Source organism: Micromonospora luteifusca (assembly GCF_016907275.1).
Taxonomy (GTDB): Bacteria; Actinomycetota; Actinomycetes; order Mycobacteriales; family Micromonosporaceae; genus Micromonospora; species Micromonospora luteifusca.
In genome coordinates, this window is record NZ_JAFBBP010000001.1 from 1,960,293 (window position 1) to 2,017,963 (window position 57,671).

General features: G+C 71.0%; 41 protein-coding genes and 1 pseudogene (1 of these 42 only partly in view). 21 read left to right on the forward strand and 21 right to left on the reverse strand.

From position 1 onward, the window contains the following. Nucleotides 1-40: 40 nt before the first annotated feature. The gene (locus JOD64_RS08510; RefSeq protein ID WP_204941737.1) at nucleotides 41-814 is read right to left on the reverse strand and encodes a M23 family metallopeptidase; all 774 of its coding nucleotides are present in this window, start codon (nucleotides 812-814) and stop codon (nucleotides 41-43) included. A gap of 250 nt (nucleotides 815-1,064) precedes the next feature. Between JOD64_RS08510 and JOD64_RS08515 the strand changes: the two genes are divergently transcribed. The 5 genes from JOD64_RS08515 (at nucleotide 1,065) to JOD64_RS08535 (ending at nucleotide 7,315) form a co-directional block, all read left to right on the forward strand. Continuing rightward, on the forward strand, nucleotides 1,065-2,408 hold the full coding sequence (locus tag JOD64_RS08515) for an ABC transporter substrate-binding protein (protein WP_204941738.1): 1,344 nt from the start codon (nucleotides 1,065-1,067) through the stop codon (nucleotides 2,406-2,408). Between the two features lie 66 nt (nucleotides 2,409-2,474). After that, nucleotides 2,475-3,521 carry a carbohydrate ABC transporter permease gene (locus JOD64_RS08520; protein WP_204941739.1) on the forward strand — a complete coding sequence of 349 codons (1,047 nt, stop codon included), beginning with the start codon at nucleotides 2,475-2,477 and terminating at the stop codon, nucleotides 3,519-3,521. A 1-nt stretch (nucleotide 3,522) separates the two neighbouring features. Beyond that, nucleotides 3,523-4,491, forward strand: a complete 969-nt coding sequence (locus JOD64_RS08525) for a carbohydrate ABC transporter permease (RefSeq protein WP_204941740.1) — start codon at nucleotides 3,523-3,525, stop codon at nucleotides 4,489-4,491. A 68-nt stretch (nucleotides 4,492-4,559) separates the two neighbouring features. Beyond that, a complete protein-coding gene (locus JOD64_RS08530) occupies nucleotides 4,560-5,606 on the forward strand; it encodes a LacI family DNA-binding transcriptional regulator (RefSeq protein ID WP_204941741.1) in 1,047 nt (348 codons plus the stop codon). A 35-nt stretch (nucleotides 5,607-5,641) separates the two neighbouring features. Continuing rightward, nucleotides 5,642-7,315, forward strand: coding sequence for a glycoside hydrolase family 13 protein (locus tag JOD64_RS08535; protein WP_204945972.1), 1,674 nt, complete (start codon nucleotides 5,642-5,644; stop codon nucleotides 7,313-7,315). A 149-nt stretch (nucleotides 7,316-7,464) separates the two neighbouring features. On the opposite strand, the gene JOD64_RS08540 is transcribed toward JOD64_RS08535, so the two are convergent. From JOD64_RS08540 to xylA, 3 genes are all read right to left on the reverse strand, one after another. Continuing rightward, on the reverse strand, nucleotides 7,465-8,883 hold the full coding sequence (locus JOD64_RS08540; RefSeq protein WP_204941742.1) for an MFS transporter: 1,419 nt from the start codon (nucleotides 8,881-8,883) through the stop codon (nucleotides 7,465-7,467). Between the two features lie 93 nt (nucleotides 8,884-8,976). Next, nucleotides 8,977-10,404: a xylulokinase gene (gene xylB, locus JOD64_RS08545; RefSeq protein WP_204941743.1), complete on the reverse strand. Its 1,428-nt coding sequence runs from the start codon at nucleotides 10,402-10,404 to the stop codon at nucleotides 8,977-8,979. A 9-nt stretch (nucleotides 10,405-10,413) separates the two neighbouring features. Next, nucleotides 10,414-11,601: a xylose isomerase gene (gene xylA / locus JOD64_RS08550; RefSeq protein WP_204941744.1), complete on the reverse strand. Its 1,188-nt coding sequence runs from the start codon at nucleotides 11,599-11,601 to the stop codon at nucleotides 10,414-10,416. A 78-nt stretch (nucleotides 11,602-11,679) separates the two neighbouring features. Here xylA and JOD64_RS08555 point away from each other — a divergent pair, with 78 nt between their 5' ends. Continuing rightward, nucleotides 11,680-12,918 (forward strand): ROK family transcriptional regulator, encoded by a 1,239-nt coding sequence (locus JOD64_RS08555; protein WP_204941745.1) that lies wholly within the window; start codon nucleotides 11,680-11,682, stop codon nucleotides 12,916-12,918. 163 nt (nucleotides 12,919-13,081) lie between these two features. Continuing rightward, entirely contained in the window at nucleotides 13,082-14,710 is a 1,629-nt protein-coding gene (locus tag JOD64_RS08560) for a SpoIIE family protein phosphatase (RefSeq protein WP_307813298.1), read from the forward strand. A gap of 65 nt (nucleotides 14,711-14,775) precedes the next feature. Here the strand turns inward: JOD64_RS08560 and JOD64_RS08565 are convergent, their stop codons facing one another. Further along, nucleotides 14,776-15,441, reverse strand: coding sequence for a MarR family winged helix-turn-helix transcriptional regulator (locus JOD64_RS08565; protein ID WP_239559458.1), 666 nt, complete (start codon nucleotides 15,439-15,441; stop codon nucleotides 14,776-14,778). Nucleotides 15,442-15,499: 58 nt separating this feature from the next. Between JOD64_RS08565 and JOD64_RS08570 the strand changes: the two genes are divergently transcribed. Then, nucleotides 15,500-16,630: a PP2C family protein-serine/threonine phosphatase gene (locus JOD64_RS08570; RefSeq protein WP_204941746.1), complete on the forward strand. Its 1,131-nt coding sequence runs from the start codon at nucleotides 15,500-15,502 to the stop codon at nucleotides 16,628-16,630. 10 nt (nucleotides 16,631-16,640) lie between these two features. Here JOD64_RS08570 and JOD64_RS08575 read toward each other — a convergent pair whose 3' ends face one another. The 7 genes from JOD64_RS08575 to JOD64_RS08605 form a co-directional block, all read right to left on the reverse strand. Then, on the reverse strand, nucleotides 16,641-18,122 hold the full coding sequence (locus JOD64_RS08575; RefSeq protein ID WP_204941747.1) for a sugar transferase: 1,482 nt from the start codon (nucleotides 18,120-18,122) through the stop codon (nucleotides 16,641-16,643). Between the two features lie 216 nt (nucleotides 18,123-18,338). After that, complete coding sequence (locus JOD64_RS08580) at nucleotides 18,339-20,096, reverse strand: substrate-binding domain-containing protein (RefSeq protein WP_204941748.1); 1,758 nt, start codon at nucleotides 20,094-20,096, stop codon at nucleotides 18,339-18,341. 157 nt (nucleotides 20,097-20,253) lie between these two features. Further along, complete coding sequence (locus JOD64_RS08585) at nucleotides 20,254-21,291, reverse strand: lactonase family protein (RefSeq protein WP_204941749.1); 1,038 nt, start codon at nucleotides 21,289-21,291, stop codon at nucleotides 20,254-20,256. Nucleotides 21,292-21,378: 87 nt separating this feature from the next. Then, nucleotides 21,379-21,981 (reverse strand): GTP-binding protein, encoded by a 603-nt coding sequence (locus JOD64_RS08590; RefSeq protein WP_204941750.1) that lies wholly within the window; start codon nucleotides 21,979-21,981, stop codon nucleotides 21,379-21,381. Next, nucleotides 21,962-22,351, reverse strand: a complete 390-nt coding sequence (locus JOD64_RS08595) for a DUF742 domain-containing protein (protein WP_204941751.1) — start codon at nucleotides 22,349-22,351, stop codon at nucleotides 21,962-21,964. The genes JOD64_RS08590 and JOD64_RS08595 overlap by 20 nt, the downstream gene beginning before the upstream one ends. Next, nucleotides 22,341-22,763 (reverse strand): roadblock/LC7 domain-containing protein, encoded by a 423-nt coding sequence (locus JOD64_RS08600; protein WP_204941752.1) that lies wholly within the window; start codon nucleotides 22,761-22,763, stop codon nucleotides 22,341-22,343. Before JOD64_RS08600 ends, JOD64_RS08595 begins: the two co-directional genes overlap by 11 nt. A gap of 12 nt (nucleotides 22,764-22,775) precedes the next feature. Then, nucleotides 22,776-25,199 (reverse strand): sensor histidine kinase, encoded by a 2,424-nt coding sequence (locus tag JOD64_RS08605; RefSeq protein ID WP_204941753.1) that lies wholly within the window; start codon nucleotides 25,197-25,199, stop codon nucleotides 22,776-22,778. Nucleotides 25,200-25,536: 337 nt separating this feature from the next. Between JOD64_RS08605 and JOD64_RS08610 the strand changes: the two genes are divergently transcribed. The 5 genes from JOD64_RS08610 to JOD64_RS08630 all read left to right on the forward strand — a co-directional run bounded on the left by JOD64_RS08610 (nucleotide 25,537) and on the right by JOD64_RS08630 (nucleotide 29,704). Beyond that, on the forward strand, nucleotides 25,537-26,130 hold the full coding sequence (locus JOD64_RS08610) for a hypothetical protein (protein WP_204941754.1): 594 nt from the start codon (nucleotides 25,537-25,539) through the stop codon (nucleotides 26,128-26,130). 11 nt (nucleotides 26,131-26,141) lie between these two features. After that, nucleotides 26,142-27,062 (forward strand): hypothetical protein, encoded by a 921-nt coding sequence (locus JOD64_RS08615; protein ID WP_204941755.1) that lies wholly within the window; start codon nucleotides 26,142-26,144, stop codon nucleotides 27,060-27,062. 188 nt (nucleotides 27,063-27,250) lie between these two features. Beyond that, on the forward strand, nucleotides 27,251-28,909 hold the full coding sequence (locus JOD64_RS08620; RefSeq protein WP_204945975.1) for a sodium:solute symporter family protein: 1,659 nt from the start codon (nucleotides 27,251-27,253) through the stop codon (nucleotides 28,907-28,909). Between the two features lie 16 nt (nucleotides 28,910-28,925). Then, nucleotides 28,926-29,234, forward strand: coding sequence for a hypothetical protein (locus JOD64_RS08625; RefSeq protein WP_204941756.1), 309 nt, complete (start codon nucleotides 28,926-28,928; stop codon nucleotides 29,232-29,234). An 83-nt stretch (nucleotides 29,235-29,317) separates the two neighbouring features. After that, on the forward strand, nucleotides 29,318-29,704 hold the full coding sequence (locus JOD64_RS08630) for a hypothetical protein (protein WP_204941757.1): 387 nt from the start codon (nucleotides 29,318-29,320) through the stop codon (nucleotides 29,702-29,704). Between the two features lie 119 nt (nucleotides 29,705-29,823). On the opposite strand, the gene JOD64_RS08635 is transcribed toward JOD64_RS08630, so the two are convergent. After that, nucleotides 29,824-31,629: a glycoside hydrolase family 6 protein gene (locus JOD64_RS08635; RefSeq protein ID WP_204941758.1), complete on the reverse strand. Its 1,806-nt coding sequence runs from the start codon at nucleotides 31,627-31,629 to the stop codon at nucleotides 29,824-29,826. 616 nt (nucleotides 31,630-32,245) lie between these two features. Between JOD64_RS08635 and JOD64_RS08640 the strand changes: the two genes are divergently transcribed. Next, nucleotides 32,246-33,649, forward strand: coding sequence for a putative sodium/potassium/calcium exchanger (locus JOD64_RS08640; RefSeq protein WP_204941759.1), 1,404 nt, complete (start codon nucleotides 32,246-32,248; stop codon nucleotides 33,647-33,649). 1 nt (nucleotide 33,650) lies between these two features. Then, on the forward strand, nucleotides 33,651-34,355 hold the full coding sequence (locus tag JOD64_RS08645; RefSeq protein WP_204941760.1) for a class F sortase: 705 nt from the start codon (nucleotides 33,651-33,653) through the stop codon (nucleotides 34,353-34,355). Nucleotides 34,356-34,428: 73 nt separating this feature from the next. Here the strand turns inward: JOD64_RS08645 and JOD64_RS08650 are convergent, their stop codons facing one another. Beyond that, nucleotides 34,429-39,510: an NAD-glutamate dehydrogenase gene (locus tag JOD64_RS08650; RefSeq protein ID WP_204941761.1), complete on the reverse strand. Its 5,082-nt coding sequence runs from the start codon at nucleotides 39,508-39,510 to the stop codon at nucleotides 34,429-34,431. A gap of 288 nt (nucleotides 39,511-39,798) precedes the next feature. On the opposite strand from JOD64_RS08650, the gene JOD64_RS08655 reads away from it, so the two are divergent. Continuing rightward, nucleotides 39,799-41,763 (forward strand): penicillin-binding transpeptidase domain-containing protein, encoded by a 1,965-nt coding sequence (locus JOD64_RS08655; protein WP_204941762.1) that lies wholly within the window; start codon nucleotides 39,799-39,801, stop codon nucleotides 41,761-41,763. Nucleotides 41,764-42,568: 805 nt separating this feature from the next. Here JOD64_RS08655 and JOD64_RS08660 read toward each other — a convergent pair. From JOD64_RS08660 to JOD64_RS08685, 6 genes and pseudogenes are all read right to left on the reverse strand, one after another. Further along, a pseudogene (locus tag JOD64_RS08660) lies at nucleotides 42,569-43,535 on the reverse strand (arginase family protein); the annotation flags it as partial. 66 nt (nucleotides 43,536-43,601) lie between these two features. Next, nucleotides 43,602-44,525, reverse strand: a complete 924-nt coding sequence (locus JOD64_RS08665; RefSeq protein WP_204941764.1) for a tetratricopeptide repeat protein — start codon at nucleotides 44,523-44,525, stop codon at nucleotides 43,602-43,604. 297 nt (nucleotides 44,526-44,822) lie between these two features. Then, the gene (icmA, locus tag JOD64_RS08670; protein ID WP_204941765.1) at nucleotides 44,823-46,511 is read right to left on the reverse strand and encodes a coenzyme B12-dependent isobutyryl-CoA mutase large subunit; all 1,689 of its coding nucleotides are present in this window, start codon (nucleotides 46,509-46,511) and stop codon (nucleotides 44,823-44,825) included. Between the two features lie 124 nt (nucleotides 46,512-46,635). Further along, complete coding sequence (locus JOD64_RS08675) at nucleotides 46,636-47,052, reverse strand: Asp23/Gls24 family envelope stress response protein (RefSeq protein ID WP_204941766.1); 417 nt, start codon at nucleotides 47,050-47,052, stop codon at nucleotides 46,636-46,638. A 343-nt stretch (nucleotides 47,053-47,395) separates the two neighbouring features. Beyond that, entirely contained in the window at nucleotides 47,396-48,400 is a 1,005-nt protein-coding gene (gene meaB / locus JOD64_RS08680; RefSeq protein WP_204941767.1) for a methylmalonyl Co-A mutase-associated GTPase MeaB, read from the reverse strand. Beyond that, complete coding sequence (locus tag JOD64_RS08685; RefSeq protein WP_204941768.1) at nucleotides 48,397-49,596, reverse strand: acetyl-CoA C-acetyltransferase; 1,200 nt, start codon at nucleotides 49,594-49,596, stop codon at nucleotides 48,397-48,399. The genes meaB and JOD64_RS08685 overlap by 4 nt, the downstream gene beginning before the upstream one ends. Before the next feature lie 61 nt (nucleotides 49,597-49,657). On the opposite strand from JOD64_RS08685, the gene mce reads away from it, so the two are divergent. The 5 genes from mce to JOD64_RS08710 all read left to right on the forward strand — a co-directional run bounded on the left by mce (nucleotide 49,658) and on the right by JOD64_RS08710 (nucleotide 57,142). Then, on the forward strand, nucleotides 49,658-50,131 hold the full coding sequence (gene mce, locus JOD64_RS08690) for a methylmalonyl-CoA epimerase (protein ID WP_204941769.1): 474 nt from the start codon (nucleotides 49,658-49,660) through the stop codon (nucleotides 50,129-50,131). Between the two features lie 378 nt (nucleotides 50,132-50,509). After that, complete coding sequence (ccrA, locus tag JOD64_RS08695; protein WP_204945976.1) at nucleotides 50,510-51,865, forward strand: crotonyl-CoA carboxylase/reductase; 1,356 nt, start codon at nucleotides 50,510-50,512, stop codon at nucleotides 51,863-51,865. A 369-nt stretch (nucleotides 51,866-52,234) separates the two neighbouring features. Continuing rightward, complete coding sequence (locus JOD64_RS08700; protein ID WP_184178049.1) at nucleotides 52,235-53,497, forward strand: DivIVA domain-containing protein; 1,263 nt, start codon at nucleotides 52,235-52,237, stop codon at nucleotides 53,495-53,497. 176 nt (nucleotides 53,498-53,673) lie between these two features. Further along, the gene (locus JOD64_RS08705; RefSeq protein ID WP_204941770.1) at nucleotides 53,674-55,698 is read left to right on the forward strand and encodes a coiled-coil domain-containing protein; all 2,025 of its coding nucleotides are present in this window, start codon (nucleotides 53,674-53,676) and stop codon (nucleotides 55,696-55,698) included. 364 nt (nucleotides 55,699-56,062) lie between these two features. Further along, nucleotides 56,063-57,142, forward strand: a complete 1,080-nt coding sequence (locus JOD64_RS08710; RefSeq protein ID WP_204945977.1) for an AI-2E family transporter — start codon at nucleotides 56,063-56,065, stop codon at nucleotides 57,140-57,142. A gap of 45 nt (nucleotides 57,143-57,187) precedes the next feature. Here JOD64_RS08710 and JOD64_RS08715 read toward each other — a convergent pair whose 3' ends face one another. Next, a protein-coding gene (locus JOD64_RS08715; RefSeq protein WP_204941771.1) for an alpha/beta hydrolase crosses the window boundary here: on the reverse strand, nucleotides 57,188-57,671 show its 3' portion. It continues 326 nt past the right edge of the window; only the last 484 of its 810 coding nucleotides appear in the window; its start codon lies off the right edge, out of view — the gene reads right to left on this strand; its stop codon occupies nucleotides 57,188-57,190.

Sequence of the window (57,671 nt, forward strand, 5' to 3'; positions counted from 1 at the left end):
AGCGGCCGCCCGCCCGCCGGAGACCATCGTCGTTCCGCCCTCAGCAGCGGGGGACGTTCGGGATGTAGCCGTCGTGCCCGGTGTACACATACGCGTCGGCGATGAACCGACCGGAGCCGATCCGGTCCCAGATCGAGCTGGTGCCGTACGTGCCGGTGACCGTGGTGCCACTGGTCTGGCAGGCGATGGTCACCCGGGTGCCGTCGGCGACGGTGCCCACCGAGGCGTACCCGGTGCCGGGGCCGGAACGGACGGTCAATGGGGTGCCGCTGGTGTCGACCGTGCCGTTGCCGCTGCCCGAGGAGCAGCCGTTGTTGCTGCTGTAGCTCTTGCTGCCCCAGTACAGGGCGAGGGTGCCGTTGAACCGGACCTGGATGTCGTTGCCGTTGAGGCGCTGCTCGTAGTGCAGGTGTGGCCCGGTCGAGCCGCCGGTGCTGCCGACCCAGCCGAGCACCTTGCCGTAGGCGACCGTCTGCCCGACCGAGACGTTGAAGCCGTTGAGGTGGGCGTAGTAGGTGCTGTAACCGCCCCCATGGTTGATCCGCACGTACTTGCCGTAGCTGGTGCCGCCGAGGTCGGTCACCCGGTCGACGGTGCCGGGGGCGCTGGCCACCACCGGGTCACCGAGATCGTCGGTGCGGTTGAAGTCGACGGCGTACGCCGGGCTGTGATCCGACCTGGTCTGCCCGGACCAGGACTGGCCGCACGGGAACGGCACCTTGAACGTCGGCGCGGCCAGGGCCGGGCTCGCCGGCGTCAGTACTCCCGCGACGAGCAGACCCGTCGCCAACAGGCTGATCCACCGCTTACGCATGCAGCTCCTCCTATGTTGAAAACCTTCGATGAGGTGCGCTCAGCCTGACAGATATCGCCAATCTTCGAAAGGGCCCGAGATCCGGTCCGGGAGCGCGCCCACGAGGCGGCCCCGAGGTTTCCGGATTGTTACTCGCTCGTGTCTGACTGGGGGTGGACCGGATCGGATGCAAGCGCTTACATGTGTGCACGCCCAATCGGACCGGCGACGGGTCACCAGCACGACCGCGCCGGCTAGGAAGGAGGACGGCATGGCGGTCTTTACCAGACCACGCCAGGCCTTCGTGATCGCCGGTGTACTCGGGCTGGCGCTCAGCGCCACCGCTTGCGGTACCGGCGACGACAAGAAGAGCAACAACGCGGGCTCCGCGGAGTGCGCCGCATACGACAAGTACGAGGGCCACGACGGCAAGAAGGTCTCCATCTACGCGTCCATCCGTGACGCCGAGGCCGACCTGCTCAGGACCTCGTGGAAGGCGTTCGAGGACTGCACCGGCATCGAGATCGACTATGAGGGCAACGCCGAGTTCGAGGCGCAGCTCCCGGTCCGGGTCGACGGCGGCAACGCGCCCGACCTGGCCTTCGTGCCCCAGCCGGGTCTGGTCAAGCGGTTCGCCGACGCCGGCAAGCTGAAGTCCCTCGGGGCCGACACCAAGACCATGGCCGAGCAGAACCTGCCGGCCGACTGGCTGAAGTATGGCACCGTCAACGGCACCCTCTACGGCGTGCCGCTCGGCGCCAACGTGAAGTCCTTCGTCTGGTACTCGCCGAAGCTCTTCAAGGAGAAGGGCTGGACGGTCCCGACCAGCTGGGACGACCTGATCAAGCTCAGCGACACGATCGCCGCGAGCGGCATCAAGCCGTGGTGCGCCGGCATCGAGTCCGGTGACGCCACCGGCTGGCCGGCCACGGACTGGATCGAGGACGTGATCCTGCGTACGCAGGGTCCCGAGGTCTACGACCAGTGGACCACCCACGCCATCCCGTTCAACGACCCGCGGATCGTCGACGCGGTCAACCGGGCCGGCACGATCCTGAAGAACGAGAAGTACATGAACGGCGGCTTCGGCGGCGTGAAGAGCATCGGCACCACCGCCTTCGGTGAGGCCGGACTGCCCGTCACCACCGGCAAGTGCGCCATGCACCGGCAGGCGTCCTTCTACGCCAACCAGTTCCCCGAGGGCACCAAGGTGGCCGAGGACGGTGACGCGTTCGCGTTCTACTTCCCGGCCATCGACACGGCCAAGGGCAAGCCGGTGCTCGGCGCGGGCGAGTTCGTCGTCGGGTACACCGACCGCCCCGAGGTGCAGGCGGTGCAGACGTACCTCGCCTCCAGCGAGTACGTCAACAGCCGCGCGAAGCTCGGCAACTGGGTCACGGCGAACAACAAGCTGGACATCGCCAACGTCGCCAGCCCGATCGACAAGCTCTCCGTCCAGATCCTCCAGGACAAGAGCGGCGTCTTCCGCTTCGACGGATCCGACCTGATGCCGGCCGCGGTCGGCGCGGGGACGTTCTGGAAGGGCATGGTCGAGTGGATCAACGGCAAGGACACCGCGTCGGTGCTCCAGGGCATCGAGAGCAGCTGGAAGTGATCTGAGCGGTGGGCCGGTCCGCACCCGCGGGCCGGCCCACCGGCTGATCTGGACCTGGGAGGGTCGATGGAGTTCGACTTCGCGGAGGAACAGCCGAAGTTCCTCATGCTGATGTACGGGCTGATCGCTTTCGTCGTGGTGGTGGGCGGTCTGCTCCTGCTTCTCGACGTGGTGCCGGCCTGGTTCGCACGGCGCCGGGAGGCGCAGCTGGTCACCGCGTCTGCCAGCGGCGCCCCGCTCCCCCGCCGACGCAGCAAGGGGGAGGGACTCTTCGCGCTCTTCTTCCTGCTGCCGACGCTGCTACTACTCACGGTCGGGTTGGTCGTTCCGGCCATCCGCACCACGCTGCTCTCCTTCATGGACGCGGGCAGCACCAACTGGGTGGGGCTGCGAAACTACGGCTGGATGTTCTCCGACGACTCGATCGTCCGGGTCCTGATCAACACCCTGGTCTGGGTCGTTCTGGTCCCGCTGATCGCGACCGGGTTCGGCCTCATCTACGCCGTACTGGTGGACAAGGCCCGGTTCGAGTCGGTGGCCAAGTCACTGATCTTCCTGCCGATGGCCATCTCCTTCGTCGGCGCGAGCATCATCTGGAAGTTCGTCTACGCCTACCGCGGTGAGGGCGACCAGATCGGTCTGCTCAACCAGATCGTGGTCAGCCTGGGCGGTGAGCCGAAGCAGTGGCTGCTGGAATCACCCCTGAACACGCTGCTGCTGATCGTCATCATGGTCTGGATCCAGGCCGGCTTCGCCATGGTGGTGCTCTCCGCCGCGATCAAGGCGATCCCCGGCGACATCGTCGAAGCCGCCCGGCTCGACGGCGTCAGCCCGTGGCAGATGTTCTGGCAGATCACCATGCCGAGCATCCGACCGGCGCTGATCGTCGTGGTGGTGACACTCACGATCGCCACGCTCAAGGTCTTCGACATCGTCCGGACCGCGACCAACGGCAACTACGACACCAGCGTGATCGCCAGCGAGATGTACAACCAAGCCTTCCGGTACGGCCAGAACGGGCAGGGCTCCGCACTCGCGGTCTTCCTCTTCATCCTGGTCATCCCGGTCGTGATCTACCAGATTCGCAACCTCCGTCAACAGCGGGAGGGCTGAGATGACGACCGCAACTCCGACCGTCGCCGTCGGCACCCAGAAGACCGACGGCACCCCGTCCACCACCGCCGGCCGGGTCCGTAAGCGGTTGAACAGCCGCACCGCGACGCTGGTCTCGATCGTCATCGCGGTGGTCTGGACCATCCCGACCTTCGGTCTGCTCATCTCCTCCCTCCGGCCGGAGGACGAGATCAAGACGACCGGTTGGTGGACGGCGTTCACCAACCCACAGTTCACGCTGGAGAACTACCAGCAGGTCCTCTTCGGCCGGTCGTCGTCCTCCGGGCAGCTCGCCAGCTACTTCATCAACTCGCTGGCGATCACCGTCCCGTCGGTGCTCTTCCCGCTCGCCTTCGCATCCCTCGCCGCGTACGCGCTGGCCTGGATAAAGTTCCGCGGCCGGGACTGGCTCTACATCGCGATCTTCGCGTTGCAGATCGTCCCGCTGCAGATGGCCCTGGTGCCGCTGCTGAAGTTCTTCTCCACAGGCGTCACCCTCGGCGGCGTCACCCTGATGCCGGCCTGGGACCTGGTCGACGAGCAGAAGTTCGCCCAGGTGTGGTTCGCGCACACCTGCTTCGCACTCCCGTTCGCCGTCTTCCTGCTGCACAACTTCATCTCGCAGCTGCCCGGGGACCTGATGGAGGCGGCCCGGGTCGACGGGGCCACCCACCCGAAGATCTTCCGCACCATCGTGCTGCCGCTGATCACCCCGGCGCTGGCCGCCTTCGGCATCTTCCAGTTCCTCTGGGTCTGGAACGACCTGCTGGTGGCACTGATCTTCGCCGGCGGCGGCAACGAGACCGCCCCGCTCACCGTCCGGCTCGCCGAGATGGCCGGCACCCGGGGCAACGAGTGGCAGCGGTTGACCGCGGGCGCGTTCGTCTCCATCGTCGTACCGCTCATTGTCTTCCTGTCCCTGCAGCGCTTCTTCGTGCGAGGTCTGCTCGCCGGCAGCGTCAAGGGCTGACCCGCTCGTCCACCGTCGCCCGGCCCCTCGGGCGGCGGTGGACGAGCCGGGCACCGAGCGGGGGAAGCGTGACGAGGATCGATGATGTCGCCCGGTTGGCCGGGGTATCCACGGCCACCGTCTCGCGGGCCCTGCGCGGACTGCCGACGGTCTCGGCCGCCACCCGGCGCCGGGTGCTCGCCGCCGCCGAGCAGCTCGACTACGAGGTTTCACCGAGCGCGTCCCGGCTCGCCGGTGGCCGGACGGGCACCGTCGCGGTGGTGGTCCCCCGGATCACCCGCTGGTTCTTCAGCACCGTCGTCGAGTCGGTCGAGGAGTACCTCCACCAGTCCGGCTACGACCTGCTGCTCTACAACCTGGGCGGCCGGGAGCAGGTCCGCCAGCGGGTCCTGCGGACGGCCAACCTGCACAAGCGGGTGGACGCCATGATGCTTGTCGCCACACCACTGCGGCCGGCCGACCTGACCGCACTGGCCACCCTGGAGCTGCCCGGCGTGACCATCAGCTCGGGGAGCAGGGTGCCCAACTGGCCATGCGTACGGATCGACGACGTGGCGGCCGCCCGGGCCGCCACCCGGCACCTGATCGACCTCGGCCATCACCGCATCGCGCACATCTCCGGCGACCCGGACGACGAGTTGGCCTTCACCACCCACCTCGACCGACGCCGCGGATACCAGGAGGAGCTGCGCTCCGCCGGCCTGCGGCCCGACCCGAGCCTGGACGTGGAGTCCACGTTCACGATCGAGGGCGGCAACCGGGCCGCCGTCGAGTTGCTGGCCCGCGGCGAACCACCGACCGCGATCGTCGCTGCCTGCGACGAGATGGCGATGGGTGCGATGACCGCAGTGCGTGACGCCGGGCTGCGGGTGCCGCAGGATGTCAGTGTGATCGGCATCGACGACCACGACCTGGCCGGCGTGCTCGGGCTCAGCACCATCGCCCAGCCCGCCGCCGAGCAGGGCCGGTTGGCCGCCCGGATGCTGCTCGACCCGCTCGGTGCCCGACCGCTGGGAGCCACCGTGCGGCAGAGCAGCGCCAGTTGCGACACGCCGGTGATCCTGCCCACTCGGCTGGTGGTCCGGGACTCGACCGCACCGCCCCGGGCACACTGAACTTCACCACCCACAGCTCGACACGGGAGACGACCCTGAACACCGATCCGACGCAGCAGACCCCCTCCGGTCACCCGGTCACCGGCTGGTGGACCGAGGCGACCATCTACCAGATCTACCCCCGTTCGTTCGCCGACTCGGACGGTGACGGGATCGGTGACCTGCCCGGCATCACCGCACGCCTCGACCACCTGGTCGAGTTGGGCGTGGACGCGGTGTGGCTCTCGCCCTTCTACCCGTCGCCGCAGGCCGACGCCGGCTACGACGTGGCCGACTACCGCGACATCGACCCGCTGTTCGGCACCCTCGCCGACGCGGACAAGCTGATCGCCGACGCGCACTCCCGCAACCTGCGGGTGATCGTCGACCTGGTTCCGAACCACACCTCCTCGGCGCACCGCTGGTTCCAGGCGGCACTGCCGGCCGCGCCCGGCAGCCCGGAGCGGTCGCGGTACATCTTCCGAGACGGCCTCGGCCCGGCCGGCGACCAGCCGCCGAACGATTGGCAGAGCGTCTTCGGCGGCCCAGCCTGGACCCGGACGGTGGACCCCGACGGGCAACCAGGCCAGTGGTACCTGCACCTGTTCGACACGGGTCAGCCGGACCTCAACTGGGACAACCCGGAGGTGCACGCCGAGTTCCTGGACGTGCTGCGGTTCTGGCTGGACCGTGGGGTGGACGGCTTCCGGGTCGACGTGGCGCACGGCCTGATCAAGCAGGCCGACCTGGCCGACTGGCAGGAGCCACAGGAAATCCTCTCCGGCAACGAGGTCGACAAACCGCGCCCGCCGATGTGGGACCAGGACGGCGTGCACGAGATCTACCGGCAGTGGCGGCAGGTTCTCGACAGCTACCCCGGCGAGCGGGTGCTGGTCGCCGAGGCATGGGTGGAGCCCGCCGAGCGGCTGGCACGTTACGTCCGCCCGGACGAGATGCACCAGGCCTTCAACTTCGAGTACCTGCTCGCCGCGTGGACCGCCCCGGCCCAGTACGCGGTGATCACCCGCTCGCTGGAGGCGACCGACTCGGTCGGCGCGCCGACCACCTGGGTGCTGTCCAACCACGACGTGGTGCGGCACGCCTCCCGGCTCGGCCTGCCGATCGGCACCGTACGGCCCAACGGCATCGGCATCGGCGACCCGCAGCCGGACGCCGCGCTCGGCCTGCGCCGGGCCCGGGCGGCCACCCTGCTGATGCTCGCCCTGCCCGGCTCGGCGTACCTCTACCAGGGCGAGGAGCTGGGGCTGCCCGAGCACACCACGCTGCCCGACGAAGCCCGGCAGGACCCGACCTGGGCGCGCAGCGGGCACACCCAGCGCGGCCGGGACGGCTGCCGGGTGCCGATCCCGTGGGAGGCCGACGCCCCGTCCTACGGCTTCGGGCCGACCGACGCGAGCTGGCTGCCGCAGCCTTCGCTCTGGGCGGAGTACGCGCTGGACCGCCAGCGCGACGTGCCCGGCTCGACGTACGAGCTGTACCGTGCCGCGCTGCGGCTGCGCCGTGACCACGGGCTGGGTCGGGGCACCCTGGAGTGGGTGTCCTCTGGCGACGAGGTGCTGACCTTCCGCAACGCGGGGCTGACCGTGCTGACCAACTTCGGTGCGGCCCCGGTGCCGGTACCGACCGGTGCCGAGGTGCTCGCCACCAGCGCACCACTGGACGACGACGGCGCGGTCCCGACCGACGTGACCGTCTGGCTGCGCGGCTGACCCTGCCCTGAGCCCGGAGGGGCCAACATCCCGCGCAACATCAGGGATGTTGGCCCCTCACGCTCGCCCGAGGCAGCACTTTCCCTGATGTTGTGCGGATCAAGGCGCGCGTGAGGACGGGGCCGGCGGCGCGGGGTGGGCGGCGCGGGTCAGAGGCGGTCGGCGCGGGCTTGCAGCAGGTCGTGCACGTTGTCGATGTCCGCTGGTGAGGTCCGCGAGGCGAGCCAGTACATGACGCCGGTGGGAATGAAGAAGAGCTGGAACGCGGCCAGCCCGACCGCGAAGTTCAACGGCGGTGGGAATGCCGCCCGCAACCCCTGGAACGCGACCCCGACCAACCCGTTGCCAGCCGCGCGACCGATCCCGTTGACCAGGTTGCCCAGGCTGTAGACCGTGCCCCGGTGCTCGGGCGGGTTCACGTCGGCGATCAGCGCGAACCAGTTCGGCGAGTTGGCCGAGGTCAGTGCGAGCGCGACGACAGCGGTGAGCAGGCTCAGCCCCACCGACGGCTCGGTGAACACACTGGCCAGCACCGCGCCGACCACCGCACCGCCGCTGGCGCCGTCCGGCACGTCGATGGTCACCGGGACGAAGAACAGCACCAGGTAGAACGGCAGCGCGGCGAGGATGCCGACCGCGGCGACCAACGCCCGCCCCCGATGGGTACGCCGCTGCACCGCGTCGCCGATCAGCCCACCGACGATGGAGAGCACCCCGCCGAGCTGGAACAGCGTGGCGAAGACGCTGCCCACCACCACCGCGGTCGACGTCGAGTAGCCCTGGGCCTCGGCCCGCTCGGCGAAGAGCACCGGCAGCCACACCAGCGAGCCGAACGCCGCCTGCGCGGTCAGACCCTGCAGGATCAGCCATCGATTGGTCCGTCGGGCCAGGATGCGCGGCAGGTCGGCGCGGCTGATCCGATAGTCGTACTCGGCGCCGGCGTCCAACCTGTCGGCCAGCTCCGGCTCGCTCTGCCCTCGTCGGATGTCGTAGGTGAACAGGTAGGCCAGGGTGGCGACCAGGCCGACGCCGGTCAGGGTCAGGAACGGCCGTCGCCAGTCGGTTGCCCCGAGCAGCCCGCCGACGAGCGTGCCGGCGAGGGTACCGACGCCCTGGGAGAGCCCCCAGAAGCTCATCACCAACCCGCGCCGGGTCGGTGAGATCAGGTCGGTGACCACCGAGAAGCCGACCGAGCCGACCGCACCGAGGCCGACTGCGGCGACCAGTTGTGCGGCGAGGAACGTCAGGTAGCCACCGGCGAGCGCGCTGCCACCGGTGCCCGCCGCCCAGAGCAGCGTGCCGACCATGAGCAGGGGCTTGCGGTTGGTCCGGTCGCCGACGTACGCCCAGCCGACCGCCGCCACCGAGCTGACCAGGAAGCTGACCGCGGTGACCAGACCCAGCAGCCGCCCCGACACGTCGAAGGCGTCGGAGATCGGGCCGTACAGCGGCGGGACCAGCCCGATCGCCACGTTGTCCAGCGAGGCGAGCAGCACGAACACCACGACGCTGTACAACCGGTGCCCCGGGCCACCGCCTCGGCCGGGCCCGCCACTGGTCACCGTCATGACGGGCAGCCAACCAGACTCCGTTGCGGAGGTCGTCACGCGGGTGGGTGCCGGTCGGTTTCCACCGGCACCCACCCGCGTCGATCCCGCGCCTCAGCGTCGGTCGAGGACCAACCCGCGAGCCGCGGCGTACTGGTCGCGCACGGCGGGGACGGGCTCCGCCGCGTACTCCTCGGTGCCCTCGACCGCCCAGGTCGGCGGCGTGGGACCGCCCAGGGCGACCCAGGCGGCCTGCCGGGCTGCGCCGTCGGCGACGTACTCCCCGGCCGGCGGCACGACGACCGGGCAGCCGAAGACCTGCGGCGCGATCCGACGCACCGCGGCCGACCGGGCTCCGCCGCCGACCAGGATGACCCGGCGGACGGTGGCACCCTGCGCGGTCAGTGCGTCCAGGCCGTCGGCCAGCGCGCAGAGCATGCCCTCCACGGCGGCCCGTGCCAGGTGCGCGGGGGTCGACGTGCGCAGGGTCAGCCCGTGCACCGCGCCGGTGGCGAGCGGCCGGTTCGGCGTCCGCTCACCCTCCAGGTAGGGCACCATGACCAGCCCGTCCGCCCCGGCTGGCGCGGAGAGGGCCAGCTCGGCCAGCTCGTCGAGGTTGACGCCGAGCATCGCGGCGGCGGCGTCCAGCACACGGGCCGCGTTGAGCGTGCAGACCAGCGGCAGGAAGCGACCGGACGCGTCGGCGAAGCCCGCCACGGCTCCGCTCTCGTCGGCGGCCGGCACGTCGGCGACGCTGAACACGGTGCCGGAGGTGCCGATCGAGACGACCACGTCACCCGGCCCGGCACCGACGCCGAGCGCGGCGGCGGCGTTGTCCCCGGTGCCCGCGCCGAGCAGCGCGCCGCCCGACCCACCCAGCGCGTCGGCCAGCTTTCCCGCCGACTCCCCCGGACCGAGCACCTCGGGCACCACCAACTGCCGGCCGAAGCCCCGCTCCAGCAGGTCCAGTCGGTAGTCGCCGGTGGCCGGCGACCAGTAACCGGTGCCACTGGCATCACCCCGGTCGGTGCGCAGCGCGCCCAACCCCGGCGCGCCCGCCAACCGCCAGGTCAGCCAGTCGTGCGGCAGGCAGACGGCGGCCACCCGGGCTGCCAGCTCCGGCTCGTGCGTGGCCAGCCACCGCAGTTTGGTGATGGTGAAGCTGGCGACCGGCACACTGCCGGCGGCCTCGGCCCAGAACCGACGCCCGACCGCGCCGCCGCCGGCCTCCTCCACGAGATCGGCGGCGGCGTCGGCGGATCGGGTGTCGTTCCACAACAGTGCCGGGCGGACGACCCGGCCGTCCTCGTCGAGGCACACCATGCCGTGCTGCTGGCCGGCGACGGAGATCGCCGCCACGTCGGCCAACCCGCCGGCCTGGTCGGCGGCGCTGCGCAGCGCCTGCCACCAGGCTTCCGGGTCGACCTCGGTGCCGTCCGGGTGTGGTGCCCGGCCCTGCCGGAGCAGGGCACCGGTCTCCGCGTCCCGGATGACCACCTTGCAGGACTGGGTGGACGAGTCAACGCCTGCGACCAACGGCATGGCGGGGCCTCAGCGGGCGCCGAGCAGGTGCTCGACGGCGAGCTGGTTGAGCCGGACGAAGGCGAAGCCCCGCGCGGCAACCGCGTCGACGTCGACATCCTCGAACGCGGACCGGTCGGCCAGGAACTCCTCGTAGCCCTCGCCGTCGCCGAGCGTCGGCGTGTTCAGGTCGCCGACCTTGCTGGCGGCGAGCGCCTCGACCACCTCGGGGTCGGCGCGGAACGCGGCGGCCCGCTCCTTGAGCAGCAGGTACGTGCTCATGTTGGCCGCCGCCGACGCCCAGACACCGTCCATGTCCTCGGTTCGGGAAGGCTTGTAGTCGAAGTGCCGCGGCCCGTCGTAGGCCGGCCCGCCGTTGGGGCCGCCGTTCTCCAGGAGGTCCACCAGGGCGAACGCGTTCATCAGGTCACCGTGACCGAAGACCAGGTCCTGGTCGTACTTGATGCCGCGCTGGCCGTTGAGGTCCAGGTGGAACAGCTTGCCCTGCCAGAGCGCCTGGGCGATGCCGTGGGCGTAGTTGAGCCCGGCCATCTGCTCGTGGCCGACCTCCGGGTTGAGGCCGACCAGCTCCGGGTGGGCCAACTGGGAGATGAAGCCGAGCGCGTGCCCGATGGTGGGCAGCAGGATGTCGCCGCGCGGCTCGTTGGGCTTGGGCTCCAGGGCGAACCGCAGGTTGTAGCCCTTGTCGATGGAATACTGGGTGAGCAGGTCGACGGCCTCGCGGTAGCGGTCGAGGGCGGCGCGGACGTCCTTGGCAAGGTCGTACTCGGAGCCCTCGCGGCCACCCCACATGACGAAGGTGCTCGCGCCCAGCTCGGCGGCCAGGTCGACCTGGCGCAGCACCTTGCGCAGCGCGTACCGGCGGACGTCGCGGTCGTTGCTGGTGAAGCCGCCGTCCTTGAAGATCGGGTGGGTGAAGAGGTTGGTGGTGACCATCGGCACCACCAGGCCGGTCTCGTCGAGGGCCTTGCGGAACCGGGCGATGTGCTGGTCGCGGGTGGCGGCGTCGGCCCCGAACGGGATCAGGTCGTCGTCGTGGAAGGTGATGCCGTACGCGCCGAGCTCGGCGAGTCGGTGCACCGCCTCGACCGCGTCGAGCTCGGGGCGGGTCGCGTCACCGAACGGATCGCGGGCCTGCCAGCCGACGGTCCAGAGCCCGAAGGAGAACTTGTCGGCGGGAGTGGGACGGGGTGCCATGAGCGACCTCCGGGGTGGTGTTGTCCGCTATTTGTTCAGCCATTGAATTATTTGCCCGCCGTATGGCACTGTCAAGGGGTGACCCTCACCCGCGCTCCGGCCGGCGCAGTTCGTCAGGGCAGTCTGCGCGAGCTCAACCTCGCCCTGGTGCTCGGCCGGATCGCGGCAGCCCACCGACCTCCCTCCCGGGCCGACCTCGCGACCGCGACCGGCCTGACCAGAGCCACCGTGTCCGCGGTGGTCGAGGACCTGCTCGCCGGCAGGTTGGTCAGCGAGTCCGACCCGGCACCCCGTGCCGGCGCCGGCCGCCCGGCACGCGGGCTGGTCCTCGCCGACCAGGGACCGGCCGGGCTCGGCCTGGAGGTCAACGTCGACTACCTGACGGTCTGCGTGGTGGACCTCACCGGCCAGGTCCGGCATCGCACCGTGCACCGGGCCGACCTGCGCCCGGTGGCCCCCGCCGACGCTCTGGCCAAGCTGGTCGAGATGGCCGGAGCGGCCCGCGACGACGCTGCCGAGCAGGGCCTCACCCTGATCGGGGCCGCGCTCGCGGTGCCCGGCCTGGTGGACGACACCGGAGTGGTCCGGCTCGCGCCGAACCTGGGCTGGCGCGACGTGCCGGTGCCCGCGCTGCTCGCCGAGCATCCTCCGCTGATCGAGCAGGTGCCCGGTATCCCGGCACTGGTGGTGGACAACGAGGCCAACCTCGCCGCACTCGGCGAGCTGCACTCCCGGCCGCCCGGCCCGTCCAGCTTCCTGCACATATCCGGAGAGGTCGGCATCGGCGCGGGCATCGTGCTGGATGGGGCACTCTTCCGCGGCGTCCGCGGTTGGAGCGGCGAGATCGGGCACCTCCCGGTCCACCCCGAAGGCCGTCCGTGTCGCTGCGGCGGGCAGGGCTGCCTGGAGCAGTACGCCGGCCAGGAAGCAATCGTGACCGCCGCCGGGCTGGCCCGGGCGGAGCTCCCCGCAGACACCGCGACCGCGCGGCTCGCCGAGTTGGCCGAGGCCGGCGACGCGGACGCGCTGCGGGCGCTGCACGACGCCGGGACGGCACTCGGAGTCGCGGTGGCCAGCGTCGTCAACCTGCTCGACCTGGACACCGTGGTGCTCGGTGGCGGTTACGCCGCGCTGGCACCCTGGCTCTGCCCGCCGGTGCTCGCCGAGATCGCCGGCCGGGTGCTCACCGCCGCGTGGTCACCGGTCACGGTCCGGCCGTCGACGCTCGGCGCGGAGGCCGCTGCGGTGGGTGCCGCCGGCTCGGTGGCCCGGCGGATCATCGCCCAGCCCGCCGGCTGGCTGGCCCGCTCCGGCTGACCGACGCCGATGCGCTGACTGGCCCGCTCGGGCTGCTCGACGCCCTGCGTGCTGGGCGCCTGTCGGAGCGGATCGGTAGCCTTGCACTGCGGGCAGCGATCCGCGGTAAGGAGTCGAGAAGCAGCATGCGCACAGGTCGTCAGACGCGAGGCGGCGTCCGGCGGTGACCACGACCCGGCAACCCAGCGGCACCGCGCTGCCGGCCGACTCGCGGTTGGCCCGCGAGCTGCTCGACGGGCTCGCCGAGGCCGTCTTGACGACGGACGAGACCGGCCAGGTCACCCTGACCAACGCCATGGCGACGGAGCTGCTCCCGGAGGTCACCACCGGCACCGAGCTGGCCAGCTGCCCGGTGACGGCCCTGGCCCAGGCGGTCGCCGGCGACGCCGACCGCTTCGACGCCGACCACCACGGCCGGCGGCTGCGCGGCGCCCGACGGCACCTCGCCCGCTCCGGGTACGCCTGGTACATCCGTGACGTGACCGAGGAGCACGCCCGCGCCGATGCCCTGCGTGCCGAGCGCTCCCGCACCGCGTTCCTCGCCCAGGCCGGCAGCCAGCTCGGGCTGTCCCTGCAGCGGGACCAGGTGCTCCTGGCCGCCACCACCCTCGCCGTTCCATACCTGGCCGACATCGCCGTGGCGCTGCCTCGACCGACCGTGCCGGCCGAGCCGCACGCCCGCTGGATCCGGTACGCCGACGGTGAGCCGGCCCCGGTCACCGGGTTGGCCGGGGCGGCACTGACCAGCACCGTGCCCGGGCTCGCCGAGGCGCTGGCGGGCGACCTCACCGAGCCGGTCCCCTGGCTGGACGCCGAGCCTGCCAACCTGGCCACCATGCTGCCGCCCGGGTTCGGCCCGCCGGGCATGGTGCTGGTCTGCCCGCTGCTCAGCGCCGGCGGGTCGGCCGGTGCTCTGCTGCTGATCCGCCGAGCCGGGCGGGCGGGCTTCGACCGGCGCGACGTCGAGTTGGCCCGCGAGTTCGCCGCCCGGGCCGGTGCCGCGCTGGCCACCGCCGATCTCCACGCCGAGCAGGCCCACCTGGCCCGGGTGCTGCAGGCGAGTCTGCTCCCGCCCGATCTGCCCACCGTGCCCGGCGTGACCATGGCCGGCGGTTACCGGGCCGCCGGGGACAGCCTGCACATCGGCGGCGACTTCTACGAGGTGTTCCCGCACCCTCGCGGCGCCCTGTTCGCGCTCGGCGACGTGTGCGGCAGGGGCGTGGGCGCGGCCGTGCTGACCGGCCGGGTCCGCCAGTCGTTGCAGACGCTGCGGCTTGTCGAGCAGCGTCCGCTGGAGCTGATCCACCTGCTCGACCGGGCGCTGTTCGACGCGCCGGACGCGGCGGGACGCAGCCAGTTCACCACCCTGCTGCTCGGCTCGCTGGACTGCGGGCCGGCCGGGGCGGACGCCCGGATCGCCGGCGGGGGCCACCCGGCCCCCATGTTGGTGACCGCCGACGGCACGGTCACCCCGATCCCGGTCGGTGGCATGCCGGTCGGCGCGTTGACTGTCGCACGATTCGCCGAGGCACGGGTGCACCTCGACCCGGGTGACCTGCTGCTCGCGTACACCAATGGGGTGACCGAGGCGCGCGGCCCGCGCGACGGGGCGATGTTCGGCGCGGCCCGGCTGCGCGCCGCGCTCGCGTCGGCGGCCGGGCGGCCGCCGGCGGCGCTGATCGACCGGGTGCTCCAGGCGGTCGACGACTGGTTGGACGGGCAGGCCCACGACGACATCGCGATGCTGGCCGTGGGCGTCGACGCCGGTGTAACCGACGGGTTCGGCGCGTAGCCCCTGGTTGCCGACGGGGTGGCCGCCGCCCCGACCGGTGCCGGAGTGTCGGCCCGAACGGTCGTTCAGGCGGTCCGCGCCACCGGCGGGTCACCGGCCGGCCAGTCCCGATTGCTGCCGATCGACCGTTCCGGGCCGCCCGCTGGGCCCGCCCACACCGCGCGGGCCTGCCGGTCCGGATCGACCGACCAGTCCCTGGACCGCACGGTGGGCCGGTCCGGGTCGTCCGGCCACTCGCCCTGCCCCGCCGATTCGCCAGGCGCCGAAGCGCTCTGCGCCTGCTGACGGCGAGCGCTCTCGTCGAATTCCCGCATTCCGCTCAGCAGAGCGTCGCGGCCTCCCGGGCTCATCGCGGCCAGCACGGCGGCAAGCTGCGCCTGACGGTCGGCCCGCAACTCGGCGAGGAGTCGACGGGCGTCGGGAGTGAGGTGCAGCGAGATCTCCCGCCGGTCGAACCGGCCCGGCTCGCGCTCCAGCATGCCGGCGGCAACCAACCGGTCGCAGAGGCGGCTGGCGGAGCTGAGCAGCATGCCGAGCCGCGTGGCGAGCCGACGCAGGTTGATCCCGTCGTGCTGCTCCACCACCATCACCGCCCGTAACTGGGCGCCGGAGACGCGGTTGGCGGTCCCCTCCCGGGCGGATTCCCAGATGCCCAACAGGGCAGCGGCCGCCTCGTCCAACGCGGCAGCCATACTCTTCTCGGGGTCACTCGGACCGTTCAGTTCGGTCATGGTGGCCCGAGACTACTCCGAGCCCACTGGTCGTCGAGCTTTCAGCAGGGGAGTGACGATGAGCGAACCGGTCAATCAGGCACGACGTGCCCTGAACGAGACACCAGCCGACCGGCTCGTCGGTGGGGTCGGGGATGTGCTCGTCCGGTCGTACGGGATCACCGACGTCGAGCTGTACCAGGTCGACTACCGGCTCTCCGAACTCCTGCCGCTCACCGAGGGTGATCCGATCACGAGCCCCGGGCACCCCGCCTGGCGCGCCTTCGACCACCAGTCGCCGATACTCACCGACGGCACCGCCTGGTTCCCGGTCAGCATGCGTGGCGAGCGTCGGGGTGTGCTGTGCCTGTCGCCCGTGCCGGACGACCGGGAGGTCCTCGCCGCGCTGGCCGACATCTCCACCGCGCTCGCCCACGAGTTGGCGGCGGTCTCCGCCGGCACGGACGTCTACCGGGCGGCACGGCGCGCCCAGCGCCTCACCCTGGCCGCCGAGATGCAGTGGGACCTGCTCCCCGGCCGCAGCCGGATCCGACCCTCGTTCAGTCTGGCCGGCCAGTTGGAGCCGGCGTACGCGGTGCGCGGCGGCAGCTTCGACTGGTCCGACGACGGGCAGCGACTCTGGTTGTCCACCATCAACGGCACCGGTGAGGGTGTCTCCGCCTCCCTGCTCACCTCGTTGGCCACCCACGCGCTGCGCAACGCGCGCCGGGCCGGGCTGAGCCTGGCCGACCAGAGCGCCCTCGCCGACCAGGCCCTCTACGACCTGTACCGGGGCGAGCGCCACCTCTCGGCGTTGCTGATGGAACTGGACCTGCGTTCCGGGATGATGACCGTGGTCGACGCCGGGTCACCCCGACTGGTCCTGCTGCGCGACGGCGAGGTCACCGAGCAGCCCCTGGAGGCGCAGTTCCCGCTCGGCATGTTCGAGGCGACCGACTACCACGAGCAGAAGTTCCCGCTGGAGCGCGGCGACCGGCTCTTCGTCGTCAGCGACGGGGTGCTGGAGGCCACCGGGCAGAACGTGCGCTACGGCGAGACGGCACTGGACCGGTTCCTGCGGCGCACCGGCCCGATGGCGCCACTGGACGCCGTCCGGTCCCTGATCGGTGACCTTCGTGCGTTCGTGGCTGGTGACCTGGTCAACGACGCGGTGGTCGTTTGCCTGGACTGGAACGGTCCGCAACCGTGACCGGTGGTGGTCAGTACGCTCCGCGACCGTTCAGGACCGCACCGAAGGTCTTCCACAGGATGGTGAGGTCGGCGGCGAGGGACCAGTTCTCCACGTAGTAGAGATCGAGCCGGATGCCGTCCTCCCAGCTCAGGTCGGAACGGCCGCTGACCTGCCACAGGCCGGTCATGCCAGGCTTGACCAGCAGCCGCCGGGCCACGTCGCCGTCGTAGCGGGCCACCTCGGAGGGCAGCGGCGGGCGGGGCCCGACCATGCTCATCTGACCCAACAGCACGTTGGCCAACTGCGGCAACTCGTCCAGCGACCACTTGCGCAGCAGCCGGCCGACGCGAGTGACCCGGGGGTCCCGGCGCATCTTGAACATCAGGCCGTCGGTCTCGTTGCGCGCGGTCAGCTCGGCGAGCAGCGCGTCGGCGTTCACCACCATGGTGCGGAACTTGAACACGCCGAACTCATGCCCGCCCCGGCCAACGCGGATCTGTCGGAACAGCACGGGGCCCCGACTGTCCAGTTTGATGGCGAGGGCGATCAACGCGATCAGCGGCAGCAGCAGCGCCAGCGCCAGCGACGAGGCGGACCTGTCGACGAGGCCCTTCACCAGCTTGCGCGCACCGCGGAACTCCGGTGCCTCGACGTGGATCAGCGGCAGGCCGGCGACCGGGCGGGTGTGGATCCGCGGGCCGGCGACGTCGGTCAGCGCGGGTGCCACGACCAGGTCGACGCCGGTCCCCTCCAACTGCCAGCCGAGACGGCGCAACCGGGCCGCGGTCAGCTCGCCGGAGGCGGTCACGGCGACAGTGTCCGCGCCGATCGCGGTGGCCGCTTCCGGGATACCTCGGAACGATCCCACCACCGGTACGTCGCCCAGTCGCTGCGCCACCGGTGCGAGCAGCACGTCGGGGATGCACGCGCCGACCACCTGGTAGCCGGCGTACGGCTCGCGGCGCAGCGTGTGCACCAACTCCAGGACGTGGGCGGTGTCGCCGACCACCAGCACCCTGCGGGACCAGCCGGCACCCACCCGTCGGGCCCGGTGCAGGCGCTTGCGGACGACGAACCGCGCCACCTCCAGCCCGACGGTGCCCACCGCGAAGGAGATGCCCAGGAAGACCCGGGAGACGCCGAGGTCGGCGATGTAGCCGATGATGGCGGTCGCACCCGCGAGTCGCAGGCTGGCGGAGCTGACCCGCCGATACTCGTCGGCACCGTAGCCGACCACCCGGTCGTCGTAGCAGCCGAGTGCCTTGAGCGAGATCAGCCAGGCCAGCACCAACCCGGGGGCAACCAGCACGTACGGGATCTCCGAGCCGCCCGAGTCGCCGTCACCGAAGCGGGTGACGTACCCGATGAGCAGCGCGATGATGAGAACGCTGGTGTCGAGCACCACCAGGACCCGCACGTAGGACCGTTCGTCGGAGCGCGCCACCAGCCCGACACGGCGGCCTTTCGGCTCAACGGACGTGGCGGGGGTCAACAGTGTCGCCGCGGTCACCGGCCCTCCCACTCTGTACAGGATGGCCCCGGCCAACAGGGTCGGACCGGAGGCGGACCGACAATGCCGGAACAGTCGACATCCTGCCTCGGTAACCATGACGGCCGATTGCTTCGGACGTATTGCCGTCACTTATTTCTCAGCGTGGGAGCCAAAAAGGGGCCCGCCCTACCGTCGATCCGGTAGGGCGGGCCCCTTCGTGTTTCGAGCGTTGGCTCAGCGCGGTGCCGGCGGACGTCGCGCGATGGCGCTGAGGAAGATGTTGCCGATCTCGCTCGGGTCCTTGGTGACGAAGACATCGCCACCGGTCACCTTCGTGATCGACTCCAGCTCGGCCTTGCTGACGCCCTCGCCGATGCCGATCATGATGACCTGCACCGGGCGCTCCGGGTCGGCGAGCTGCTTGAGCTTGGCGAGCAGCTGCTGCTGGTTGAGGCCGTTGTCGTCCTCGTTCTCACCATCGGTGAACAGCACGATGGAGTTGACCCGGCCAGGTTGCCAGTTCTCCTGGACCGCCTGGTACGCGGCCAGCGTGGTGTCGTAGAGGCCGGTGTCACCGCTGGAGGGCGTGACGGTGGCGAGCGCCGCCTCCAACTGGGCTCGCTGGCTGGAGAGCGGCCCGATGGGCACCAGCTCTTTGTAGTCCCGGTTGCCGACCAGTTTGGTGGAGAAGGTCCAGAGGCCGATCGACCAGGAGTCGTCGAAGAGGCCGAGGCCGCGGCGGGCCGCGTCCACGGTGACCTCCTCCCGGCTGCGGTTGTTGGCGCTGGGCACCTCATCCTTCATCGAGCCGGAGACGTCGACGACGGCCAGCATCCGACCGGACTGGGTGGCGATCGACCAGCTGGAGACGACCCGCTGGATGGCGGCCGGGTCGAGGCCACCCGCGGCGGTGCCGCCGTTCGCCGGTGCGGTCGGCGCGCCGCCCGACGGGCTCGGGGCACCCTGCGGTGCTTTGAAGCCATCGCCCCAGCTGCCGTCCGGCGCGCGTAGCGACTGCGCCGCGAGCCGGTTGCGGAAGGATGGGCTGGTGAGCAACTCGAACAGCACCCGGGCCGCCGACGCCTTGCTCGGCTCGATGCCGGGCAGCACCGCGTACGGGTAGTCCAACGGCATCGGCGCCGGCTCCATGTAGAGAGCGGCGAGCGGGACCGGCGGCTCCTTGCTGTTGTAGGCCATCACGTCTTCTTCGGACAGCGCCGCCGCGCCGAGACCGCTGGCGATGGACGTCGCGTCCTTGGCGGTCGGGAAGCGGGCCAGCAGATCGTTGCGGAGCGACGAGCGCCCGGTGGCCAGTGCCCGAAGAGCGCCGACGGTGCTGCGCTGGGCGTCGCCGCCGGCAGCGCTGGCGGCCGCGGTCAGCGAGAGCAGACCGGACAGGCCGGCGGCGTCACGGGTCGGCTCGACGATCCCGGTGCGCAGGGGCGCACTGGTGTTGTTGACCTGCTTGAGCAGGTCCGTCCAGTTGAACTTCTTGTCCGGCCAGCCCAGTCGGGCGGCGATCGGCTCGGGCATCGCGACGACGATGGGGCTGCGTGCGATGGACGCGCCGTTGGTCGGAGCGAACGCGGTGGCGTCCTTCTTCAACCGGAGCAGCCAGGTCGAGGAGTCGGGCACCCAGACGTCCGGGCTGACGGCGGTGCCGCTGGCCTGCCCCACGCCGGCCAGGACAGCGCCGTGCTTGGCCGCCACCACGGCAGCCACGTCGACCGGGTCGGACGCCGAGACGTCAACCCGGATGCAGGTGGGGCCTACCGCAGCGCCGTCCTTGACCCACTGGGACGCGGCCGCGTCCACCGCGGGCGCGAGCTCCGAGGCGACCGCGACAGCGAGACGAATCTCCCCGGAGCAGTTCGGCTGGATCAACTCCCGATAGCCGAACCACACGCCGGTCGTGACGACGAGCACCGCCGCCGTCCCGGCGGCGGCAGCGAGATGGAGTTTCGAACGCATGCGATGGCGGCCTGCTGACACGGTGACCATCTTGCGTACTAGGTGCCGTCTCTGCCACATCCGTTTGGACTAAAGTTACGGAGGAGAAACAGTTGACCACGTTTTGGCGACGCAGAGTGATACAGCGGCCTCGTGGCGTTGCCGAATCAGTGCCACCCTCGCGTCTCGACGCCGAGGTTCACGGCAGCACACACGTCGGGCTCGGCACCGGCACCGGCTCGCCGATCGCCTCGGGGATGCCGGTGTCCACGTCGCGCCGGAAGACCCGCACCATGTCCGCCCGCTCATCAGCGACGTAGATGTGCTCCCCGATCAGCGCGAAGTGTCGGGGCCACTCACCGCCGGTGTCCACTTCGGCCACCAGCTCCGGCAGCTCCCCGACCAGGGTGAAGACGGCCAGGGTCCCCACTCCGCGGTTGGCGACATAGAGAAACCGGCCGTCCGGGCCGACCGCGACCTCCGAGGGCTGGACATGACCGGTCCGCTCGCTCGCCTCGACCCGACCGCGCTGGTGCAACGCGCCGTCGTCGGTCAACTCGTACGCGGTGACCGAGGCGTCCAGCTCGCCGACGAGGTAGCAACGCCGCCCGTCCGGGTGACGGGCCAGGTGCCGCGGCCCGGTGCCGGGTGCCGTGCGGATCCGCGGCGCACGGGGCACCAGCCGCCCCGTCGCGTCGTCCAGGTCGTAGCGGTAGACCGAGTCGGTGCCGAGGTCCACCGCGAAGAGCGGCCCCCGGCCCGTTCCCGGGTTGACCATGTGGGCGTGCGCGTGGTCCTGCCGCTGCGGGTCGGGGCCGCGCCCCTCGTGCACCACCAGGTCGGTGCGCTCACCGGGCACCCCCTGCGGGTCGAGCGGGAAGACCGCGACGCTGCCGCTGCCGTAGTTGGCCGCCACCAGGTGGCCGCCGTCGGGCAGCACCGCCAGGTGACAGGGCTCGGCGCCACCGGTCGACCGGCTGCCGAGCGGATCCAGCTCGCCGTCCGGCCCGACCCGCCAGGCGCTGATCTCCCCGTCCGTCAGCTCGTTGACCGCGTAGAGCACCGACTGGGTGGGGTGCCGCGCGAGGAAGGAGGGCGACGGCGTGGCCGCCACCGTGCCGAGTGGGGTCAGCGCCCCGGTCGTCGGGTCACGACGCGCCGCGACGATGCCGCTGCCCCGCCCACCACTCTGCGCGGTGTAACCCCCGATGTGGACGACCTCACCCTGACCACTCACGTCCAACTCCTCCGCCGGCATCCCCCGCTGATCCAACCAGAGGCTGCCCGCATTGCCCGCCCGTTAACCGGCATTGGCGCCCGGATCTCAGGCTGTCGGCACCGGCTCCCCGCGCTGCCGGGCGACGTGCTCGACCAGAGAGATCAACACCATCTTTCCGGACTGCCGGTCCCGGGCGTCACACAGCACCATCGGCACGTCCGGGTCCAGGTCGAGCGCCCGGCGTACGGTCTCCAGGTTGAAACGACGCGAGTCGTCGAAGCAGTTGACACCCACCACGAACGGGATGCCACGCTGCTCGAAATAGTCGATGGACGGGAAACAGTCGGCCAACCGGCGGGTGTCGGCGAGCACCACCGCGCCGAGCGCGCCGAAGGCCAGCTCGTCCCAGAGGAACCAGAACCGATCCTGACCCGGGGTGCCGAACAGGTAGACCTGCAGGTCGTCGTTGATGGTGATCCGGCCGAAGTCCATCGCCACGGTGGTGGTCGACTTCCCCTCCACCCCGGAGATGTCGTCGGTGCCGATCCCGGCGCCGGTCAACACCTCCTCGGTCTGCAACGGACGAACCTCGCTCAGGGCACTCACCAACGTCGTCTTGCCAGCTCCGAAGCCTCCCGCGATGAGGATTTTCAGTGCCAGCGGGATGGAGGTGCTGGTGCCCACCTGGTCAAAGCGCACGGAGTCCACTGACCACCGCCTTGAGGATGTCGTCGTCGGGAAGGATGCCGGCGGCCGGCGGCTCGTGCACCGCGACCAGGCCCTCAGCCAGGAGATCACCGAGCAGGACCCGGACCACACCGACCGCGAGGTCCAGCTCGGCTGCCAGCTCGGCCACCGACACCGGCCGGAGAGCCAACGCGACCAGCCGTCGATGCTCCGGGAGCAGGTGCGGATGGCTCGCCGCGTCGACGTCCGATCCGGCAAGCACGAACGCGACCAGGTTGAACCCGTCGGCGGCGGAGCGTACCCGGCCTCCAGTGAGGGTGTACGGGCGCACTACCGGGCCGGCGTCACCGTCCAGCCACTCGTGCTGCGGCCCGGGCGGTTCAGCCCGCATCACCGGTTCCCACCGACGATCGGGCCGGCGCGGCCAGGCTCTCCCCCACCCGGATGACCAGCATCGCCATCTCGTACGCGACCAGCCCGATGTCCGCGTCCGCGTCGCTCACCACCGCCAGGCAGGCGCCCTGACCGGCGGCGGTGACGAAGAGGTACGCCGACTCCATCTCCACCACGGTCTGCCGGACCGGGCCGCCGTCCACGTGCCGGCTGGCTCCTCGCGCCAGGCTGGAGAAGCCGGCGGCGAGCGCACAGAGGTGCTCTGCGTCGGAGCGCTCCAGCTCGGCCGAACAGCCGAGCAGCAGGCCATCGGCGGACAGCACCACCGCCTCCCGGGCGGCCGGCACCCGTTGCACCAGCTCGTCGAGCAACCAGTCGAGGCCGGTGCTCTGCTTCGTCGAATGCCGCACTAGGCGTCCCTCTCAGTTGCGGTCGGGGGTTTCGGGGTTCGTCGCCGGGTTGGTAGGGACCGCCGGGACCGCCGGATCGGTTCGCTCGGCCGCTGCGGCCGGCGCCGCCGGAGCAGCCGGCGCCGAGGGTGTGATGACCGTGGCGCGTCCGCGAGCCGTGCCCGCCTGTAGCGCGGCCATCACCCGACGGACCTCCTCCGGAGATCGGGGCGTCGGGGTGTCGGTGACGGTCGACCGGCGCTGCACTGCCGGGGTGTGACGCCGCACCCGGCGGGGCAGGCCGTCCAGGTCGTCAGCCGTCTCGTCAGGGGACGCCGCGTCACCGAGCCCGATGACCGGCGACGTGTCCGAGGTCGCTGCGCCGCCGGACGGGGCGGGCGGTGCTGCGTTGGTAGGCGGTGCTGCGCTGTCCGGCGGTGCTGCGTTGGTGGGCGGGGCCGCGGACAGACGCGCGCGGGGGCGGGGCACGGCGCTCCGGCGAGCCGTGCGGGCCAGCCGCCGGGCCGGGTCGGCCGACGCGGCAGGCAGCGTGGCAGGGTCGGGGCCGGCCGGCGGCTCGGCGGTGACCAGGTCGCTGGGGATCAGCACCACGGCGGTCACCCCGCCCTCCCCGGAGGGGCGCAACCGCACGCGTACGTTGTGCCGGGCCGCCAGCCGGGCCACCACGAACAGGCCGAGCCGGGCGCTCTGCGCCGGGTCGAACTCGGGCGAGCTGGCCAGCCGGGTGTTGGCGGTCTCCAGCGCCGCGGCGGACATACCCAGCCCCTGGTCGGTGATCTCCAGGGCGTACCCGTTGGCCACCTGTTCCCCCGTGACGGTGACCCGGGTGTCCGGCGGGGAGAAGGCGGTGGCGTTCTCGACCAGCTCGGCGAGCAGGTGAATGACGTCGCCGACCGCCCGGCCCAGCACACCGGCGGGCTGCGCGGCGGTGATGTCCACCCGGTCGTACGCCTCGACCTCGGAGATCGCGCCGCGGATCAGGTCGACCATCGCGACCGGGTTCCGCCAGCCGCGGCCGGGCGCGGAGCCGGCCAGGATGACCAGGTCCTCGGCGTGCCTGCGGAGTCGGGTTGCCAGGTGGTCGACCTGGAAGAGCTCGGCCAGCTCGTCCGGGTCCTCGGCGCGCCGCTCCATCCGGTCCAGCAGGTGCAGTTGACGGTGCACCAGGCTCTGGCTCCGGCGGGCGATGTTGAGGAAGACCTCGTTGAGCCCACGACGCAGGGTGACCTCGTCCACCGCGGCTTGGACGGCGGTGCGCTGCACCTCGGTGAAGGCGCGCCCGACCTCGCCGATCTCGTCGTGGCCGTACTCCAGCGGTGGCGCCTCCCGGGCGACGTCGACCTGCTCGCCGCGACGCAGCCGGGTCACCACGTCCGGCAGACGGTGCTCGGCCAGGTCGAGCGCGGCGGTGCGGACGCCGCTGAGCCGCCGGACCAGGGTGCGGCCGACCCGCAGCGCGACCAGCACCGAGACCACCACGGCGACGAGCCCGAGCACGCCGGCGGCGGCGAGGCGCACCAGGATGCGGACCGCCATCGGCACCGAGCGGTCGGTGAGTGCGTCGGCCTCGGCCAGCTCGAAGTCACGCAGCTGCTGTTGCACCGCGTCGTGGCTGGCCTGCCAGGCAGCCGCGTCGACCGGCGGCCGGCCGGCCCGGTTGGCCGCGACCAGCGCGTCCTGCATCGTGCGCAGCCGGGTGAACGCTTCACCCTCGGTCAACCGTTGGTACGCGACCCGGCCGGTCTCGGGCAGGTCGGCCACGGCGCTCTCGGTCAGCCACCGTTGGTTGCCGATGGCCTGCACGAGCTGGGTGTGCTCGCCCTCGGCGAACCGTCCGGCGGTCAGCGCACCGGCCAGCAGCGCGTCGCTCTGGCCGAGCAGCTCCCGGGAGCGGCCCAACGCGGTCAGCGCCAGTGCCTGCCGGTTGAGGTCGGGGTCGGTCAGGGTCGCCATCCCGGCGAAAGCCTGGAAGGACGCGGAGACCATGCCGCTGTAGAGGCCGATCGCCCCGGCCCGGTCCACCTTGCGGTCGTCGATGAAGTCCCGGCCGGCCGGCAGTGCCGCCAGGGCGGTGACCAGCTGGTCGACCCGGGTCTCCAGCAGGTCGTCGGCGGCGTCGCGCAGGGCTTCCCCGTCGACCCGGCGACGCAGCTCGGCGACCGCCCGATCGGTGCGCTCGCGCTGCTCGGCCAGGGCGGGCAGCTCGGTGGTGCCCGCGAGCTGCACCACCGAGAGCCGGCGTTCCCGTTGCAACTCGGTGACCACGGCCTCGCCGGGTCGACCCAGGTCGTACAGGAGGGTGCGGGCGGAGAGCAGGTCCAGTGCGGGACCGAAGGTCAACGTCGTCGCGAAGATCCACAGCGCCAGGAGTGCGGTCACCGGCGCGACGACCAATGCGGTCAGCTTCGAACGGATCGGCCAGTCGCGGGTTTTCATCAGACCTCGCCCGTACAGGGGTGGCAGGGGGTGCCGGCACCGCCGGGCAACGCGCCGGCCGGCTGCACGCCCGGCCGGACGCCGGGCACCGGCGCGGGCGCCTTGGGCAGGATACGTAATCGGGGGCCGTTGCACTACCGCCTGTCGCTCCGACATCGACGCTGCGAGATGTGCCGAATGGGCAACGGCGAGCGCCCCCGGCCGGCGGGGTGGGCATCACCCCACCCGAGCGCAACTTCTGGACTGGGTCAAGTTAAGCGGATGGTGAGGAAAGTACCCCCGATCGGGATTGGCGATCAGTGCGCGGAGGGAATACCAGATGACGAAGGAGGAGCCCATGTCGCCCACGCAGGTAATCGTCATCGTGCTCGTCGTGCTCGTGATCGTCGCGGCACTGGCCGTGGCCGCCCGGTCGCTCAGCCGCCGTCGCGCGCTGCGCAGCCGGTTCGGGCCGGAGTACGACCGGGTGGTGGAGGAGCAGGACAGCCGGTCCGCCGCGGAGCGCGAACTGCGCGACCGGGAACGCCGGCACGCCGAGCTCACGCTCACCCCGCTCAGCCCGGAGTCCCGGGCCCGTTACAGCGCAGCCTGGGAGGAGCTCCAGGTCCGCTTCATCGACTCGCCCGGCGAGACGGTGGGCGACGCCGACGCTCTGGTCACCCGGCTCATCGAGGAGCAGGGCTACCCGACCGGGGACTTCTCCGACCAGATCGCCCACCTCTCCGTCGAGCACGCCCGCACGCTGACCAACTACCGCGACGCGCACGACATCCACCTGCGCAACTCGCGGGGTGAGGCCAGCACCGAGGAGCTGCGGCAGGCGGTCGTGCACTACCGGGCACTCTTCGCCGACCTGCTCGGCGAGGAGCCGGCCGGCCACCATACGCCCGAACAGCGACACCACCCGGACCACGACGCCACGAGCCGCTGAGGAGGCCACCGATGCGCCAGGAAGAGCCGCAGGTGAGCAACGACCATCCGGAGGCCGTCCGGTCCGCGCCCGTTCCGGTACCGCCAGCCGGCGACCGGGACAGCCGCTCGGACGTCCCTGACGACACCCTGGACGACCGGGGCACCTTCGACGACCAGACCGCCTCCGACAAACGGACCAACGGCACCGAACGGGATGCCGCGTACGACCCGGCCGACGACGAGCGGGCCGACGACTCCGACCCGCGCCATCGGCGGGACGACCGGTCCACCGACGATGGTGGCTTCAACGAGCCGGGGCCGCTGCCGACGGCGTTCGGCGCCACCACGGTGGCCGACGCCGTCGCCGCCTCCGCGCTGGCCAGCCCACGCCCGCAGGATCAGCCGGACCCCAGGGCCGAGCGGACGGCCCAGCCGGGCGACGGTGCCGAGGACGGCGAGCGCGAGGGTCTGCGGGCCGACCCCACCGCCGAGTTGCACCGAAGGGATGCCGCCCCGGGGACCGACCCGGACGCCGTGGCCGCCGGCGCGGCCGGTTACGGCAGCGCGACACCGGGGATGGTCGACCCGGACGCGGACGGCGAGCCGGTCAGCACCGAGGGCGACGGCACGTCGCTGGGGGCTGCCGGGACGTCCCGGCCCGCCGGTTCGACGGTCGCGGCCGAGCCGGCCACCCTCCTGGACACGGACACCGCGCAGGGCTTCCGGGACCGCTGGCGGGACGTGCAGCTGCGTTTCGTCGACGATCCGCACGGGGCCGCCGGCGAGGCGCAGTCGCTGGTGGAGGAGGCCATCCAGGCCCTCTCCTCGGCACTGGCCGCACAGAAGAACACGCTGGGTGGGTGGCAGGACGCCGGCTCGGCCGACACCGAGCAACTGCGGATGGCGGTGCGTAACTACCGGGATTTCCTGGATCGCGTACTGGGTCGCTGAGCGACACCCCAGGGGCGCCCCGGCCAGTCGGCCGGGGCGCCCCTCGTCCGCGAGATCGAGCCCACGAAACCACCCGAATCCACCCGAAATCCACGTGACCCACGTGGAGGCGTGAAACCGGCCGCACAGGGGTAGTAGGGCGCGCGCGCACCAAACCAGCGCAGACGTCGGGACGAGGGGTGGCGGAGATGGACGGCGGCGGTCTTCGGCTCAACATGAACGGCCTGGACTATCTGATTCTCGCGCTGTACTTCGTCACCGTCCTCGGAGTCGGCTTCGCCGCGCGCCGGGCGATCCGGACCAGCGTCGACTTCTTCCTGTCCGGCCGATCCCTGCCCGCCTGGGTGACCGGTCTCGCCTTCGTCTCAGCGAACCTGGGCGCGTTGGAGATCATCGGCATGGCTGCGAACGGCGCCCAGTACGGCGTCATGACGGTCCACTACTACTGGATCGGCGCCGTACCGGCGATGGTCTTCCTGGGCATCGTGATGATGCCCTTTTACTACGGGTCCAAGGTCCGCAGCGTGCCGGAGTACCTGCGGCTACGGTTCAACCGCCCCACCCACCTGCTGAACGCGCTCAGCTTCGCCGTCGCCCAGGTGCTGATCGCCGGCGTGAACCTCTACGCGCTGGCCCTGGTGATGCAGGCGCTGCTCGGCTGGCCGCTCTGGACCGCGGTCGTGGTCGGCGCGGCGATCGTGCTGGCGTACATCACCATCGGTGGCCTGTCCGGGGCGATCTACAACGAGGTGCTCCAGTTCTTCGTCATCCTGGCCGGCCTCATCCCCGTCACCGTGATCGGCCTGGTCAAGGTCGGCGGGGTGAACGGCCTGATGGACGCGGTACGCGACTCCAAGCTCGGCGAGGCGGGCCTGCACGCCTGGCAGGACACCGGCAGCACCGCCAACCCGCTGGGCGCGCAGTGGATCGGCATCGTCTTCGGCCTCGGTTTCGTGCTGTCCTTCGGCTACTGGACGACGAACTTCGCCGAGGTGCAGCGGGCACTGTCGGCGAAGAACATGAGCGCCGCCCGTCGTACGCCGATCATCGCCGCGTACCCGAAGCTGCTCATCCCGCTGGTCACGGTGATCCCCGGCCTGGTGGCCCTGGTCACGGTGAAGGGCCTGGGCGCGGAGAGCGGCGACCTGCAGTACAACAACGCGATCCCGCTGCTCATGCGCGACCTGCTCCCCAACGGCGTGCTCGGGGTGGCGGTCACCGGTCTGCTCGCCTCGTTCATGGCCGGCATGGCGGCCAACGTGAGCGGCTTCAACACCGTCTTCACCTACGACATCTGGCAGGCGTACATCCGTCCCGGCCGGCCGGACGACTACTACCTCCGGATCGGCCGGTGGGCGACGGTCGGGGCCGTGGTGATCGGGATCGGCACCGCGTTCATCGCGGCCGGGTTCAGCAACATCATGAACTACATCCAGGCGCTCTTCTCGCTCTTCAACGCGCCGCTGTTCGCCACGTTCATCATCGGCATGTTCTGGAAGCGGATGAGCGCCCTGGCCGGCTTCTGGTCGCTGTTGTTGGGCACCCTGGCGTCGCTGGCGACGTACCTGCTCTACAAGGGCGGTGTGATCGACTTCAACTCCGACCTGGAGGAGAGCTTCTGGGGCGCCGGCATCGCGTTCGTCACGGTGGCGATCGTCGCCGCGATCCTGACCCCGCTCACCGCCCCCAAGCGCGATGAGGAACTGCGTGGGCTGGTCTACGGCATGGGCGGCGTCGACCTGAAGGGCGACGTGCTCGCCGGGGACGCCGTCTGGTACCGCTCCCCCGTGCTGCTCGGTCTGATCGCGGTCGCGCTGGCCGCCCTCTTCTACATCCCGGTCTTCTAGGAAAGGGGTTCGGCAGATGAGCAACGACGGCCAGCCGGCGCAGGACCCGCTGATCGACGAGACGCAGGCGGAGCAGCGCCGCTCCGCCGCCGCCCGGTTGTTCGACATCCGTCGGGTGATCGGTGGCCTCTTCGTGGCGTACGGGATCATCGTGACGTTGATTGGCATCTTCGACAGTGCGGCCGAGGTCGACAAGGCCCAGGGTGTCCGGATCAACCTGTGGGCCGGGCTGGTGATGCTCGTCTTCGGCCTGCTCATGCTGCTCTGGCAGTGGCGGCGTCCGGCGGAGCCGCCGGCCCCCAACGAGCAACAACCCGGCACCTGACCGGTGACCCCTGCGGCATGAGCGCGGCACGAGGGGGTACGCGACGGGGATCAGGCACCGTGTCGGACACAGGAGGCAACACCATGACCGATCGCGATCGCCAACCGCCGTTGGAGGACAGCCCCGAAGTGGCCTCGGCGGTGGACGATGACGCCACCGTCCCGCAGTTGCGTGGCGGGGGCGGCCCCGACCACGACACCCCAGGCTTCGCCGAGCCCCGTAGCCGGCCGGACGACCTCGCGCCGGGCACCGCCGAGCTGATCGGTGACCCCTACGCTGCCGGCACCGGAGCGACCGGGACGGGCACCGGCGCGGGCGGGGACAACATCCGCACCGGGGCGGAGCAACCCTGGGAGCCGGAGGACCTGGTGATGGCCCGCGGGCAGGACCTCACACCGGAGAACCTGGACAAAGCCCGCCGTGACCTGGCCGAACAGGGCCGGGCGGCGATCGAGCGCACCGTGCCCTGACCCGCCATGAGGGGGGGTCCCCGACCCGACCTGACGGTCGGGTCGGGGACCCGGGGGGAACCTGCCGCCGGCAGTGCCTCACCTACTGCCGGCGGCGGGTGGGTGCGGAGGCGATCCGGTCAGAGCGCCGGGTACGCGTTACGCATGAGCTCCTGGAACTGGGCGGAGAACCACGCACCGGAGATCGGCGCGTCCGCCAGAGCGCCCGACGGGTTGTTGCCGTTGCGGGCGTTACCGCCGTACGTCGGGTCGCACATCCGGTCGAAGCCCTTGCCCTCGGTGTTCGGGATCTCCTTGCTGGAGCCGTCCGACTCGCCCGGAGGCTTCACCCAGACGTAGGCGTCGATGCCGGGCTCCGGGTTGGCCCGGGGACGCTCGCCGAGGCCGGCGCCGGCCTGGTTGCACCAGTTGCCGAGGTGGAGCCGCCGGTCGATGCGACCACCGTTGACGTAGGTGTCGACGGTGGTCGTCGCGCCCGGCCCGGTCGGCCGCGCGGAGCCACCCCAGCCGTTACGGGACGTGTCGATCAGCATGCCGATGTTGGAGTTGAAGCCAACCGAGACCAGCTTGGTGCGGAACGCCTGGGCGAACGACAGCTCGTCGACGTAGTAGTTCCAGTCGACCCACTTGGACTGCCGCACCGTCTGACCGTTGACGTTGTCGGTGACCTTGAAGTACGGCTCGCGCAGCGCCGAGTAGTTCGCGGTGTTGGTGATGAACCCGTGCACGTTGTTGACCGTGCTGCCGGAGGCCACCGCGGCGGTCTTCAGGATGTCGGCGGTCGGGCCGAAGTTGGTGTCCCAGCCGAGCCAGCCGTGGTGGCCGGCGTCGATGTAGTTGTAGACGTTGCCGAGGGAGCCCAGCTTCGCCAGGGCGTAGCCGACACCGTTGACGTACGCGCCGTTGGCCTTGACCGTGTCACACATGACCGTGCCGCCGGCCTGCCCGGAGGTGTTGGTGATCAGGTTCGGCAGCGAGTCGATCTCGATGACGTTGATGATCCGCAGGTTGCGGTACTTCGCGTCACCCTGGATCGCGGCGATCGGGTCGATGTACTCGGCCTTGTACCTGGGCAGCTCGTCCGGGCCCAGCTCACCGTTGGAGGCGAGCGCGGAGCAGTCCCGGCCGGGCAGGTTGTAGATCACGAACTGGATGTACCCGGCACCCTGGCGCAGCGCCTCGTCCAGGTGGTCCCGCACCCCGAAGGCACCGTTCGAGCTGCTGTTCGGGGTGCCGTTGATCGCGGCGATCCGGTCCAGCCAGACGGCGGTGGGGTTGCTGGAGACCCGGCTTCCGCCCGGCTCGGCGTTCGCCTTGGCCTTCCACTCCGGGTTCACGTAACCCGGGACCCCGGCGTACGGGTTGTCCACCTTCACGCCCGGCGGCGTGGTGGTGGGCGGTGCGGTGGTCGGCGGTGCCGTGGTGGGCGGCGCCGTGGTGGGCGGTGTGGTGGTCGGCGGTGCGGTGGTGGGCGGTCCGGTGGTCGGGTTGGTGGTACCGCCGTTGCAGACCACGCCGTTGAGGGTGAACGAGGTCGGCTTCGGGTTGCTGCCGCTCCAGGCACCGTTGAAGCCGAGGCTCGTCGACGCGCCGGTGGCGAGGTTGCCGTTGTAGGACAGGCTCCGCGCGGTCACCTGGCTGCCGGACTGACTGAACTCGGCCGACCAGCCCTGCTGCACCCGCTGGCCGGAGTTGGGGAAGGTCCAGCCCAACGTCCAGCCGTTGACCGGGTCGCCGAGGTTCTTGATGGTGATGCTCGCGGTGAAGCCGCCGGGCCAGTCGTTGCTCGAGTAGGCGACGTCGCACTGCGTCGCGGCCTGCGCCGCGGTGACCGGGATCGTCACCAACCCGCCGGCGACCAGGACGCCCGCGCCGGCGAGCGCGAGGCCCCGGCGTGGGCCGGATAGCCTTCTCCACACATTCATGCCACTGATCTCCTTGGGCGAGACCGGGCTCGCGTACGGCCCGGCAGGACGGCCCGGTGGGCGTCCTGCACGGACGGCCGCCGGCGCCACGGGAATCTTTGGGGGCGCCCGACCCGGACGGGCGGTGGTGGTGGTGATGCACGACCGACGCGACGGTCAGTCGATCGGCGGCGGGATGTCGCCCCGGTAAACCGGGTGCCCTCGACTGCCCTGCCTGCGCGGTGTGGCTCTCCGTACCGCGTTCGCCGATTCTTGCATGGGAGCGCTTCCATGGCAATGGCTCGATGCGTGGCGGCGGGAGTCTCGCCCGTGGACCCGTTTCGGACGATACCCCCGAGTCGGCCCGAGCGGCGCGTAAAGGGAGCGGCGCTGGCGGTACCGGATGCCCGAGGCCGGCAGGCGCGACGAGCACAGAACACCGTGCGGCCCCCGCAAGGGCCTGCGGGGCCAGAGACGACGCTCGGCGCGCCGAAAGCCGCGTAGCACGCCTTCGTCTCTTAGCCGACTAAAGGTCAAAACGCGAATCTTTCACTTCATAAGTCGTGAAACGGTCTAACGTCGGTCTTAGCTCGGTTGTCGCCGAGCTCAGGACAACAGGGATGGAGTGACGCAGGTCATGGCTAAGAAGATGCTCGGGAAGGTCGTTGCGGGCGCCGCGCTCGGCGGCGCGTCGCTCCTGGTGTTCGCACCGGGGATCGCCTACGCCAACGGCCACGACGACGGCAAGGACCGCGACGGCAAGGTCTACGCCAAGCCTCACGTGGTCAAGGCCGGCGACGAGGTCAAGCTCCTCGAGATCTGCCCGGATCGGCAGGAGCACGCGTTCGTGTGGTCCAAGGTCACCGGCAAGGTCAAGCTCGAGCGGGCGAACGAAGACCGGGGCGAGGACCGCAAGTGGGGCGAGGAGGAGGACTCCTACGACCACGACAACGGCAAGGACGAGAACGGCAAGGACCACGAGGGCAAGGACGAGAACGGCAAGGACGACAAGGGCAAGGACCACGAGGGCAAGGACGAGAACGGCAAGGACGACAAGGGCAAGGACCACGAGGGCAAGGACGAGAACGGCAAGGACCACGAGGGCAAGGACGAGAACGGCAAGGACCACGAGGGCAAGGACGAGAACGGCAAGGACCACGAGGGCAAGGACGAGAACGGCAAGGACGACAAGGGCAAGGACGGCGGCCAGGGTGGCGGCGCCGCTGCCGACGCCCGCGACGACGAGGACCGCAAGGACTGGAAGGGCGAGGAGCACGGCCAGGACGCGGAGGACAACCGCGACAAGAAGGACTGGGACTCCAAGGACGAAGACAAGAAGGACTGGGAGTCCAAGGACGAGGACCGGTACGGCTCCGAGGGCCGCGACTCCAAGGACGAAGACAAGAAGGACTGGGAGTCCAAGGACGAGGACCGGTACGGCTCCGAGGGCCGCGACTCCAAGGACGAAGACAAGTACGGCTCGGACGAGTACGGCTCGGACAAGGGCTGGGAGTCCAAGGGCCACGGCTCCGACGAGTACGGCTCCGAAGGCCGGGACTCCAAGGACGAAGACAAGTACGGCTCGGACGAGTACGGCTCGGACAAGGGCTGGGAGTCCAAGGGCCACGGCTCCGACGAGTACGGCTCCGAAGGCCGGGACTCCAGGGACGAGGACAAGTACGGCTCCGAGGGCCGGGACTCCAAGGACGAGGACAAGTACGGCTCCGAGGGCCGGAACTCCAGGGACGAAGACAAGTACCGCTCGGACGAGGACCGCTGGGAGAAGGAGCGGGAGTTCGTCTACTACGGCGAGGCCAAGGTCGACAAGGACGCCAAGCCGGGTCGCTACGAGCTCAAGGGCTCGTGCGGCGAGGGCGAACTCGTCGTGCTGCCCCACGGCGGTGTCGACGGTGGTGACGGTGGCGCCAGCACCGGCACCGACCGTGGCCTTGCCACCGGCGGGGCGAGCCTGCTCGGCGCTGCCGCGCTGGGCGGGATCGTGCTGATGCGTCGTCGGCGGACCGATGGTTCGCTCGTCTGACGTGACGACGACACGGGCCGGCGGCCGTCACGGGAAACCGTGGCGTGCCGCCGGCGCGGCCGTCGTCGTCACCACGGCCATGATCGGTGCCGGCATGATCGGCGCCGCTCTGAAGGACACACCCGCTCCCCGCCCGCCGCAGCCGCTGGCCCAGGCCGGCCCCGAGGTCCCCGGGCCGGCGGCCACCGCCACCGACGTTCCGCCGGTCGACGGGCAGCCGACCGGTCAGGGAGATGCGCCGGCCGCGCTGGCGCGCTCGGCACCGACCAGCATCGAGATCCCCCGGATCGGTGTCGACGCGACGATCATGTCGTTGGGCACCAACCCGGACGGCACCGTCCAGGTCCCCCCGCTGGATCAGGCAGACCAGGCCGGTTGGTACGAGCCGGGCGCGAGCCCCGGCGAGACCGGCAACGCGGTCATCGTCGGACACGTTGACTCGGCGAAACTCGGCCCGGCCGTCTTCTTCGACCTCGGCGCGCTAACCCCCGGCGACACCGTCACCGTGCGGCGGGCCGACGGCCTGGCAGCCACCTTCAAAGTCGACTCCGTGAAGGCGTACCCGAAGACGGCCTTCCCCACCGAGTTGGTGTACGGGCCGAGCGACCGGCCCAGCCTGCGGGTGGTCACCTGCGGCGGTCAGTTCGACGAGGCCGCCAAGAGCTACCCGGACAACGTGGTCGTCTTCGCCAGCCTGGTGGGGTGACCCGCGACGAACGAAATACGGTCCGGCCGGTCGGGGTGACCCGACCGGCCGGACCGCGTCCGGCGTACCTGACTCAGGCGGCCGCGGAGGTCCGCACCAGGGTGCGGATCTGGCGTAGCAGCACCGACAGGGCGGCGAGGTCGGCCCGCGACTCGTCGAACTCCCCCATCGCCCGCCGGGCCCGGTGGATCGAGGTCGCGTTCGACTGCTCCCACTGCTGCACCCGCTCGTGTGGCGGCAGGTCCTCCGGGGTGGAGTCGAGCACCTCCGCGGTGAGCGCGGCCAGCGCGGCGTACAGGTCGTAGCGCAGCGCCATCCGGGCCAACGTCTGCCAGCGGTCCTCCCGCGGCAACAGGGAGATCTTCGACAGCAGCGAGTCCACCCGGAACAGGTCCGAGAGCACGAAGTAGACCGAGGCCACCTCGCTGACGTCCCGCCCGCTGGCGTTCGCGGTCTCCACCACGTCCATCAGACCGAAGCTGTACATCAGACGGGTCGCCCGCTCCGCCAGCTCGCGGGGCAGCCCACGCTCGGTCATCGAATCCATGTGCGCGGCGATGCCCTGACGCTCGTTGCCGTAGAACAGTTCCTCCAGCCCCGGCAGCAACCGGGTGACCCCGTCGCGCAGCCGGGCGATCTCGGCCGGTACGTCGATCGGCGAGCGCCGGTTCGAGACCAGCCACCGCACCGCCCGGTCGAGCAGTCGGCGGGTGTCCAGGTAGACGCTGGTCTGCAACTCGGGTGCGACCTTGTTGTCCAGCGCCTCGACCGCGTCCCACAGATCGCGCAGCCCGAACACCTCGCTGACCACCACGTAGGCCCGGATCACGTCCGCGGCACTGGCGGCGGTCTCCTCGACGACCCGGAAGACGAACGAGATGCCGCCCCGGTTGATCGCCTCGTTGACCAGCACCGTGGTGACGATGTCCCGGCGCAGGCGGTGCCGGCCCATCCGGTCGGCGAACCGCTCCCGCATCGGCGTCGGGAAGTAGTTGACCAGGACCTCGGTCGTCCACTCCTCGTCGGCCAACCCCTCGGTGAGGATCTCCCGTTCCAGGACGATCTTCACGTACGCGAGCAGCACCGCGAACTCCGGCGCGGTCAGGCCGGATTCGCTGCGAACCGCCAACTCCTCGTCCGGCGGCAGCGCCTCCAGCGCCCGGTCCAACGCACCCGAGCGCTCCAACTCGTTGATCATCCGGCGGTGCACCGGGAGCAGCGAGGCGGCCTGGGCCTGGGCGTTGTTGATCGCCCGAGCCTGGTCGTAGTTGTCCCGCAGCACCAGCTCAGCGACCTCGTCGGTCATCCCGGCCAGCAGCTCGTCCCGGTCGGCCGTGGTCAACTCCCCGTCGGCCACCGCGGTGTTCATCAGGATCTTGATGTTCACCTCGTGGTCGGAGGTGTCCACCCCGGCAGCGTTGTCGATGAAGTCGGAGAAGATCCGGCCACCGGTCAACGCGTACTCGATCCGGCCGAGCTGGGTCCAGCCCAGGTTTCCGCCCTCGCCCGCCACCCGGCAGCGCAGGTTGCGTCCGTCCACGCGGATCGCGTCGTTGGACTTGTCGCCCACCTCGGCGTTGGTTTGAGTGGACGCCTTGACGTAGGTGCCGATGCCGCCGTTCCAGAACAGGTCCACCGGGGCGGTGACGATCGCCTTCATCAGCTCCTGCGGCGACAGCTGTGCGACGTCGTCGTCCAGGCCGAGCGCCGCCCGGACCTGCGGCGTGATCGGGATGGACTTCGCGGTACGCGGGAAGACGCCACCGCCGGCCGAGATCAGCTCCCGGTTGTAGTCCTCCCAGGAGGACCGGGGCACGTCGAACAGCCGCCGACGCTCCGCGTACGAGGTGGCCGCGTCCGGCTCCGGGTCGAGGAAGATGTGCCGGTGGTCGAAGGCGGCCACCAGCCGGATGTGCTCGGACAGCAGCATCCCGTTGCCGAACACGTCGCCGGACATGTCGCCGACGCCGACCACCGTGAAGTCCTGGGTCTGGGTGTCCAGGCCCAACTCCCGGAAGTGCCGCTTGACCGACTCCCAGGCGCCCCGCGCGGTGATGCCCATCTTCTTGTGGTCGTAGCCGGCGGAACCACCGGAGGCGAACGCGTCGCCCAGCCAGAAGTTGTGCGCCGTGGAGATCTCGTTGGCGATGTCGGAGAACGTCGCCGTGCCCTTGTCGGCCGCCACCACCAGGTACGGGTCGTCGCCGTCGTGCCGGACCACGTCCACGGGCGGCACGATCTGCCCGCTGACGATGTTGTCGGTGACGTCCAGCATCGCGCCGACGAACTCCTGGTAGCAGGCGACCGCCTCGTCCCGGTCGCCCGGCTTCTGCTTCAGCACGAAGCCACCCTTGGCACCCACCGGCACGATCACGGTGTTCTTCACCATCTGTGCCTTGACCAGGCCGAGCACCTCGGTCCTGAAGTCCTCCCGACGGTCGGACCAGCGCAACCCGCCCCGGGCCACCGGCCCGAACCGCAGGTGCACACCCTCGAACCGGGGCGAGTAGACGAAGATCTCGAACTTCGGCCGGGGCGCCGGCAGGTCCGGGATGGCCTGCGGGTCGAGCTTGAACGCCACGTACGCCTTCGGCCGCCCGTCGGAACGCTTCTGGTAGAAGCTGGTCCGCAGGGTCGCCTCGATCACCGTCAGGTACGAGCGCAGGATCCGGTCCTGGTCGAGGCTGGCCACGTCGTCCAGCGCACCCCGGATCGTCTCCACCAGCTCACCGCTGCGCTGCTGACGCTGCTCGGTGCTGAGCTCGCCCGGCGCGAACCGGGTCTCGAACAACTCCACCAGCAACGCCGCGAGCTTCGGGTACGCGATGAAGGTCTGCTCCATGTAGTCCTGCGAGAAGACCGTGCCGGCCTGCCGCAGGTACTTCGCGTACGCCCGCAGAACCACCACCTGCCGCCAGGTCAACCCGCCGCGCAGCACCAGCTCGTTGAACCGGTCCACCTCGGCCTCGCCGCGCCAGGCCGCCGCGAAGGCGTTCTCCACGTGCGGGCGCACCTCGGCCAGCTCGTGGTGCCCCTCCGGCAGCATGAGGCCGAAGTCGTACAGGTAGACCCGACCGTCGATCCGGTCCACCTCGTACGGGTGCTCGTCGACCACCCGTACACCGAGGGAGTGCAGCACCGGCAGCACGGCGGAGAGCATCATCGGTTCGCCGTACCGGTAGACCTTGAACCGGACGTCCATCGCCTCGGCCAGGTCCGAACCGGGCACCCGGGTGCCCGGCCGGGGCGCGAGCTGCTTGCGGAACAGGTGCATTTCCAGCTGGCCGGGCTCCTCCAGCAGCTCCAGCTTCGCCAGGTCCTTCATCGCCTCGTACGGCGTGTGCCCGTCCTTGTAGCCCTCCGGGAACGCGTCGGCGTACCGGGTGAACAGGTGCTTGGCCTGCTCGTCGCCGAGCTTGCGTTCCAGCACCAGCCGGTAGTCGTCGTCCCACAGTCGCGTCGCGTCGGCCAGTTCCTCGGCCAGCAGGTCGGCGTCGATCTCGCCGGGCGGTCGGGTCGGGTCGGTGCGGACGATGAAGTGCACCCGAGCCAGCATCGACTCGGTCACGCGGGTGGTGTAGTCCACCCCGACACCGTTCAGCTCACGCAGCAGGATGTCCTGCATACGGAGCCGGTTCTGAGTGGTGAACCGGTCCCGGGGCAGGTAGATCAGGCAGGAGATGAACCGCCCGTACGCGTCCCGACGCAGGAAGACCCGCAGTTGCCGACGGCCCGCCATCCGCAGCACGCCGATCACCGCGTGGTAGAGGTCGTCGGTCTTGATCTGGAACAGCTCGTCGCGCGGGTAGGTCTCCAGGATCTGGATCAGATCCTTGCCGGAGTGGCTGCGCCGGCTGAGGCCGGAGCGGTCCAACACCTCGGCCACCTTGCGGCGCACCACCGGCAGCTCGCGGACGCTGGTCCGGTAGGCGGCCGTGGAGAACAGGCCCAGGAAGCGCCGCTCGCCGATCACCTCGCCGAGCTCGTTGAAGATCTTGAAGCCGATGTAGTCCAGGTACGCCGAGCGGTGCACGGTGGCGCGCGAGTTGGCCTTGGTGATGATGAGCAGGCGCTTCTCCAGCACCTTCTCGTGCGCCTCCGGGGTCATCGACGCCAGCGGCCGGGCTTCCGGCGCATCAGACCGCAGGATGCCCAGACCGGTGCCGAGCACCGCCTCCAACGCCTTGCCGCCGGCCGGGTCGGTGCCGTCGCCGCCCGGGGCGTCCACCAACCGGTACTCGCGGTAGCCGAGGAAGGTGAAGTGGTCGTGGGCGAGCCACCGCAGCAGCTCCACCGAGTCGGTGATGTCCTTTTCCGGCACCGGTGGGCGGTTGTCGGAGGTGCGGGCCGAGGCCAGCTCGTCGGCGAGCGCGAGGGAACGCTGACGCATCTTCGGCCAGTCCTCCACCGCCTCCCGCACATCGGTGAGCACCCGCTGCAACTCACCGCGCAGGCGGTCCCGCTCAGCCGCGTCCCGGACCGGGTCGATCTCGATCCGCATCCAGCTCTCGATGATGTCGCCGGCGATCGCGTCGTCCGGCTCCACATCCGCGGAGACCTCGGTCAGCCGGCCCAACGGCTCACGCCGGACCACCACCAGCGGGTGCACCAACAGGTGCACGTCCAGGTGGTACGAGTTGAGCAGCGCGGTCACCGAGTCGACCAGGAACGGCATGTCGTCGGTGACGATTTCGACGACCGTGTGGTGCTGGTCGGCGTGCGGCTCGTGAATCCGCAGCTTCAGCTCGCCAGGTACCCGCTGCTGTGCGAGGTCCCGGTGCGCCCGGGCCGCGTCGAGCATCTCCTCTGCCGTGAAGCCGACCAGTTCCTCGTCCGGTGCGAACCGCCAGAAACGGCCGACAAGTGTCGCCGCGTCGTGGTCGTCCCCGGCGAGCGCGACGGCCTGGGCCACCAGGCGCTCCGCGTTGGGGACTGGTTCGTCGAGCTCGGCGTCCTCCACGTCGTCGGCCAACGCCTCGGTGGGCAGGCCCAGATCGTAGATTGTGTCGATGCTCGACCCGGTCAGCCCGGTGACTCCCGTGTCGAGTCGGCCGTAGCCGTCCCCGTCGGTCGCCGAATCGAAGCTGTCCTCGTCCCGGCCGGAGTCATCCTGCCGGAGGTCGGGTTCCGGTTTGATCGCCGGACGCCGGTCCATCGGTGCCACTCCCCTCGACCCACCGCGTTGTGGGTCACTCTGCCGCTCAGCCTAGGCCCTACCGCTCTGCGCCTTCATCGGCGGACCAGTGGCCAGACGTCCGGATCGGGACTTTGTCCTTTCACCCGTTGCGGGTACGAGGTTGGCCGGCTGCGGGATACCCCGCCACGCGATGTTCATCACACCGGCCCGGCCGATCTTTGTGCCGCTCGCGCGCCTAGGGGACGTTGAGGACGGCGCTGCCGTACTACCGTGCGAGGGCGCTCCGAGATCGGAAGGACCAGCTCCATGCACTTGTCGTACCCCCGGCCCCACCGGCCGAACCCCGCCCGCCGTCTGGCCGCCGCCTTCACCGCGGCGCTGCTCACGGCCGGCGTTCTGGCTGGCTGCTCGGGTGACGACGGGCCGCAACGCACCCTCGACGCCTTCCTCGACGGCTGGCGCAGCGGTGATCTCCAGGCGGTCGGTCTGATCGACCCGACCGGTGGCAAGCTGCCGTCGGCCGACGTCTCCCGCGAGATCAAGGAACTCTCCGGTGAGCTGGCCGCCACCCCGCCCACGCTGACGAGTCGCGGTGAGCCGAAGGTCACCGCGGACATCGCGACCGCGCCCATCCGGGTCGAGTGGAAGCTGCCCGGCGAGACCAGCTGGGCGTACGACCGGGAGGTGCGGCTCGCCCAGGGCGACGACGACCAGTGGCAGGTGATCTGGGAGCCCCGGGTGATACACGAGCAGCTCACCAAGGGTGACCGGTTGGCGCTGCGCCGCGACGCCGGCACCCGGGCCGGGGTGCTGGACGCCGCTGGGCAGCCGCTGGTGACCCCCCGTCCGGTGGTCCGGGTGGGCGTGCAGCCGAATGGGGTCACTGACCTGAAGAAGCTGGTCAAGGACCTCGACGCGGCGTTCAAGGCGATCCGCCCGGCGCTGATCCCCGCCGTCGACCTGGCCGACCTGCCCGAGCGGGTCGCCAAGGCCGAGCCGGGTGCCTTCGTCGAGGTGGTGTCGCTCCGCGAGGAGGCGTACCTGCAGATCAAGCCCCGGATCTACGACCTGCCCGGCACCAAGTTCATCTCCGACAAGATCGACCTGGCGCCGACCCGCGAGTTCGCCCGGGCGTTGCTCGGCACGGTCGACCCGGCGCAGGCCGACGACATCACCGCGCACCCCGACCGCTATGTCGTCGGCGACCTGGTCGGGCACGGCGGGCTACAGGGCCGCTACGACGAGCGCCTGCGTGGTGGCACCGGGCTCAGCGTGGTGGTCGAGCGTCCCGCCGAGGGCGGCAAGCTGGAGCCCACCGGCACCGAACTGTTCCGCCGGGAGGCGCAGCCCGGGCAGGCGTTGAAGACCACGTTGGATGTCGCAGTCCAGAACGCGGCCGACGGGGCACTGCGTGCGGAGCCGCGCCGAGCCGCGCTGGTCGCGGTGCGGATCAGCGACAGCACGGTGCTCGCCGCGGCGAACGGCCCCGGGCCCGCCGGGGAAAACCTGGCCTTCACCGCCCAGGTGCCGCCGGGCTCCACGTTCAAGATGGTCAGCACCCTGGGCCTGCTGGACCGGGGCGCGGTCACCCTGGACGGGCCGGTGGCATGCCCGAAGACCTTCACCGTCGACGGCCGGTCCTTCAAGAACTCGGACAACTTCGAGCTCGGCTCGGTGCCGTTCCGCACCGACTTCGCCAAGTCCTGCAACACCGCGTTCGCCTCGCTGGCACCCAAGCTGGGTGGCGACGGGCTGGCGACCGCCGGTCGCGCACTGGGCCTGGAAGGTCAATGGGACCTGGGCACCGACGCCTTCACCGGCAAGGTGTCGGCGAACGGCAGCCAGGCCGAACAGGCCGCGGCCTCGTTCGGGCAGGGCACCACGCTGGTCAGCCCGCTCGCCATGGCCGGCGCCACCGCCGCAGTCGCCCGCGGCCGGTTCGAGCAGCCGAAGCTGCTGACCGACCCGGCACCGGCCAAGCCGGCCCCGGCGGGCGAGCAGCTCAAGCCAGAATCGGTCGCGGCGCTGCGCGCCATGATGCGCGAGGTGGTCACCAGCGGCACCGGCAGCGCCCTCAAGGATGTGCCAGGCGAGGTGTACGGCAAGACCGGCACCGCCGAGTACGACGACAACCCGGCTCACACCCACGCCTGGTTCGTCGGCTGGCGGGGCGATGTGGCGTTCGCCGTGTTCGTGGAGAAGGGCGGTGCCAGCACGGCATCAGCCGTCCCGATCGCCGAGCGCTTCCTCCGCGCCCTCCCCACCACCTGACCGACCTGGCACCCGCACACGCCGCGAGTCGCTGAACCCCGCGGTGACCCACGGGCGCATGATCCACACCAGATCGCCGATATGGCGGCATCCACGCCGCCAGACGCCCCGACATCGCCGATACGGTGTCGATCAAGCGGCTCGTGCGGTGGCGCGGTGGCGCGGTGGCGCGGATCGCCCAATGGCGCGGATCGCGCGGTGCTCAGGCCGCGCGGTGGCTCAGGCCGCGCGGTGGCTCAGGCCGCCCGGTGGCGTGGATCGCCCGGTGGCTCAGGTCGCGAGGTGACTCAGGCCGTGTCGGCGTCGGGGTGGTCGGCGTCGGGCGCGGTCGGCGAGGGGCGCCGCAGCAGGCCGGGGCCGGCCGACGCGGGTGGGCCCACCGGTTCGCGTTCGGCCGCCGCCGCGACGCCGGCCGGCCCGGAGTGCACCGGCCCGAGGATGCCGAGTGGGTCCGACTTCGCCGGGGCCAGGCCGCCAAGGGGCAACCGGCCAGCCGCATCGACGTCGCCGGTCGGCTCCGCCGCTCGTTCACCGGACGGATCCGCCGCGGGCTCGCCGAACTGCTCGACCGACCGCACCCCGGAAGGATCGACCGACCGCAAACCCGAAGGCCCGACCGACCGCCCGCCGGGAGACCCGCCGAGCTGCTCGACCGACCGCACCCCGGGGAGCTCGGCGTCGGCGGGCGGGCCTGCATCGACGGAGAAGTCGGGCGCGGCAGCCTCGACGTACTGCGACTTGTCGCCGGGCGCGCCTCGTGGCCCGTTGGATCGTTCGGTGGCGGACGTGGTCCGGCCGTTACCGCGCCTCGGGCTGGGGGTCGGCCGGGCCGACAGCAGGCGGGGCGGCACCGCTTCCGGGGCGGTGACCGGGGCCAGGCCGGCAACCACGGTGTTGACGATCTCGGCCGCGTACGAACCGTCCGGATCGTAGTCGGGGTCGAAGACGGTCAGCTCCACGCCGAGGCAGTGCGGGGTGTCGACCAGGCCGGCGAGCAGGATCTCCAGCTCGGCGAAGGCGATCCCTCCCGGGTCCGGGGCGTCCACGGCGGGCATCACCGCGGGGTCGAGCACGTCCACGTCGATGTGCACCCAGTAGCCCGCGCAGTCGGCGAGCTGCTCGTGCGCCCACTGGGCCGTGCGGGCAGCGCCTTCGGCACGCAGCGCCGGCACCGGCCGCGTGGTGATCCCGGCGGCCTGCAGGTCGAGCCGGTACTCGTCCTGCGCACGGATGCCGAGCACCACCACGTCGATGTCGCGGAAGTAGGGACGGCGCCCTTCCAGGGCGGCAAGGTCGGCCTGCCCACGCCCGGTGACGAGGGCCAGGTCCTCACCGGCGGCGGCGCCGACATAGGAGGCGTTGCCGGGGTGCCGGAAGTCGGAGTGCCCGTCGACGAAGACCAACCCGATCCGCCCGCCGACGGCCTCACCGAGGCGGTGCATGGCGAGCGCCGAGCCGAGCAGCACGGAGCAGTCGCCGCCCAGCACCACCGGAAACTCGCCCCGGTCGATGATCGAGCCGATCCGTTCGGCGAGGGCCAGCGAGTAGTCGGCGATCTCCCGGGCGTGGCACACCCCGTCGCCGGGGCGCCAGTCGCCCGGGTCGTACCGTGCCGGGGTGACGCAACCGGCGTCGCGGGCGCGCAGCCGGGCCAGCAGGTCGTGGTCGCGCAGCGCGCCAGGCGCCTTGGCGCAACCGGGGACCGACGTGGACGTCGGCGGCCGTAGACCGAGATTTGTCGGCGCGTCGAGGACGGCGATTCGGCGCATCATGAGCTCCCGTCCTCGTTGGTCGGGCGGGCCGGCCGGAACGCCGGCCCGCGCTGGCGTGCTACGAACTCAGAACAGGGCGCTGGCCAGGGCCCGGCGCGCCGAGGCGACCGCCGGGTCGTCTGGACCGGCGATGGAGAAGAGCGAGACCAGGTGCTGGCGGACTGTCTCGCGGTCCTCTCCGGCGGTGCGCCGGACCAGACCGACGAGCCGGGCGTACGCCTGCTCGGCCAGGCCGCTGAGCACCTCGATGTCGGCGGCCAGCAGCTGGGCGGCCACGTCGTCGGGGGCACTCTCGGCGGCGGCCAGGGCGGCGGCCGGATCTGCGCCGGCCACCCGGCGGGCGACCCCGACCTGGGCGAGCCCTGCCGTGGCCGCAGCGTCCGCCGGGGCATCGGCCAGAATCTTCCGGTACGCCTGCTCGGCGGCGTCCAGATCGCCGCTCATCAGCGCGTCGTCGGCCTCGTCGAGGCGGGGATCCTCCGGCTCGGCGACGGCCACACCGCCGGCCTTGAGCACGGCCTGGATCCACTGCCGCAGCTGCGCCTCGGGCACCACTCCGGAGAAGGCGTCAACCGGCTGACCGCCGACGACCGCGTAGACCATGGGGACGCCCTGGACCCGGAACATCTGGGCGATTCGCGGATTTTCCTGCACGTCGACCCGTGCCAGCACCCAGGTGCCGCCGCCCTCGGCGTTCAACTGCTCCAGGACCGGGGCGAACTCGTCGCTCTCCGGGAAGCCGGCCGCGCCGAAGAAGACGATGACGGGCATGGCCATCGACCGTTCGAGCACCTCGGACTGGATGGTCGCCTCGGTGACGTCGACGATGGCGGTGGCACCGCCGGCGGTGGGGGCGCCGGGGGTGCCGTTGGACGGGCCACCCTGCGGGGGTGTGCCGGGGCGGGTACTGGCTGGTGCGGGGCCACGCAGCGTGCTGAGGTCGACCGCGCCGCGGGTGAAGATCGACGAGGTGATCCGTGGGTCGCTCATGGTTACCTAGTCTCGCACGTCAGCCCACGATCTCAGGTCACCCGCAACCCCGACGTTGCAACTCTCACGCCGCCATCCCGACGCCGCCCCAGACCCGACCCAGGACCCGCCCCTGCCCCCACCCCAGACTCCCGCGATCTTGCACTTTCGGTCGCCGAAACACGGCATTCGCACCGTCTGCCGGGACAGCAAATGCAAGATCGCGGGGGCGGGGCGGGGCGGGGGTGGAGGTGGGGGTGGGGGTGGGGACGGGTTGGGGGTGGGGTGGGGACGGGTTGGGGGTGGGGACGGGTTGGGTTAGAAGCGGGCTGGTTCGCGGTAGGTGCCCCACTCGGCGCGGAGGGCGTCGCAGATCTCGCCGAGGGTGGCTTCGGCGCGGACGGCGTCGAGCATCGCGGGGATCATGTTCTCGTCGGTACGGCTGGCCTCGACCATCCGGGTCACCGCCGCGCGGACCGCAGCCTCGTCCCGGGCGCCCTTGCGCTCGGCGAGCACCCGGCGCTGCTCCAGCTCCACCTCATGCGAGATGCGCAGGATTTCCAGCTCCTTGGCGACCGTACCGGTGTGGCAATTGACGCCGACGATCTTCTTGTCGCCCTTCTCGAGGGCCTGCTGGTAGACGAAGGCCGACTCGGCGATGTGCCCGGTGAACCAGCCGTCCTCGATGCCGCGCAGGATGCCCGAGGTCATCGGGCCGATCTGGTGCGGCCCTTCCCCGCCGAGCTGCCGGATCCGGGCGAAGATCTCCTCCGCCTCGGCCTCGATCTTGTCGGTCAGCGCCTCGACGTACCAGGAGCCGCCGAGCGGGTCGGCCACGTTGACCACGCCGGTCTCCTCCATCAGCACCTGCTGCGTACGCAGGGCGATCTCGGCGGACTCGTCGGTGGGCAGCGCCAGGGTCTCGTCCAGCGCGTTGGTGTGCAACGAGTTCGTGCCGCCGAGCACCGCCGCGAGGGCCTCGACGGCGGTGCGTACGACGTTGTTGACCGGCTGCTGCGCGGTCAGCGACACCCCGGCGGTCTGCGTGTGGAACCGCAGCCAGAGGGCCTTCTCGCTGGTCGCGCCGTAGACGTCGCGCAGCCAGCGGGCCCAGATCCGGCGGGCGGCGCGGAACTTGGCGATCTCCTCGAAGAAGTCGAGGTGCGAGTCGAAGAAGAAGCTCAACCCGGGCGCGAAGACGTTCACGTCCAGCCCGCGGGAGAGGCCCAGCTCGACGTACCCGAACCCGTCGGCCAGGGTGTACGCCAACTCCTGCGCGGCGGTCGAGCCGGCCTCGCGGATGTGGTAGCCGGAGACCGACAACGGCTTGTAGCGCGGGATCTCGGCGGCGCAGTATTCCATCAGGTCGCCGATCAGGCGCAGGTGCGGCTCCGGGTCGAAGAGCCACTCCTTCTGCGCGATGTACTCCTTGAAGATGTCGGTCTGCAGCGTGCCGTCGAGCTTGGACAGGTCGGCGCCCTGCCGCTCGGCGGCGACCAGGTACATGCAGAACACCGGCACGGCCGGGCCGGAGATCGTCATCGAGGTGGTGACGTCGGCCAGGTCGATGCCGTCGAAGAGCGCCTGCATGTCGGTGGCGGTGTCGATGGCGACGCCGCAGTGGCCGACCTCGCCGAGCGCCTGCGGGTCGTCCGAGTCGCGGCCCATCAGCGTCGGCATGTCGAACGCGACCGAGAGGCCGCCGCCGCCGGCGCCGAGGATCATCTTGTAGCGCTCGTTGGTCTGCTGGGCGTTGCCGAAGCCGGCGAACTGCCGGATCGTCCAGGTCCGTCCGCGGTAACCGGTCGGATACAAACCCCGGGTGTACGGGTACTCGCCCGGCCACCCGATCCGCTCGAAGCCCGGGTACGCGCTGCCCTCCGGCGGCCCGTAGACCGGCTCCACCGGCATCCCGGAGAGCGTGGTGAAGTCCGCGTCCCGCTTGCGCGCGGCGTCGTATCGGGCCTGCCAGCGCGCCCGGCCGGCGTCGATCTCGTCGGCGTCCATGAGCAGGGCTCCTCCTCGGGTACTCGACTGCACGTCGAGTGTAGAGCCCCCGCCTGAACGATCGCTAAGTCACGTCGTACCCGTGGGTAACATATGCCGGCGACTGGCGCCCAGGCACCTACCCTCAGGCTCCGGCTACCCCCGGCTGGTTCAGCTCGATGTCGTCCACCGTGATGTTGACCTGGGTGACCGTCAGGCCGTACTTCTCCACGGCCTCGATCACCGCGGTCCGCACAGCCTCGGTCACGTCGGACACGACCTGACCGGAGTCGATCACCAGGACCACGTTGATGACCGCCGAGGTGCCGTTCACGTCGGCCGAGACGCCTCGTCGGGCATCGCCCACCTCGTCCAGGCCGACCTTGTCCAGGAAGCTGTTGAAGAACCGGGCCACATCACCGCCGAGGTCGGCGACGCCGGGCACCGAACGAGCGGCGGCACCGGCGATCTTCTCCACGACCTCGTCGGAGACCGACGTGCCGCCCCGGGCAGCGCTCGTCGCGGGCTGCACTCCACCGGCGTTCTCCACCGCGTCCGTCATGATCGCTTCTCCCCTGGTCCCGGCGCATTGTGGACCGACCGGCGCGTCAGCCCGCTTCGCGGAAGCCTCGCTCCCGGCCGCGCGCTGCGAGCCTACTAAAACCGGAGCAGCCTTCGCTTCCGGGCGACCGAAGCGCTACGGCCGCCGCGCCGTACCCCAGCGCACACGTGGGCGATCGGTCCAATCAGGGCGGATCATCCAGACAGTCCAGGGTGGACGTCTCTCGCACGACGAGTGCGGCACAGAAGGTTGTTGAGTTTCGCCACGGCGGTCACCCTGTCGATCGGGGCGCAGACGTGGGGTCGTCGCCCGTCGCCGGCCCCGCCGGCCGGTGCCTCCCGGGTCAGCGGGCGAGTTGGGCGAGCAGCTCGTCCGCCGCCGTGTACGGGTCGAGGGCACCTTCGGCGACCTTGGCGGCGAGCGTGGTCAACTCCGTACCGTCGCGCAGTGAGCCGATCCGGGCGCGGAGGGTGCCGAGCGCGATCGCCTCGATCTCGGCGGCGGCCCGCGCCTCCTGGCGGCGGCGCAGCTCGCCGTGCTCGACCAGCCAGCCCCGGTGCTTGTCGATCGCGGCGGCGATGTCGTCGATGCCCTCGCCGCGCGCGGCGACCGAGCGGACCACCTGCGGTCGCCACTGCCCCGGGCCGCGCTCGCCGAGGGCGATCATGCCCTGGATGTCGCGGACCGTGGCGTCGACGCCGTCCCGGTCGGCCTTGTTGACCACGAACACGTCGGCGATCTCCAGGATGCCGGCCTTGACTGCCTGGATCGCGTCACCCATGCCCGGGGCGAGCAACACGAGCGTGGTGTCGGCCAGCGACGCGACCTCCACCTCGGCCTGCCCGACACCGACGGTCTCCACCAGCACCACGTCACAGCCGGCGCCTTCCAGCACCCGGACCGCCTGCGGCGTCGCAGCGGCCAACCCGCCGAGGTGCCCCCGGCTGGACATCGACCGGATGTAGACGCCCGGGTCCGTGGCGTGGTCCTGCATCCGCACCCGGTCGCCGAGGATCGCGCCGCCGGTGAACGGGCTGGACGGGTCGACCGCCAGCACACCGACCCGGTGCCCCTGCGCCCGCAGCGCGCGGACCAGCTCATTGGTGGTGGTCGACTTGCCCACCCCGGGCGAACCGGTCAGCCCCACGACCTGGGCCTGTCCGGCGTACGGCGCCAACGCGGCGGCGATCGCCGGCAGCAGCGCATCGCCGTTCTCCACCAATGTGATCAGCCGGGCCACCGCGCGGGGGTCACCCGCGCGGGCCCGCTCGACCAGCAGCGGTACGTCCCGACTACGGCGCACCGACGTGGTGCCCGCCGGCGGGACGTGCTCAGCCGCTTCGCTCACTGTGCCTTCTCGACCTTGCCCGGAACGTGGATGATCAGCGCGTCGCCCTGGCCACCGCCACCGCAGAGCGCCGCCGCGCCCGTGCCGCCGCCACGCCGCTTCAGCTCCAGGGCGAGGGTGAGGACGAGACGCGCCCCGGACATGCCGATCGGGTGCCCCAGCGCGATCGCGCCGCCGTTGACGTTGACCTTGTCCGGGCTGATGCCGAGGTCCCGGGTGGACTGCACGCCGACCTGGGCAAACGCTTCGTTGATCTCAATGAGGTCCAGGTCCGCGACACTCAGGCCGCCCTTCTTCAGGGCGTGGTTGATCGCGTTGGACGGCTGCGAGTGCAGGGAGTTGTCCGGACCCGCCACGTTGCCGTGCGCACCGATCTCGGCCAGCCAGGTCAGCCCCAGCTCCTGGGCCTTGGCCTTGCTCATCACCAGCACCGCGGCGGCGCCGTCGGAGATCGGCGAGGAACTGCCGGCGGTGATGGTGCCGTCCGAGGTGAAGGCGGGGCGCAGCTTGGCGAGCGACTCGACGGTGGTGTCCGGGCGGATACCCTCGTCCTCGCTGATCACCAGTGGGTCACCCTTGCGCTGCGGGATCACCACCGGGGCGATCTCGTCGGCGAAGTGACCGTTCTTCTGCGCGGCGGCGGCCCGCTGGTGGCTGGCCGCCGCGAAGGCGTCCTGCTCCGTACGGGAGATGCCGTGCTTGGTGCCCAGCCGCTCGGTCGACTCGCCCATCGAGCAGCAGTCCCAGGCGTCGCTGAGCCCGTCGTGCGCCATGTGGTCCTTGACCACCACATCGCCGTACTTGTAGCCGGTGCGCTGGCCCATCAGCAGGTGCGGTGCGTTGGTCATCGACTCCATGCCGCCGGCCACCACGATGTCGAACTCGCCGGCGCGGATCAGCTGGTCGGCCAGGGCGATCGCGTCCAGACCGGAGAGGCAGACCTTGTTGATGGTCAACGCCGGCACGGACATCGGCACGCCAGCCTCGACGGCCGCCTGCCGCGCCGGAATCTGACCGGTGCCAGCCTGCAGCACCTGCCCCATGATCACGTACTGGACCTGATCCGGGCTGACCCCGGCGCGCTCCAACGCCGCCTTGATGGCGATCCCGCCGAGCTTCGTGGCCGGAAGGTCCTTGAGGTTACCCAGCAGGCGCCCCATCGGGGTCCGCGCGCCGCTGACGATCACCGAAGCCATGCCTGCCTCCGAGGGGGTGCCGAGCTGTACGCCTTAACGATTATTCGGTCAGACTAGCGCCATGGTTGAGAACTCCCCCGCCGAGCCCGGTGCGGACTACGTCACAGACATCGGACTTCGCAAGATTGACCACGTCGGGATCGCCGTGGCCGACCTGGACGCCGCGATCGACTTCTACCAGCGGACGTTCGGGATGCGCTGCGTACACATCGAGACCAATGCCGAGCAGGGCGTTCGCGAAGCGATGCTGGCCGTCGGTCCGACCACCGAGGGTGGTTGCGTGCAACTGCTCGCACCACTCACCCCGGAGTCGACCATCGCCAAGTTCCTGGACCGGAACGGACCGGGCGTGCAGCAGGTCGCGTACACCGTGGTGGACATCGACGCGGCCTGCGCGGCGCTACGCGCGCGGGGCGTGCGGCTGCTCTACGACGCACCGCGGCGCGGCACCGCGGACTCGCGAATCAACTTCGTGCACCCGAAGGACGCCGGCGGCGTCCTCGTCGAACTCGTCGAGCCCGCCGCCGGTCACTGAACCGCCCGCCGCGCGGGCCGCGCGCCCTGCGGGCGGTGATCGACTCCAGATCGCCGACGTGGCGGTGTCTCCACGGGCGGATGCCGCCACATCGCCGATGTGGAGTGGATCAATCACGGCGGCCGCCTGCTCGGCGCCCAGGACTGGCCCTCAAGCACGTCAGTGCGCGGTTGGCGGGGCGGCCGGACACCTTCACGCATCGGCGGATGCAGTTTTTCACAGAGGACTTCCCGGCCTAGCTACCGTTCAGTAACGTCCGGCCCCACAGGAGCGCGACCGGTGCCGGATGTGTCGAATGCCGACATGGCGGTCGTGCCCACCGGCGCCGACGATGGCAGCACCCGGGCCCGTGCGGGTGCGGATGAACCGGAGGTCACCGTGCAGGACATCCTCGAAGCGATCATGGCGGCGGAGGAATCGAACGATCCGGACCGCGAGCTCGCCGGCGTCGCCGGACTGCCCGTTCCGGAGAGCTACCGGGGCGTGGTGGTCCGCGCCGAGGAGGCCCGGATGTTCGACGGCATGGCCACCCGGGACAAGGACCCGCGCAAGGCGTTGCACGTCCAGGAGGTGCCGACGCCGGAGCTGGCACCGGGCGAGGCGCTGATCGCGGTGATGGCGAGTGCGATCAACTACAACACGGTGTGGACCAGCATCTTCGAGCCGCTGCCCACCTTCAAGTTCCTCCAGCGCTACGGCCGGGTCTCCGAGCTGACCCGCCGCCACGATCTGCCGTACCACGTGGTCGGCTCGGACGCGGCGGGCGTGGTGCTGCGAACCGGCCCCGGGGTGACCCGGTGGGCGCCCGGCGACGAGGTGGTTGCGCACTGCCTCTCCGTCGAGTTGGAGGACGCGGCTGGGCACGACGACACCATGCTCGACCCGCAGCAGCGGATCTGGGGCTTCGAGACCAACTTCGGCGGGCTGGCCGAGATGGCCGTGGTCAAGGCCAACCAGCTGATGCCCAAGCCGCGGCACCTGAGCTGGGAGGAGGCGGCCAGCCCTGGGCTGGTCAACTCCACCGCCTACCGGCAGCTCGTCTCGCACCACGGGGCCGACATGAAGCAGGGCGACGTGGTGCTGATCTGGGGCGCCTCCGGCGGCCTCGGCGGGTACGCCACCCAGATGGCGCTCGGCGGCGGCGCGATCCCGGTCTGCGTCGTCTCCTCGCCGGAGAAGGCCGAGCTGTGTCGCAGGATGGGCGCGGAGCTGGTCATCGATCGGGCGGCCGAAGGTTTCCGCTTCTGGAAGGACGAGGAGACCCAGGACCCGGACGAGTGGCGGCGCTTCGGCGAGCGGATCCGCGAACTGACCGGTGGCGAGGACCCGGACATCGTCTTCGAGCACCCGGGTCGGGAGACGTTCGGCGCCAGCGTCTACGTGGCCCGGCGCGGTGGAACGATCGTCACCTGCGCCTCCACGAGTGGATTCCTGCACCAGTACGACAACCGCTACCTCTGGATGCACCTCAAGCGGATCATCGGCAGCCACTTCGCGAACTATCACGAGGCGTGGCAGGCCAACCGCCTGGTCTCGCTCGGCAAGGTGCACCCCACGGTGTCCCGCACCCACTCGCTGGAGCAGACCGGTCAGGCCGCGTACGAGGTGCACCGCAACGCCCACCAGGGCAAGGTCGGCGTGCGCTGCCTCGCACCCACCGACGGGCTGGGCGTACGCGACGGGGAGTTGCGGGCCGAACACGAGGAGGCGATCAACCGGTTCCGGGGGCACTGACCGGCACCGCCGGCACGAAAGCACTGACCGGCACCGCCGGCACGTCAGCACCGACCCGCACCTCCGACACGTCAGCACCGACCCGCACCGACCGGCCGGACGGATGAACGCTCGATGGCCAATGCGGTGATCGGACATTGTTCTTCCGCTCCCATTAGCGGAAAACCCACCCGGATCGAACAAAGGGCCTCGGGGTGACCCCGGGGCCCTTTTCCGCGTCACGCTGCGTGGCGTCCGACCCGCCCGGGACCTGCCAAGATCGCCGATTGGTCCAGCCCTGCTGATCGCCGCAGTTGACCATGTAAAGAGGGCACGAAAGCTGCGCACCGCTCTTGCGAAGCACCCTGGGGCGTCTGCCAGTATGTCCCAATGCCCCAGCAGCAGTCCTCCCCTCTCGCGTTCTTCGATAACGCGAACTCGCAGCCAGACTTCACCGTCGGCCTGCGCGGTTACAACACTCACCAGGTCGATGACTTCCTCGGCCGGATGACCGCCGCGCTGACCCAGTCCGAGCAGGCCCGTGCCGAGGCCGAGCAGCGGATGAACGACGCCCAGCGTCGGCTCCGCCAAGCCGAACAGCGCATGAGTGCGCTGGAGCAGAAGCTCACCGACACGAACAAGCAGCTCGAAGAGAACAGCCGGCCCACCCTCTCCGGGCTCGGCACCCGCGTCGAGCAGATCCTCCGGCTCGCCGAGGAGCAGGCCAACGATCACCGCAACGAGGCGAAGCGCGAGTCGGAGGGCATCCTCTCCGCCGCCCGCCTCGAGGCTCGCGAGATCACCGACAAGGCACGTGCCGAGGCCGCGGCCATGAAGGCCAGCGCCGAGCGCGAGGCGGGCAACCTGCGCACGGCCGCCGAGCGCGAGGCCGCCGAGGTTCGGGTGCAGGCCCGCCGTGAGGCTGACACACTGCGCGCGGACGCCGACCGCGAGACCAAGCAGCTGCGTACCGTCACCGCGCACGAGGTGGCCGAGCTGAAGTCGACCGTCGAGCGGGAGGTCGCCACCCTGCGGGCCACCGCCGAGCGGGAGATCACCCAGCAGCGGGCGAAGGCCGCCCGCGAGGCTGAGGAGAAGCGCGCCGAGGCGACCAAGCTGCTGACCGATGCGCGGGACAAGCGCGACAAGGACCTCCAGGCTCTCGAGCTCCAGTTGGCCGAGCGGCGTGAGAAGTCCGAGCGCGAGGAGTCCGAGCGGCACGCCGCCCAGGTCGCGCAGACCCAGAAGATGGTCAGCGAGGCCGAGCAGCGTGCCCGGGCCGCGCAGGAGCGGGCCAAGGAAATCGAGCAGCGCGCCGAGGCGCGGCGGGTCGAGTCGGAGCGCAACGCCGCCGAGACGGTGGACAAGGCCAAGGCGCACTCCGAGAAGACGCTCAACGAGGCCAAGGCCGAGTCGCAGCGTCTGCTCACCGAGGCCCGCACCGAGGCGGAGCTGACCACGCAGGCCGCCCGCCGCGAGGTCGAGGACCTCACCCGGCAGAAGGACGCGGTCACCTCGCAGCTGGGCCAGATGCTCTCCGGGCTTGCCGGCATCGTTCCGGGGATGCCGGCGGCGGCCGCCCCGGCAGCCAAGCCGGAGGCCAAGAAGGCCGATGGCGGTCAGGAGCGGGTGCCGGCGGAGACCGCTGGCTGACGCGAGGCGTCAGATGGGGCATCGACGGCGCGAGGTGACACTGGGTAACCAGTGCAACCTCGCGCCGTGTGCGTTTCCCGGCTCGTGGTCTTCCCTGCTGGAAACCGAGTGAAGTAGCTCGCACAAGGCGCGTCCGTATCGCCCCAGCAGGCCCTGTTGCGTGTGAGGATGGGGGCATGTCGCACGGCGAGGAACTGTTCGCGCTCGGCGGGGACGTGACGACGGAGCCAAGCTTCGAGTCCGCTCTGCGGGGATACGAGAAAAAACAGGTTGATCGGTATGTCGCGCGTGCCGAGCACGAGATCGCGACCCTCGCCAACGAACGGGAACAGGCGTACACACAGATCCACAAGCTCGCCGGTCAGGTCGAGGTGCTCCAGCGCGACCTGACTCAGGTGCGCAAGCAGATGAACGTGGTCGACCGGGCCTCGTTCCGGCACCTCGGCCCCCTGGTCGACTCGATCGTCACCCAGTCCGAAGAGCTGGCCGAAAAGATCGTGTCCGACGCGAATGTGGAGATCGAGTCGCGCCGTGCCGCGGCCGAGCACATCATCGAAGAGGCCCGCGAGCAGGCCGCGCGGGCATTGAAGGACTTCGAGATCACCCTCGCCGCGCGGCGCTCCGAAGAGGAGCGGCACAGCGCAGCTCGACGGGCCGAGGCGGAAGCCACCCTGCGGTCAGCCAAGGACGAGTCCGCCCAGCTGCGCAAGGCGGCGCAGGACGCGCTGGCGAAGGCTCAGCAGGAAGCCACCCAGCTGCGGGACACCGCCAAGGAGATCCACGCCCGGGCCCAGCAGGAGTCGACCAAGCTGCGCGAGACGGCCCGCGAGACACTGGCCAACGCCCGGCAGGAGGCCAGCGACCTGCGCGACGCCGCCAAGGAGGTGCACGCCAAGGCCCTGCAGGAGGCCAAGCGGCTCACCGACACCGCGACCGAGGCCGGCCGAGCCACCCACGCGAAGGCCCAGCAGGAAGCCAAGCAGATCATCGACGACGCGTCGATGGCCGGGCGGGCCACCCGCGCCAAGGCGCAGCAGGAGGCCGAGCGGCTGACCACGCAGGCCGCCGAGGCGGCCAAGCGCGGCCGCGCCGAGACCGAGGCGTACGTGCAGCGGATGCGCGCCGAGACCGAGGCTTACGTGCAGCACACCCGGTCGCAGACCCAGCAGGAGTTGGGGGCGTGGCGGGCCGGGGTGGAGCAGGAAGTCAACTCGCGTCGGGAGACGGCCGACCGGGAGCTGGCGCAGCGGCGGTCCACGGCCGAGCAGGAGTTCGCCAAGCGCCGGGATGAGCTGGAAAAGCAGCACAAGGCCCGCCAGCAGGAGCTGGAGACCGGGTTCACCAGCCGTCAGCAGGAGCTGGAGACCGGTTTCACCACTCGCCGCGACGAGTTGGAAGCCGAGTACACGGGCCGCAAGAACGAGCTGGAGACCGAATACTCCACGCGCAAGAACGAGATCGAGCAGGGGGCGGCCGGGATTCGCCAGGCGGCCGAGCAGGACGCGGCGGCTCTGCGCCAGCGGTCCGAGGCGGAGGCCGCCGAGCTGCTCAGCCGGGCCGAGGCCGAGGCCGGCGCCAAGCGCCGCAAGGCCGACGAGCATGTCGCGGCCTCCCGTCGGCAGTTCGAGGAGTACGCGGCCACGACCCAGCAGCACCTGGCCACCACTCAGCAGCACCTGGCGGCCACGCAGCAGGAGTCGGCGGCGGGCCGGCAGCAGCTCGCCCAGGTGATGCTGGAGATCGCCCAGGCCCAGCAGCAGCTCGCGGACCTGCGACAGGAGACCTGGAAGGCTCGGCAGGAGTCCGACGAGCTCCAGCGGCAGATGTCCGACCTGCGGTTGCAGAGCGTCGCAGGCCCGATCGACGGCCCGACCGCCCCGACCGGCGGCGACGGGGCGAGCAAGAGCGCGCCCGGCAAGGCCGAGCCCGCCGACGCCAAGCAGCCGGTGAACGCCAGCGCGGAGGAGTCCGGGCAGTCCACGACGCGGCCGGTTGCCGAGCCGGTGACCACGGTGGACGGTGGGGCGGCGAGCGCCGGGGTGGAGGGCGAGCCGACCGTCGCCGCTGTTCCGGGCGAGGGTGGCCGGGGCGCCAAGCCAACCAAGATCACTAGCACCGGCGAGGGCGGCAAGCGCCCCACCAAGCCGACCACCGACGAGCGCAGCGCCAAGCCCAGCAAGGTCACCATCGAGAAGGACTGACCGCCGTCGGGGGCGGCGGCGGAAGCTCCGATCGCGGCCCAGCTCACGCCCGGTCGAACCCGTGCGGCGGAGCTGTCGGGTTGAGCCTCCGGCCACTCGGTCCTGTCCGGACGGGTGCTATACCTGTGAGTCATATTGATGACTCACAGGTATAACGGGTTCCGGGCATGCGCCGGGGCCACCCCCGAAGGAGACCCGGGAGGTTCTGGTGCCGCAGCACAGCCCGTTGGGCGATGACCCGGATGTGACTCGCCACCCCGCACCGGCCGGGCCGCCACCGCCCGAGGCAGCGCAGCCCGAGGCAGCGCAGCCCGAAACACCACCGGCCGAGGTGCCGCCTCCGGTGCCGGTCCCCGCTCCGGGGATCGACCCGGATGAGCCGCCGGCGGTCCCGTCCGGGAAGTTCGGCACGCCGGGGCGGCCGCTGCGCCGCAGCAGCTTCCTGATCGGTTTCACCGGCGCCCTGGGCGTGCTGCTGGCGTACACCCTCTATCAGGGGATTCGCAACGCCGGCGGCATCCTGGTGTTGGTGGTGATCGCGCTCTTCCTCGCGGTCGGCCTCAACCCGGCGGTGGTCCGGCTACGCCGGTGGGGCGTGCCGCACGGTCTGGCGGTGGCGGTGGTCGCGTTGACCGTGGTGCTGCTGCTCTGCGGTGGAGTGGTGGCGCTCGTCCCGCCGATCGTCACGCAGTCGGGGCAGTTCATCGAACAGTTGCCCAGCTACGTCGAGGAGTTGCGTCGCAATCCGACGGTCAATGACCTGGTGGAGCGCTACGACGTGGTGCAGCGGGTGCAGAACGCGGCCAACGCGGACACGATCGGCCGGGCGCTCGGCGGCGTGCTCGGCGGCGCCCAACTGATCTTCGGCACGGTGTTCCGGGCGCTGACCGTGCTGGTGCTGACCATCTACTTCCTGGCGTACTTCAACCGGCTGCGCACCCTGGGCTACTCGCTGGTGCCCCGGTCGCGCCGGGAGCGGGTGCAACTGATCGGCGACGAGATCCTGGCCAAGGTTGGCGCCTACATGGTCGGCGCGCTGAGCATCGCGGTGCTGGCCGGCGCGACGACGTTCGTCTTCGCGCTGATCGTCGGGCTGCCGTACCCGTTCGCGCTCGCCGTGGTGGTCGCGGTGACCGACCTGATCCCGCAGATCGGCGCCACCCTGGGCGCGGTGATCGTGAGTCTGGTCGGCTTCGCCGACAACCTGCCCACCGGCATCGCCTGCGCGGTCTTCTTCCTGATCTACCAGCAGGTGGAGAACTATCTGATCTACCCAAAGGTGATGCGGCGCTCGGTGGAGGTCAACGAGGTGGCCGCCCTGCTGGCCGCGCTGCTCGGGGTGGCCCTGCTGGGCGTGGTGGGCGCGCTGATCGCCATCCCCACGGTGGCCGCACTGCAACTGATCCTGCGCGAGGTGGTGCTGCCGCGCCAGGAGACCCGCTGACCAGCGGGTCGTGGGTCGGCGGGCCAGCGGCCAGCGGCCTGCGGGTCAGTCGGCCTTGCTCGCGGGCGGACCGGGGACGGGCGTGTCGGCGAACGAGGCCACCGTCCGGTCGGCGTACGCGCTGACGTCGCCGGCCTCCATCGGGCCGTCCCAGGTCGTTGGCAGCGGCACCTCGACGGCCGGGTTGACCCGCCGGACGATCTCGTCGAGCACCGTCTCCGCGTCACCCACCCAGAGGTGCTTGGCCCCCGGCACCCCGACCACCTCGGCCTGCGGCACCGCGGCGAACCGCTCCCGCGCCTCGGTCGGACGCAGGTAGTCGTCGAACTCCGGCACCAGCGCCACCAGCGGCCGGCCGGAGGCCGCCCAGGTGGCCAGGTCCGCAGGGGCCGAGAAACGCAACGGCGGGGAGAGCAGGATCGCCCCGGCGATCGCCGGGTCACAGCCGTACTTCAAGGTCAGGTCGGTGCCGAACGACCAGCCGACGAGCCAGATGTTGGGCAGCTCGGCGAACTCCGCGTACTCGATG

What these genes read in the sequence shown, in the direction of transcription:
- JOD64_RS08510 (WP_204941737.1), bottom strand. Translation starts at nt 814, where the DNA reads ATGCGTAAGCGGTGGATCAGCCTGTTGGCGACGGGTCTGCTCGTCGCG.
- JOD64_RS08515 (WP_204941738.1), top strand. Translation starts at nt 1,065, where the DNA reads ATGGCGGTCTTTACCAGACCACGCCAGGCCTTCGTGATCGCCGGTGTA.
- JOD64_RS08520 (WP_204941739.1), top strand. Translation starts at nt 2,475, where the DNA reads ATGGAGTTCGACTTCGCGGAGGAACAGCCGAAGTTCCTCATGCTGATG.
- JOD64_RS08525 (WP_204941740.1), top strand. Translation starts at nt 3,523, where the DNA reads ATGACGACCGCAACTCCGACCGTCGCCGTCGGCACCCAGAAGACCGAC.
- JOD64_RS08540 (WP_204941742.1), bottom strand. Translation starts at nt 8,883, where the DNA reads ATGACGGTGACCAGTGGCGGGCCCGGCCGAGGCGGTGGCCCGGGGCAC.
- xylB (WP_204941743.1), bottom strand. Translation starts at nt 10,404, where the DNA reads ATGCCGTTGGTCGCAGGCGTTGACTCGTCCACCCAGTCCTGCAAGGTG.
- xylA (WP_204941744.1), bottom strand. Translation starts at nt 11,601, where the DNA reads ATGGCACCCCGTCCCACTCCCGCCGACAAGTTCTCCTTCGGGCTCTGG.
- JOD64_RS08565 (WP_239559458.1), bottom strand. Translation starts at nt 15,441, where the DNA reads ATGACCGAACTGAACGGTCCGAGTGACCCCGAGAAGAGTATGGCTGCC.
- JOD64_RS08570 (WP_204941746.1), top strand. Translation starts at nt 15,500, where the DNA reads ATGAGCGAACCGGTCAATCAGGCACGACGTGCCCTGAACGAGACACCA.
- JOD64_RS08595 (WP_204941751.1), bottom strand. Translation starts at nt 22,351, where the DNA reads ATGCGGGCTGAACCGCCCGGGCCGCAGCACGAGTGGCTGGACGGTGAC.
- JOD64_RS08605 (WP_204941753.1), bottom strand. Translation starts at nt 25,199, where the DNA reads ATGAAAACCCGCGACTGGCCGATCCGTTCGAAGCTGACCGCATTGGTC.
- JOD64_RS08610 (WP_204941754.1), top strand. Translation starts at nt 25,537, where the DNA reads ATGTCGCCCACGCAGGTAATCGTCATCGTGCTCGTCGTGCTCGTGATC.
- JOD64_RS08615 (WP_204941755.1), top strand. Translation starts at nt 26,142, where the DNA reads ATGCGCCAGGAAGAGCCGCAGGTGAGCAACGACCATCCGGAGGCCGTC.
- JOD64_RS08620 (WP_204945975.1), top strand. Translation starts at nt 27,251, where the DNA reads ATGGACGGCGGCGGTCTTCGGCTCAACATGAACGGCCTGGACTATCTG.
- JOD64_RS08625 (WP_204941756.1), top strand. Translation starts at nt 28,926, where the DNA reads ATGAGCAACGACGGCCAGCCGGCGCAGGACCCGCTGATCGACGAGACG.
- JOD64_RS08630 (WP_204941757.1), top strand. Translation starts at nt 29,318, where the DNA reads ATGACCGATCGCGATCGCCAACCGCCGTTGGAGGACAGCCCCGAAGTG.
- JOD64_RS08635 (WP_204941758.1), bottom strand. Translation starts at nt 31,629, where the DNA reads ATGAATGTGTGGAGAAGGCTATCCGGCCCACGCCGGGGCCTCGCGCTC.
- JOD64_RS08640 (WP_204941759.1), top strand. Translation starts at nt 32,246, where the DNA reads ATGGCTAAGAAGATGCTCGGGAAGGTCGTTGCGGGCGCCGCGCTCGGC.
- JOD64_RS08650 (WP_204941761.1), bottom strand. Translation starts at nt 39,510, where the DNA reads ATGGACCGGCGTCCGGCGATCAAACCGGAACCCGACCTCCGGCAGGAT.
- JOD64_RS08655 (WP_204941762.1), top strand. Translation starts at nt 39,799, where the DNA reads ATGCACTTGTCGTACCCCCGGCCCCACCGGCCGAACCCCGCCCGCCGT.
- JOD64_RS08665 (WP_204941764.1), bottom strand. Translation starts at nt 44,525, where the DNA reads ATGAGCGACCCACGGATCACCTCGTCGATCTTCACCCGCGGCGCGGTC.
- icmA (WP_204941765.1), bottom strand. Translation starts at nt 46,511, where the DNA reads ATGGACGCCGACGAGATCGACGCCGGCCGGGCGCGCTGGCAGGCCCGA.
- JOD64_RS08675 (WP_204941766.1), bottom strand. Translation starts at nt 47,052, where the DNA reads ATGACGGACGCGGTGGAGAACGCCGGTGGAGTGCAGCCCGCGACGAGC.
- JOD64_RS08685 (WP_204941768.1), bottom strand. Translation starts at nt 49,596, where the DNA reads ATGGCTTCGGTGATCGTCAGCGGCGCGCGGACCCCGATGGGGCGCCTG.
- mce (WP_204941769.1), top strand. Translation starts at nt 49,658, where the DNA reads ATGGTTGAGAACTCCCCCGCCGAGCCCGGTGCGGACTACGTCACAGAC.
- JOD64_RS08700 (WP_184178049.1), top strand. Translation starts at nt 52,235, where the DNA reads ATGCCCCAGCAGCAGTCCTCCCCTCTCGCGTTCTTCGATAACGCGAAC.
- JOD64_RS08705 (WP_204941770.1), top strand. Translation starts at nt 53,674, where the DNA reads ATGTCGCACGGCGAGGAACTGTTCGCGCTCGGCGGGGACGTGACGACG.